This window comes from Streptomyces sp. NPDC059649 (assembly GCF_042734445.1).
Taxonomy (GTDB): Bacteria; Actinomycetota; Actinomycetes; order Streptomycetales; family Streptomycetaceae; genus Streptomyces.
The window spans coordinates 57,672-114,861 of sequence record NZ_JBHWDV010000023.1; the positions used below are offsets into that span (position 1 = coordinate 57,672).

Annotated in this window: 51 protein-coding genes (2 of these 51 only partly in view); 35 read left to right on the forward strand and 16 right to left on the reverse strand. The window is 72.0% G+C overall.

Features of this window, described 5'->3' with window-relative positions; all coding sequences use genetic code 11:
- From ACFV1J_RS22990 to ACFV1J_RS23010, 5 genes are all read left to right on the forward strand, one after another.
- Window positions 1-115, forward strand: partial view of a thioesterase family protein gene (locus ACFV1J_RS22990; RefSeq protein ID WP_385860768.1) — the end only. It extends 734 nt beyond the left edge of the window; only the last 115 of its 849 coding nucleotides appear in the window; its start codon lies beyond the left edge, outside the window; its stop codon occupies window positions 113-115.
- 147 nt (window positions 116-262) lie between these two features.
- Window positions 263-778: a CU044_2847 family protein gene (locus ACFV1J_RS22995; protein WP_385860770.1), complete on the forward strand. Its 516-nt coding sequence runs from the start codon at window positions 263-265 to the stop codon at window positions 776-778.
- Window positions 775-2,952 carry a trypsin-like peptidase domain-containing protein gene (locus tag ACFV1J_RS23000; protein ID WP_385860772.1) on the forward strand — a complete coding sequence of 726 codons (2,178 nt, stop codon included), beginning with the start codon at window positions 775-777 and terminating at the stop codon, window positions 2,950-2,952. The genes ACFV1J_RS22995 and ACFV1J_RS23000 overlap by 4 nt, the downstream gene beginning before the upstream one ends.
- Window positions 2,953-3,037: 85 nt before the next feature.
- Window positions 3,038-4,051 carry an AAA family ATPase gene (locus ACFV1J_RS23005; protein ID WP_385860773.1) on the forward strand — a complete coding sequence of 338 codons (1,014 nt, stop codon included), beginning with the start codon at window positions 3,038-3,040 and terminating at the stop codon, window positions 4,049-4,051.
- Window positions 4,048-8,187, forward strand: a complete 4,140-nt coding sequence (locus ACFV1J_RS23010) for an SAV_2336 N-terminal domain-related protein (RefSeq protein WP_385860775.1) — start codon at window positions 4,048-4,050, stop codon at window positions 8,185-8,187. The genes ACFV1J_RS23005 and ACFV1J_RS23010 overlap by 4 nt, the downstream gene beginning before the upstream one ends.
- Here the strand turns inward: ACFV1J_RS23010 and ACFV1J_RS23015 are convergent.
- Window positions 8,165-9,043: an alpha/beta fold hydrolase gene (locus ACFV1J_RS23015; RefSeq protein WP_385860776.1), complete on the reverse strand. Its 879-nt coding sequence runs from the start codon at window positions 9,041-9,043 to the stop codon at window positions 8,165-8,167. The genes ACFV1J_RS23010 and ACFV1J_RS23015 overlap by 23 nt on opposite strands.
- Before the next feature lie 133 nt (window positions 9,044-9,176).
- Between ACFV1J_RS23015 and ACFV1J_RS23020 the strand changes: the two genes are divergently transcribed.
- Window positions 9,177-10,346, forward strand: coding sequence for a cysteine desulfurase family protein (locus ACFV1J_RS23020; protein ID WP_385860777.1), 1,170 nt, complete (start codon window positions 9,177-9,179; stop codon window positions 10,344-10,346).
- On the opposite strand, the gene ACFV1J_RS23025 is transcribed toward ACFV1J_RS23020, so the two are convergent.
- Entirely contained in the window at window positions 10,343-11,134 is a 792-nt protein-coding gene (locus tag ACFV1J_RS23025) for an N-acetylmuramoyl-L-alanine amidase (RefSeq protein ID WP_385860779.1), read from the reverse strand. The genes ACFV1J_RS23020 and ACFV1J_RS23025 overlap by 4 nt on opposite strands.
- A 54-nt stretch (window positions 11,135-11,188) precedes the next feature.
- Here ACFV1J_RS23025 and mnmA point away from each other — a divergent pair, with 54 nt between their 5' ends.
- Complete coding sequence (mnmA, locus tag ACFV1J_RS23030) at window positions 11,189-12,319, forward strand: tRNA 2-thiouridine(34) synthase MnmA (protein WP_385860780.1); 1,131 nt, start codon at window positions 11,189-11,191, stop codon at window positions 12,317-12,319.
- Window positions 12,320-12,360: 41 nt separating this feature from the next.
- Here the strand turns inward: mnmA and ACFV1J_RS23035 are convergent, their stop codons facing one another.
- From ACFV1J_RS23035 to ACFV1J_RS23070, 8 genes are all read right to left on the reverse strand, one after another.
- Window positions 12,361-12,927 (reverse strand): hypothetical protein, encoded by a 567-nt coding sequence (locus tag ACFV1J_RS23035; RefSeq protein ID WP_385860782.1) that lies wholly within the window; start codon window positions 12,925-12,927, stop codon window positions 12,361-12,363.
- The gene (locus ACFV1J_RS23040; RefSeq protein ID WP_385860784.1) at window positions 12,924-14,321 is read right to left on the reverse strand and encodes a hypothetical protein; all 1,398 of its coding nucleotides are present in this window, start codon (window positions 14,319-14,321) and stop codon (window positions 12,924-12,926) included. The genes ACFV1J_RS23035 and ACFV1J_RS23040 overlap by 4 nt, the downstream gene beginning before the upstream one ends.
- The gene (locus tag ACFV1J_RS23045; RefSeq protein WP_385860786.1) at window positions 14,318-15,127 is read right to left on the reverse strand and encodes an ABC transporter ATP-binding protein; all 810 of its coding nucleotides are present in this window, start codon (window positions 15,125-15,127) and stop codon (window positions 14,318-14,320) included. Before ACFV1J_RS23045 ends, ACFV1J_RS23040 begins: the two co-directional genes overlap by 4 nt.
- Window positions 15,128-15,159: 32 nt before the next feature.
- Window positions 15,160-15,987: a zf-HC2 domain-containing protein gene (locus ACFV1J_RS23050; protein ID WP_385860788.1), complete on the reverse strand. Its 828-nt coding sequence runs from the start codon at window positions 15,985-15,987 to the stop codon at window positions 15,160-15,162.
- Window positions 15,984-16,487, reverse strand: a complete 504-nt coding sequence (locus ACFV1J_RS23055) for an RNA polymerase sigma factor (protein WP_385860790.1) — start codon at window positions 16,485-16,487, stop codon at window positions 15,984-15,986. Before ACFV1J_RS23055 ends, ACFV1J_RS23050 begins: the two co-directional genes overlap by 4 nt.
- A gap of 187 nt (window positions 16,488-16,674) precedes the next feature.
- Window positions 16,675-17,490: a hypothetical protein gene (locus ACFV1J_RS23060; protein ID WP_385860791.1), complete on the reverse strand. Its 816-nt coding sequence runs from the start codon at window positions 17,488-17,490 to the stop codon at window positions 16,675-16,677.
- Window positions 17,491-17,756: 266 nt separating this feature from the next.
- Complete coding sequence (locus tag ACFV1J_RS23065; RefSeq protein ID WP_385860872.1) at window positions 17,757-17,945, reverse strand: DUF397 domain-containing protein; 189 nt, start codon at window positions 17,943-17,945, stop codon at window positions 17,757-17,759.
- Window positions 17,946-17,999: 54 nt separating this feature from the next.
- Window positions 18,000-18,842, reverse strand: a complete 843-nt coding sequence (locus ACFV1J_RS23070) for an alpha/beta fold hydrolase (RefSeq protein ID WP_385860793.1) — start codon at window positions 18,840-18,842, stop codon at window positions 18,000-18,002.
- Between the two features lie 58 nt (window positions 18,843-18,900).
- On the opposite strand from ACFV1J_RS23070, the gene ACFV1J_RS23075 reads away from it, so the two are divergent.
- The 19 genes from ACFV1J_RS23075 to ACFV1J_RS23165 all read left to right on the forward strand — a co-directional run bounded on the left by ACFV1J_RS23075 (window position 18,901) and on the right by ACFV1J_RS23165 (window position 38,236).
- On the forward strand, window positions 18,901-19,410 hold the full coding sequence (locus ACFV1J_RS23075) for a MarR family winged helix-turn-helix transcriptional regulator (RefSeq protein ID WP_385860795.1): 510 nt from the start codon (window positions 18,901-18,903) through the stop codon (window positions 19,408-19,410).
- A gap of 206 nt (window positions 19,411-19,616) precedes the next feature.
- Complete coding sequence (locus tag ACFV1J_RS23080; RefSeq protein WP_385860797.1) at window positions 19,617-20,411, forward strand: VC0807 family protein; 795 nt, start codon at window positions 19,617-19,619, stop codon at window positions 20,409-20,411.
- Between the two features lie 235 nt (window positions 20,412-20,646).
- Window positions 20,647-20,865 carry a DUF397 domain-containing protein gene (locus ACFV1J_RS23085; protein ID WP_385860799.1) on the forward strand — a complete coding sequence of 73 codons (219 nt, stop codon included), beginning with the start codon at window positions 20,647-20,649 and terminating at the stop codon, window positions 20,863-20,865.
- Window positions 20,862-21,344: a hypothetical protein gene (locus tag ACFV1J_RS23090; RefSeq protein WP_385860801.1), complete on the forward strand. Its 483-nt coding sequence runs from the start codon at window positions 20,862-20,864 to the stop codon at window positions 21,342-21,344. The genes ACFV1J_RS23085 and ACFV1J_RS23090 overlap by 4 nt, the downstream gene beginning before the upstream one ends.
- A 477-nt stretch (window positions 21,345-21,821) precedes the next feature.
- On the forward strand, window positions 21,822-23,198 hold the full coding sequence (gdhA, locus tag ACFV1J_RS23095; RefSeq protein ID WP_385860803.1) for an NADP-specific glutamate dehydrogenase: 1,377 nt from the start codon (window positions 21,822-21,824) through the stop codon (window positions 23,196-23,198).
- 67 nt (window positions 23,199-23,265) lie between these two features.
- Window positions 23,266-23,808, forward strand: a complete 543-nt coding sequence (locus tag ACFV1J_RS23100) for a TIGR00730 family Rossman fold protein (RefSeq protein WP_385860805.1) — start codon at window positions 23,266-23,268, stop codon at window positions 23,806-23,808.
- A gap of 46 nt (window positions 23,809-23,854) precedes the next feature.
- Window positions 23,855-24,544 carry an SDR family oxidoreductase gene (locus ACFV1J_RS23105; protein WP_385860807.1) on the forward strand — a complete coding sequence of 230 codons (690 nt, stop codon included), beginning with the start codon at window positions 23,855-23,857 and terminating at the stop codon, window positions 24,542-24,544.
- Between the two features lie 64 nt (window positions 24,545-24,608).
- Window positions 24,609-25,052, forward strand: coding sequence for a MarR family winged helix-turn-helix transcriptional regulator (locus ACFV1J_RS23110; RefSeq protein WP_385860809.1), 444 nt, complete (start codon window positions 24,609-24,611; stop codon window positions 25,050-25,052).
- 132 nt (window positions 25,053-25,184) lie between these two features.
- Window positions 25,185-25,709, forward strand: a complete 525-nt coding sequence (locus ACFV1J_RS23115; protein ID WP_385860811.1) for a DUF1360 domain-containing protein — start codon at window positions 25,185-25,187, stop codon at window positions 25,707-25,709.
- Between the two features lie 84 nt (window positions 25,710-25,793).
- A complete protein-coding gene (locus ACFV1J_RS23120) occupies window positions 25,794-27,248 on the forward strand; it encodes an MFS transporter (protein WP_385860812.1) in 1,455 nt (484 codons plus the stop codon).
- A gap of 77 nt (window positions 27,249-27,325) precedes the next feature.
- Complete coding sequence (locus ACFV1J_RS23125; protein ID WP_385860814.1) at window positions 27,326-28,339, forward strand: methionine synthase; 1,014 nt, start codon at window positions 27,326-27,328, stop codon at window positions 28,337-28,339.
- A 31-nt stretch (window positions 28,340-28,370) separates the two neighbouring features.
- On the forward strand, window positions 28,371-30,587 hold the full coding sequence (gene ligA, locus ACFV1J_RS23130) for an NAD-dependent DNA ligase LigA (protein WP_385860815.1): 2,217 nt from the start codon (window positions 28,371-28,373) through the stop codon (window positions 30,585-30,587).
- A gap of 156 nt (window positions 30,588-30,743) precedes the next feature.
- Window positions 30,744-32,852 carry a putative bifunctional diguanylate cyclase/phosphodiesterase gene (locus ACFV1J_RS23135; RefSeq protein WP_385860817.1) on the forward strand — a complete coding sequence of 703 codons (2,109 nt, stop codon included), beginning with the start codon at window positions 30,744-30,746 and terminating at the stop codon, window positions 32,850-32,852.
- A complete protein-coding gene (locus tag ACFV1J_RS23140; protein WP_385860819.1) occupies window positions 32,774-33,349 on the forward strand; it encodes a hypothetical protein in 576 nt (191 codons plus the stop codon). Before ACFV1J_RS23135 ends, ACFV1J_RS23140 begins: the two co-directional genes overlap by 79 nt.
- 169 nt (window positions 33,350-33,518) lie before the next feature.
- On the forward strand, window positions 33,519-33,815 hold the full coding sequence (gene gatC / locus ACFV1J_RS23145) for an Asp-tRNA(Asn)/Glu-tRNA(Gln) amidotransferase subunit GatC (protein WP_385860821.1): 297 nt from the start codon (window positions 33,519-33,521) through the stop codon (window positions 33,813-33,815).
- Between the two features lie 5 nt (window positions 33,816-33,820).
- On the forward strand, window positions 33,821-35,314 hold the full coding sequence (gene gatA / locus ACFV1J_RS23150; RefSeq protein ID WP_385860823.1) for an Asp-tRNA(Asn)/Glu-tRNA(Gln) amidotransferase subunit GatA: 1,494 nt from the start codon (window positions 33,821-33,823) through the stop codon (window positions 35,312-35,314).
- A complete protein-coding gene (locus tag ACFV1J_RS23155; RefSeq protein WP_030412837.1) occupies window positions 35,311-35,553 on the forward strand; it encodes a hypothetical protein in 243 nt (80 codons plus the stop codon). Before gatA ends, ACFV1J_RS23155 begins: the two co-directional genes overlap by 4 nt.
- A 32-nt stretch (window positions 35,554-35,585) precedes the next feature.
- Complete coding sequence (gatB, locus tag ACFV1J_RS23160) at window positions 35,586-37,094, forward strand: Asp-tRNA(Asn)/Glu-tRNA(Gln) amidotransferase subunit GatB (protein ID WP_385860826.1); 1,509 nt, start codon at window positions 35,586-35,588, stop codon at window positions 37,092-37,094.
- 194 nt (window positions 37,095-37,288) lie between these two features.
- A complete protein-coding gene (locus ACFV1J_RS23165) occupies window positions 37,289-38,236 on the forward strand; it encodes an LLM class F420-dependent oxidoreductase (RefSeq protein WP_385860828.1) in 948 nt (315 codons plus the stop codon).
- 71 nt (window positions 38,237-38,307) lie between these two features.
- Here ACFV1J_RS23165 and ACFV1J_RS23170 read toward each other — a convergent pair whose 3' ends face one another.
- Genes ACFV1J_RS23170 through ACFV1J_RS23180 form a run of 3 tightly spaced genes read right to left on the reverse strand, consistent with a single transcriptional unit; the run spans window position 38,308 to window position 40,074 of the window.
- The gene (locus ACFV1J_RS23170; RefSeq protein ID WP_385860830.1) at window positions 38,308-38,934 is read right to left on the reverse strand and encodes a TIGR03086 family metal-binding protein; all 627 of its coding nucleotides are present in this window, start codon (window positions 38,932-38,934) and stop codon (window positions 38,308-38,310) included.
- 55 nt (window positions 38,935-38,989) lie between these two features.
- Window positions 38,990-39,256: a DUF397 domain-containing protein gene (locus tag ACFV1J_RS23175; RefSeq protein WP_385860831.1), complete on the reverse strand. Its 267-nt coding sequence runs from the start codon at window positions 39,254-39,256 to the stop codon at window positions 38,990-38,992.
- Window positions 39,253-40,074 carry a Scr1 family TA system antitoxin-like transcriptional regulator gene (locus ACFV1J_RS23180; protein WP_385860833.1) on the reverse strand — a complete coding sequence of 274 codons (822 nt, stop codon included), beginning with the start codon at window positions 40,072-40,074 and terminating at the stop codon, window positions 39,253-39,255. The genes ACFV1J_RS23175 and ACFV1J_RS23180 overlap by 4 nt, the downstream gene beginning before the upstream one ends.
- A gap of 112 nt (window positions 40,075-40,186) precedes the next feature.
- Here ACFV1J_RS23180 and ACFV1J_RS23185 point away from each other — a divergent pair, with 112 nt between their 5' ends.
- Entirely contained in the window at window positions 40,187-40,633 is a 447-nt protein-coding gene (locus ACFV1J_RS23185) for an ATP-binding protein (protein ID WP_385860835.1), read from the forward strand.
- Here the strand turns inward: ACFV1J_RS23185 and ACFV1J_RS23190 are convergent.
- On the reverse strand, window positions 40,618-42,363 hold the full coding sequence (locus ACFV1J_RS23190) for a chitinase (protein ID WP_385860837.1): 1,746 nt from the start codon (window positions 42,361-42,363) through the stop codon (window positions 40,618-40,620). The two genes, ACFV1J_RS23185 and ACFV1J_RS23190, sit on opposite strands and share 16 nt — an antisense overlap.
- A gap of 390 nt (window positions 42,364-42,753) precedes the next feature.
- Between ACFV1J_RS23190 and ACFV1J_RS23195 the strand changes: the two genes are divergently transcribed.
- From ACFV1J_RS23195 to ACFV1J_RS23230, 8 genes are all read left to right on the forward strand, one after another.
- Window positions 42,754-43,212: an SseB family protein gene (locus ACFV1J_RS23195; RefSeq protein WP_385860839.1), complete on the forward strand. Its 459-nt coding sequence runs from the start codon at window positions 42,754-42,756 to the stop codon at window positions 43,210-43,212.
- Window positions 43,212-43,841 (forward strand): hypothetical protein, encoded by a 630-nt coding sequence (locus tag ACFV1J_RS23200; protein ID WP_385860841.1) that lies wholly within the window; start codon window positions 43,212-43,214, stop codon window positions 43,839-43,841. Before ACFV1J_RS23195 ends, ACFV1J_RS23200 begins: the two co-directional genes overlap by 1 nt.
- On the forward strand, window positions 43,838-48,541 hold the full coding sequence (locus tag ACFV1J_RS23205) for a putative T7SS-secreted protein (protein WP_385860842.1): 4,704 nt from the start codon (window positions 43,838-43,840) through the stop codon (window positions 48,539-48,541). The genes ACFV1J_RS23200 and ACFV1J_RS23205 overlap by 4 nt, the downstream gene beginning before the upstream one ends.
- 20 nt (window positions 48,542-48,561) lie before the next feature.
- Window positions 48,562-49,080 carry a S1 RNA-binding domain-containing protein gene (locus ACFV1J_RS23210; RefSeq protein WP_385860844.1) on the forward strand — a complete coding sequence of 173 codons (519 nt, stop codon included), beginning with the start codon at window positions 48,562-48,564 and terminating at the stop codon, window positions 49,078-49,080.
- 387 nt (window positions 49,081-49,467) lie between these two features.
- Window positions 49,468-51,762: an MMPL family transporter gene (locus tag ACFV1J_RS23215; protein ID WP_385860846.1), complete on the forward strand. Its 2,295-nt coding sequence runs from the start codon at window positions 49,468-49,470 to the stop codon at window positions 51,760-51,762.
- A 72-nt stretch (window positions 51,763-51,834) separates the two neighbouring features.
- Entirely contained in the window at window positions 51,835-52,443 is a 609-nt protein-coding gene (locus tag ACFV1J_RS23220) for a hypothetical protein (RefSeq protein ID WP_385860848.1), read from the forward strand.
- Between the two features lie 285 nt (window positions 52,444-52,728).
- Window positions 52,729-52,935, forward strand: a complete 207-nt coding sequence (locus tag ACFV1J_RS23225; protein ID WP_385860850.1) for a hypothetical protein — start codon at window positions 52,729-52,731, stop codon at window positions 52,933-52,935.
- Between the two features lie 151 nt (window positions 52,936-53,086).
- The gene (locus ACFV1J_RS23230; protein ID WP_385860874.1) at window positions 53,087-56,176 is read left to right on the forward strand and encodes an AAA family ATPase; all 3,090 of its coding nucleotides are present in this window, start codon (window positions 53,087-53,089) and stop codon (window positions 56,174-56,176) included.
- Here the strand turns inward: ACFV1J_RS23230 and ACFV1J_RS23235 are convergent.
- Both ACFV1J_RS23235 and ACFV1J_RS23240 read right to left on the reverse strand, forming a co-directional pair.
- Window positions 56,173-56,373, reverse strand: a complete 201-nt coding sequence (locus ACFV1J_RS23235; RefSeq protein ID WP_385860852.1) for a DUF6191 domain-containing protein — start codon at window positions 56,371-56,373, stop codon at window positions 56,173-56,175. The genes ACFV1J_RS23230 and ACFV1J_RS23235 overlap by 4 nt on opposite strands.
- 87 nt (window positions 56,374-56,460) lie before the next feature.
- On the reverse strand, window positions 56,461-57,190 hold the 3' portion of the coding sequence (locus ACFV1J_RS23240; protein ID WP_385860853.1) for a PQQ-dependent sugar dehydrogenase. It continues 500 nt past the right edge of the window; 730 of the gene's 1,230 nt are visible here — the last part of the coding sequence; its start codon lies beyond the right edge, outside the window — the gene reads right to left on this strand; it ends in the stop codon at window positions 56,461-56,463.

Below are 57,190 nucleotides of genomic sequence, written 5' to 3' on the forward strand. Positions count from 1 at the left end.
CACCACCCGCAATCTGGCCGGCGGGTTCCTTGAGGAGGACGCGGAGGTGTGGGACGCGGAGGACCGGCTGGTGGCGCAATCACGCCAACTCGCCCGGGCCCTGGGAGTGGGCTGATCCGGCGGGTCGGCGCGGCCGTGCCCGCGAGGTGTCGTGCGGCCCCCTGTGGAACGGACTTTCCGCAGGTGGCCACCGGTGTGCGCGGGCGGAGAGTGACGCAAAAGTGCGCGCGGGGGCGGTGCGGCTCATGTCAGACTGATCGACATGGGGGACGTGCCGCTCACGATGGAAGACGGGACCGTGGTCTGGCTGCGCGCGGAGGCGCCGGCGGCCGCCGACGGCCCGCCGGGGCAGGTGCCCGCGCAACCCCCCACCGCTGACGGCGAGTTGGAGCTGCCGGACGCGTTCGGCTCCGCGCAGCCGGTCAGCGTCGACGGCCGGATGGGCCGGGCGCTGACCCGCGGCGGCGAGGTCCTGGAGGAGGCGCTGCGGCCGCTCGGCGGCGTCCTCGGCCAGATCCACCGCTCGATCTCGGCCGGCAGCCACCGCCCGGACGAGGTCACCGTCGAGTTCGGCGTGACCCTCGGCTCCGATCTGCGGCTGGGGGTGTTCACCGGCAACGGCGAGGCCAGCTTCAAGGTCTCCGCCACCTGGAACCTCGCCGGTGACCGCACCGCCCACCGCCAGGGTGACCGCCACGGCGACCGCAGCGGTCACGACGGCCCCGGCGCCCCGGACGGCCCCGGCGGCCCCGGCACCTCGGGCGGTGCGGCGCCATGATCACCGGCGCAGGTCCGGACACCCCGCTCCAGCTGTCCTTCGCCTCCGTACGGGACGGCGAACGGGCCGTCGGTGCGGGCGTCCTGGTCGCCGAGCGGCTGATCCTGACCTGCGCCCATGTCGTCAACAGCGCCCTCGGCAGGGCGCGTTTCTCCCAGGACACCCCGGGGCCCGGCGAGACCGTCACGGTCCGGCTGCCCCATGTCGCGGCCGGGGTGGACCTGACCGCCCGGATCGTCCGCGAGATGTGGACCCCGCCGCGCGCCACGGCCGCCGGAACCGGCCCGGCCGAGCCCGGCCGGGTGCCGTACCACGGCGACCTCGCGGTGCTGGAGCTCACCGACGCCCCGCCGCCGGGTGCCGAGCCCGCACCGTTCCTGCAGCACAACTACGCCGGCGAAACCATCGCGTTATGGGCCAGCGGCAATCCGCTGCCCACGGTCCGGGCCGTACCCCGGGTCTCGGCGCCGCCCTGGATCGCACTGGACGTGCTCGGCGGCACCCAGGTCACCGAGGGCTTCAGCGGCGGCCCGCTGTGGGACCGCGAACGGCAGGCCGTGGTCGGCCTGGTCGTCGCCGTCCACCGCGCCCCCGAAGGCGCCGGGGCGCAGCCCGCGACCATGTACGCCATCAGCGTGCCCGCCATCGAGGCCGAACTCCCCACCCTCCCGCCCTCCGCGGTGCCCACCGCCCGCCGCGGCGTCCAGCAACTGCTCACCGCGCTGGAACGGGTCCTGAAGGGCCGCGAGGCGGTGCCGGACTGCGAGCGGCGGCTGGCCGCCCGGCTCGGCCGGACCTCGGCGGGCCCGGCCGCCGATCTGGAGCGGCTGGTCGGCCTCGCGGTGAGCGTCCGCCGCGGCCTCCCCGAACTCCTCGACGTGGTCCGCGACCAGGAACCCCCCGCGCCGCCCGACCCGTACGACCCGCACCACCGCCCCGGCCCCTACGGCGCCCGCGAGGACTGGGAGCGGCTGCGCCGCGCGGCCCGCACGGTCCGCCCCGGCGAATACCTGACCACCCGTCAACGCCGGGACCTCGCCGGCCTGCTGGCGCACTGCACCCGCACCGACCCCCGCACCCTCCTCGCCCAGGTGCTGCCGCACGCCCCCGAACTCCCCGCCGTCACCGGCCTCGCCGACGCCGTCGACGCCCTGGAGGGCTTCGGCCCCACCACCGGCGCACCGGTGCCGCCGCTGCTCCAAGGGGTGGTGCGGATCAGTGTCGAGGAGCGGGCGGCCGGCCTGTACCCGGCCGACGACCTGGACGCCTGGGTGGAGCGGGTGGCCGCCCGGTCCGGCGTGGACGAGGCGGCGATCAGCCAGTTCCGCGCCGATGTGACGGCCGCCGCGGCCCCCGCCCAGGTGGCCGGGCCCGGACCGGCGGCCATCGTCGCCCGCGGCCCGGCCCTCGCCCCGCGCGTCCAGGTGGAGCTGCTGCCGGCCCCCACCGGCCGCCGCTTCACGTACCAGATCTGGACCTTCGCCGACGGCCGGCCGCACCGCCTCGCGCTGGTCCGGGACACCGAGGCGGGCAGCGAGCAGGTGGTCGACGACATCCGCCGGGTGCTGCGCACCGAGGTGCGGGAGGACCCGGAGACGGCGCTGGTGGAGTACTTCCTCCCGTGCGCCTGGCTGGGCCTCGACGTCGACGCCTGGGAATCACCGGACAGCGACGAGGACGGGCCGTTCGCCCCGGGCATCACCCGCCGTGTGGTGGTCCGCACCACCGAGCGCTCCCGGGAGAGCTACGCCGGCTGGAAGCAGCGCACCGCCGCCCTGCCGCACGCCAAACGGCTCGTCCTCGACCACCGGCACACCGACCGCAAGGTCGCCCGCGCCCAGCTGGAGGTCCACCGCGACGCCGGCACGGTGATCGTCTGCTGCCCGCCGCACCACCACGGCACGCTGCTGCGCCAGTGCGTCCAGGCGGGCGTGCACACCGTCCTGTGGCACCGCGCCGAACACGGCGAGCGCCTCGCCCAGGACCTGCTGGCCCTGGTGGACGGCGCGGACCACACCGAGGTCCCCGAGGTCGTCCGGCTCGAACGCGCCAAGGCGATGGCCGAGCCCGAGAGCTCCACCCACCACGGCCGCAAACTCTCCCTGCTCTACGACGCCCCGGACCACCGGCCCCCGCAACTCGCCCCCGACGCCTGGGTACTGACCCAGCCATGAGCACCCCGGAACGACAGCCACACCGGCGCCCCGTAGGGCGGGAGAGCCGGGGCGCGGACACAGCAAGGAACGAGGAGAACGCGCGGTGACCGGACAGAGCACCACAGACGGGTACGCCAACCCCGCGGACCGGCCGGAGGACTGGTGGGTCTTCCGCGGCCCCGCGGAGCTGCCCGCCCCACCGCCCTGGCGGCGCTTCCCCGCCGCCCGCGGCACCGCACCCCGCGCCCCCTACCTCCTGGAGCGCAACGAGATCTCCGTCGTCAACGCCGCCCTGCACCTGCACCGCCCGCTGCTGGTCACCGGCCGTCCCGGCGCCGGCAAGAGCTCACTGGCCCGCGCGGTCGCCGAGGAACTGGGCCTCGGCGAGGTGCTCCGCTGGTCGGTCAACAGCCGCTCCACCCTCCAGGACGCCCTCTACCGCTACGACGCGGTGGGCCGGCTGCGCGAGGCGTCGCTGCGCCGCGAGCGCGAGGCGGCCCGCGGCTCGGCGCGCCGCCCCCGGGCCCGCCGCGCCGCCGGCGCCGGCGACATCGGCCAGTACCTGCGCCTCGGCCCGCTGGGCAGCGCGCTGGCCGCCGACCGCCCCCGGGTGCTGCTCGTCGACGAGCTCGACAAGGCCGATATCGACCTGCCCAACGACCTGCTGGTGGTGCTGGAGGAGGGCGAGTTCGAGATCCCGGAGCTGGCCCGGCTGCCCGAGCACCAGCAGGAGGTGCAGGTGCGCCTGAGCGGGAGCCGGGAGCGGGTGACGGTCCGGCGCGGGGTGGTGCGCTGCGCCCACTTCCCGATCGTCATCATGACCAGCAACGGCGAACGCGACTTCCCGCCGGCCTTCATGCGCCGCTGCGTACGCCTCGACCTGCCGGAACCGACCGGCGACCGGCTGCGGAAGATCATCGAGCACAACCTGGGCGAGGAGGCCGTCGCCGCTGCCGAGGACCTCATCGAGGTCTTCCACCAGCGCGCGAAGACCCAGACCCTGGCCACCGACCAGCTGCTGGCCGCCGTCCATCTGCGGATCAGCGGCGCGGACCTCGGCAAGGAAGAGCTGCTCGCCGCCGTTCTGCACCGCCTCGACGAACCGCTGTCGCCATGATGGACCGACTGCGGCAGACGCTGGCGGCCGCCGGCTACGACCTCGCGGCCACCGAACTCCTCGACGTGCTCTGGCTGGCACGGGCGATGGAGGGGGAGGGGCGGCAGGGGGCGTCGACGGGGTCGCAGCCGGGCGGGCCGTGCGGGCCGGGGGGTCCGGAGCGGGAGGACGGGGACGGAGAGCCGGGCGGGCCCGGGGACTCCGGTGGCCCCGGTGCGTCAGGGGCCGTTGACGACGGCGCCGGCGGGGCTGCTGAGGCTGCCGGGACCGACGGGCCCACCGAGATCACTGGGCCTTCCCGTCCCGCCGATCCTGCCGACCCCGCCGGCCCCCGCGCCTCCTCCGGTCCGCCCCGTCGGGCCCTCTACGCCATGGGCAGTCAGGGCGGCGGACCGGACGGCGGGCGGGCCCGGCCCGCGCGGGTGCCCGGCGGCCGGGCACTGCCCGACGCCCGTCAACTGGGCGGTGCGCTGCGCCCGTTGCGGCGCACCCGCGAGCACCCGCACCGTACGGTCCCCGATGTCGAGGCCACCGTCCGCCTCACCGCCGAGACCGGCTTCTTCGACGTCGTCTCCCGGCCCGACCGGGAACGGCACTGGTCGGCCGAGCTGTGGGTGGACACCTCCCCGGCCATGCAGGTGTGGGGATCGCTCGCCGCCGAGCTGCGGACGCTGCTGGTCCGGAGCGCGGCATTCCGTTCCGTTCGGATGCGGGCGCTCGACCCCGGCGGCCCGGGCGGCCCGCTGCACTGCCGGCGGTCCGGCGGCGCGACGGTCACCTTCGTCCTCACCGACGGTACGGACCCGGGCTGGCGCGGACCGCAGGCCGTGCAGGCCCTGACCGTCTGCGGACAGGGCGGACCGGTGGCCGTGATCAACCCCCTCCCGCGCCGGCTGTGGCGCGGTACGGCCCTCGACGCCCGTCCCCAACTCCTCTCCAGCCCCGGCGAGTTCGACCCGCCCGGACGGCTGGTGGTGTGCGATCCGCTCAGTGGTGAGCGCGACCCGGAGGCGGCGGGACTGTTCGCGCTGCCCGTGCTGCACCCCACCGCGTCCGCGCTGGAGCAGTGGGTCGGACTGCTCACCCGCCCCGGGGTGCCGCACCTGATCGACACCGCCCTGCTGACCGGGACACCGCCGCCCGCCCCGCCGTCCCCGCCCCGGGGCAGCGCCGAGGAGTTGCTCACCCACTTCCGCGGCGCGTTCTCGCCCGAGGCCTACCGCCTCGCCGTCCGGCTCTCCGCGATCCGCCCGCTGACCACACCGCTGATGCAGCTGGTCCGGGCGGCCACGATGCGCGACGCGGGCCCCACCCATGTCGCGGAGATCCTCCTCGGCGGCCTGCTGGAGCGCACCGACCGGGCCGCGGACGCGGCCGCCGTCCGGACCCTGGACCGGGCCCTGGGTGCGCCCCCGGTGGGCCGGCCGGTGCAGCCGGTCTACGAATTCCGGTCGGGCGTACGCGAGTTGCTGTTCAGCGGGCTCGGCACCGAACAGGCCGTGGAGGTCGTCGAGGCCGTCGGCCGCGCCCTGGAGCCGTACATGGGGCGGCTGCCGGACTTCCCCGTCCTCATGGGCGACGACGAGGGCGAGCTGCGGCTGCACGCCTCGGCGCGGGCGTTCGCCGTGCTCGCGAGCCCGGTCCTGGAGCGGATGGGTGGCACGGTGCCGGGCCAGCGCACGGGCGACGGCCCGGAGCCGGACCAGCGCACCGGAGACGGCCCGGAGCCGGGCCGGAGCACCGGCGACGCCTCCGAGCCGCTGCGCGCGGTGCGGCCCGCCCCGTCGCCGGCGCAGTTGCGCTTCAGGGTGCTCGGGCCGGTGCGGGCCCGGCGCGGGGACACCTCCCTCGCGCTCGGCTCGAAGCAGCAGCGCGCCCTGCTCGCCGCGCTGCTGCTCCGCCGCGGACGCCGGGCCACCGCCTCCGAACTCGTCGCCGACCTCTGGGGAGATGATCCCCCGCCCCGCGCCCGCGCCGCGCTGCGCACGTACGCCGCGCGGCTGCGCCGGGCGCTCGGCGAGGACGGCGAGCTCCTCGTCGGCGAGCGGGGCGGCTATGCGTTGTGCGGCCCCGACGGCAGCCCGCCCGCCCTCGATCTCGACGAGGCCGAGCAGCTGATCGCCCGGGCGCGTGCCGCCCGGGACCCGGAGGAGGCCCGCCGACTGCGGGACGCCGCCCTGGAGTTGTGGGACGGTGAACCGCTCGCCGGGCTGCCCGGGCCGTACGCGGCGGCGCAGCGGGTCCGGCTCGCCCGGTGGTGGAGCGAGCTCCTCGCCGAGACGTACCCCTCGGAGGCCGCCGCGCCCGGGGCCGGGCAGCTCGCGGGGGCGCCTTCCGGGGCGTCGGGACGGTCCGCGCTCCGGGGGCTCGACGATCGGCTCACCCCGGACGCGCGCCGGGCCCTGCGGCTGCTGTCCGTACCGGAGGGCCCGGATCTGTCGGCCGGTGCCGCGGCGGCCCTGCTCGACGTGCCGGCGGAACGGAGCCGGGCGCTGCTGGAGGAGTTGCGGGCGGCCGGCGCGCTGACACAGACGGCCCCCGGCCGGTACGGACCCGCCGACGAACTGTGGCCGCTCGCCCGGGAGTTGAGGTGCGAGCTGCCCGAGGAGGAGCGTACGCAGGCGCTGTCCCGGCTGCTGTCCTGGTACGTGGCCCTGGGGCGGCGGGTGCACACCCTCCGCTACCCGGGCGAGCGGATGCCGCAGGACCTCGTCCGCGTCCCGGCGGCCGCTCTGCCGCCCCTCCAGGACGCCGCCCGGGCCCTGGCCGTGTGGACCGAGGAGACCCCGCCGGCGCTCGCGCTCGTCCGGCAGGCCGTGGCGGACGCCCCCGACCTGGTCCGGCGCGCCGCCGACCTGCTGCTGCTCGCGCAGGTGACGGCGGACTGCGGGGCGCACGCCGCCGCGTTCGAACCGGCCGCGGCCGCGGTGGCGGCCCGGGCGGCCACGGCCGGCCACGCCCGCGCCGAGGCCCGGGCCCGGGCCGCGCTCGCCGAGTGCACGGCCGCCGTCGGACGGTTCGACCGCGCCGCAGGCGAGGCCCGGGAGGCCGTCCGGCTGGCCCGGGTGGCGAACGACCCCCTCGCGCTCTTCCGCGCCCCCATGGCGGCCGGGCTGATCGCCCTCCACCAACGGCGGTACGACGACGCCGAGCGGCACCTCACCGCGGCCTGGGAGTGCTGCCGCGGCCGGGACGACCGACTGGGCGAGGCCGCCGTGCTGGGCGCGCTCGCCCGGGTCTGGGCGGCGACCGGCAGCAGCGACGCGGTGCTGTTCGCCGAGCGCGGCGTGGGCCTGCACCGCGCCTCCGGCGACGGCTCCCCGGGCCTCGCACACGCCCGGTACGCGCTGGCCGAGGCGCTGTCGGCGGCCGGCCGGCACGCCGATGCGCTGCGCGAACTCTTCCAGGCGCTGCCGCTCTTCGAGGAGGACCGTCAGCGTCTGTGGGCGGGCCGCACCCGCAGCCGGATGGCCGCGGAGATGGTCGCGCTGATCCGTCCCGGCGAGGCGGTGGCCGCCGCCCAGGACGCCGCCAAGCGGCTGCTGGTGCCGGGCGGTGAGCGCTGGCGTGCCGATGCGCTGACCGCGCTGGGCCAGGCCGAGACGGCGCTCGGCCGCAAGCAGAGCGCCCAGGGGCACTGGCGCGAAGCGCTCGCCGGCTACGAGGAGTTCGGCGCCCCGGAGGCCGCCGAGGTGCGCGCCCTGCTGCGCGAGAAGGCCTCCGTGGCGGCGCGGCCGCGGACGGGCGGGACGCTGCCCGCGGCCGTGTCGCGCACCGCGGACGCCGCGAGCACCGGCACCGCGCTGCGCGAACTGACCGCGGCCGTCCGCACCCTCCGCGACCAGCTCCGCCTCCGGGGCGCCGACGGCCAGGGGGAGCCGGGGCCCGGCGCCACGGCCGGTTCCGCCGGGGGCCGCGGCCCCGAAGAGCTCGAAGACCTGGCCGCCCTCGAGGCCGAACTCGCCGGCCATATGGCGGACTTCGAGCGGACGCGCCGGGTGCGGCGGGCCGCGCTCAGCCGGCTGCGGGCCGATCTGGAGTCGGCGACGTCCGCCGCGGCACTGGGGGAGCGGGGCACCGGCGCGGCCGGCACGGCCGGCGCGGTCCGCGCCCTCAGCCGCCGTCTGGCGCCGTGACCGGGCCGCCCGGACGCAGGAAGTCCGCCAGCGCCGCGGTGAGTTCGGCGGGCGCGTCCTCCTGGACGAGATGGCCCGCGCCCTCGATGAGGTGCAGCCGCGCGCCGGGGATCCGGGCCGCCAGCTCGTGTCCCTTCTCGGCCGGGATCCAGGTGTCCTGGGCGCCCCAGCAGATCAGCGTCGGCAGGTCGAGCTCGCCGTAACGGCCCTGGATCTCCTCGGTGAAGCGCTGGTCGTTCTGCTGGATCTGCCGGTAGAACGCCGGTTGCCCGGCGTCCGTGCACCACGGCTCCACCAGCCGGTCGAGGACGTCCGGGCGCAGGCCGGAACGGCTCGCCGAGGCGACGTAGGCCCGCACCAGCGCCCGGTGCAGCTCCGGCGGCAGCTGCCCGAAGACGTCCGGGTGCGCGCCCAGCAGCCGGTAGGTGGGGGAGCCCCAGGGCGTCAGGGCCACCGGGTCGACCAGCGCCAGCCGGGCGTACCGCGCACCGTGCAGCAGATGGGCCCGCAGCGCGACGCAGCCGCCGAAGTCATGGGCGACCACGGCCGGCCGGGACGCCTCCCGGTCCAGCTCCCAGTGCGCCAGCAGCTCGCCGAACACCCGGGCCTGCGCGGCGAGCGAGACGTCCTGGCCGTCCCGCTGCGCGGAGGCGCCGTAGCCGGGCATGTCCCAGACGAACACCCGGTGGTGCACGGCGAGTGCCCGCGCGACCCCGCGCCAGACGTACGACGAGAACGGCGTGCCGTGCAGCAGCACCACCGCGGGCGCGTCGGCCGATTCCGTACCGAGGGCGGTCCACCGCACCTCGTCGCCTGACGCCGTGCGGAACGTGCGATCCAGCAGCCACTGTGTCATGACCGTAAGGGTATTTGCTCCTTACGGCGGTGTCGAGGGAGGTGCGGGCTCGGGCGGCGGGGCGTGTGTGCCGAGCGCTTGCCACCCCGCGCCGGGCGTGCGCCCCGGGGGTGCCTCGTAGAATCGGGGCACCATGGTTTACCTCGACCACGCCGCCACCACCCCGATGCTCCCGGAGGCGGTGCAGGCGATGACCGCCCAGCTGACCGTCACGGGGAACGCGTCCTCGCTGCACGCCGACGGCCGGCGGGCCCGCCGCACCGTTGAGGAGGCGCGGGAGTCCCTCGCCGCCTCGCTCGGCGCACGTCCGAGTGAGATCGTCTTCACGGCGGGCGGCACCGAGGCCGACAACCTCGCGGTCAAGGGCCTGTACTGGGCGCGCCGGGCGGCCGACCCGGCCCGCACCCGCGTCCTCGCCAGCCCCGTGGAGCACCACGCCGTGCTCGACGCCGTGGAATGGCTCGCCGAGCAGGAAGGCGCCCGCGTCGAGTGGCTGCCGGTCGACAGTTACGGCCGGGTGCACGCCGAGGTGCTGCGCGAGGCGATCGTCCGTAACCCCGCCGATGTCGCGCTGGCCACCGTCATGTGGGCCAACAACGAGATCGGCACCATCCAGCCGGTCCGCGAACTCGCCGAGGTGGCAAGGGAGTTCGAGATTCCGCTGCACGCCGACGCGGTGCAGGCGGTGGGCCAGCTGGAGGTCGACTTCGCCGCCTCCGGGCTGGCCGCGATGACGGTCTCCGGGCACAAGATCGGCGGCCCGTACGGCATCGGCGCGCTGCTGCTGGGCCGTGAGTACGCCCCGGTGCCGGTGCTGCACGGCGGCGGCCAGGAGCGGCACGTGCGCTCCGGCACCCTCGACACCCCCGCCATCGCGGCCTTCGCCGCCGCCGGCCGGCACGCCGTGGCGCACCGCGCGGATTTCGCCCGGGACATCGGCGCGCTGCGCGACGACCTGATCAAGGCGGTGCGGGCGGCCGCCCCGGACGCCGTCCTCGGCGGCGACCCGGACCCGGCCGGCCGGCTCCCGGCCAATGCGCACTTCTCCTTCCCCGGCTGCGAGGGCGACTCCCTGCTGCTCCTCCTGGACGCCCAGGGCATCGCCTGCTCCACGGGCTCCGCCTGCACCGCCGGCGTCGCCCAGCCCAGCCACGTCCTGCTGGCCGCGGGCATGTCCCCCGAGCTCGCGCGCGGCACGCTGCGCTTCTCCCTGGGGCACACCTCCACCGCGGAGGACGTGGCGGCGCTGGCGCAGGCCATCGGCCCGGTGGTGGAGCGCGCCCGGAGCGCGGGGCTCAGCTAAGGGCGCCTCTTCTGGGCGGATCCCGGCGCGCGGCCGGCCGCCCGGACGAGGCGCAGATAGCGGTCCCAGTCCCAGTGCGGGCCGGGGTCGGTGTGGTCCGTCCCCGGCACCTCCACATGGCCCACGATGTGCTCCCGGTCGGCCGGGAAGCCGTAGCGGTGGCAGATCCGGGCGGTCAGCCGGGCCGATGACTCGTACATGGCGTCGGTGAAGGACTCCGGGCGGTCGACGAAGCCCTCGTGCTCGATGCCGATGCTCCGCTCGTTGTAGCCGCGGTTCCCGGCGTGGAACGCCACGTCCAGCTCCCGCACCGTCTGCGCGATGTGCCCGTCCTTCCGCACCACGTAGTGCGCCGCCGCCTCGCGGTCGGCGTTGCGGAACACCCGTAGCGCGGTGGCGTAGCTGCCCTGGACGACGTGGATGACCACCCGGTCGATGGCGTAGTCGGCGGGCCGGTCCGCCCGGCGGTAGTTCGCCCCGGAGGCCGCCACCCACTGGGCGCCCGGGTGGTCGACCTCGCCGGCCCGGCGCGGCAGGTCGTTGCCGGGCAGCTGCCACCACCAGTGCCGCAGCTCGTCCCATCCGGTCGCCACCACGGCCCCGGCGGCCACCGCGCCGCCGCCCGCCAGCCACAGCGCCCGCCGCCGGGTGACCCCCGCCGTGCCGCCCCGTCGCCCGCCCCGCGGGTCCGCCTGCCGCTCACCCTGCTGTTCCGCGGCCTCGTCCGGCTGACCCGCAGCCTCGTCCCGCTGTTCCGCGGCCGGCTCCCCGACCCTGCTCTTCCCCATGCGCTCCTTAACGCTTTCCGTACTGTCAGCGGTTCCGTCTACCCTGGACTGGCTATGACTGATGACGCCCCCCGCCGCCTCCGCGTACTCGCCGCCATGTCCGGCGGTGTCGACTCCGCCGTCGCCGCCGCCCGAGCCGCCGAGGCCGGCCACGACGTGACCGGCGTGCATCTCGCGCTCTCCGAGAACCCCAAGTCCTTCCGCACCGGCGCCCGCGGGTGCTGCACGATCGAGGACTCGCACGACGCCCGCCGCGCCGCCGACGTCATCGGCATCCCCTTCTACGTCTGGGACCTCGCCGAGCGCTTCCGCGAGGACGTCGTCGAGGACTTCATCGCGGAGTACGAGGCCGGGCGCACCCCGAACCCCTGCCTGCGCTGCAACGAGAAGATCAAGTTCGCCGCGCTGCTGGACAAGGCGCTGGCCCTCGGCTTCGACGCGGTGTGCACCGGCCACTACGCCACGGTCGTGGTGCGGCCGGACGGCAGCCGCGAGCTGCACCGCGCCTCCGACATGGCCAAGGACCAGTCCTACGTCCTCGGCGTCCTCGACGACCGCCAGCTGGCGCACGCGATGTTCCCGCTCGGCGACACCAGCACGACCAAGGCGGAGATCCGCGAGGAGGCCGCCCGGCGCGGCCTGTTCGTCGCCAAGAAGCCGGACAGCCACGACATCTGCTTCATCGCCGACGGCGACACCCAGGGCTTCCTCGCCAAGCGGCTCGGCACGGCCCCCGGCGACATCGTCGACGAGACCGGCAACCGCCTCGGCAGCCACGAAGGCGCGTACGGCTTCACGATCGGCCAGCGCAAGGGCCTGCGGATCGGCCACCCGGCCCCGGACGGCAAGCCGCGCTACGTCCTCGACATCTCCCCGGTCGACAACACCGTCACGGTCGGCCCGGCCGCATCCCTCGACGTCACCGGCCTCACCGCGATCCGCCCCCGCTGGTGCGGCCGCCCGCCGACGGCCGGCCCCGCCACGTACACCGCCCAGCTGCGCGCGCACGGCGGCGAGACCGAGGTCACCGCGGAGCTGGTCGACGACACCGAGCTCCGGGTGACCTTCACGGAACCGGTCCGCGGCGTCGCCCCCGGCCAGGCCATCGTCCTCTACGACGGCACCCGCGTCGTCGGCTCGGCCACGATCGCCACGACGGAGCGGCGGGTGGCGGCGGGGGCGTAGGCCGGGGCCTGCCGGCGGGGGCGTAGGCCAGGGCCCGCCCGTTACCGTCTTGGTCCTGCCAGGGCGTACAGCACGGTGCCGGTCGCCCACAGGGTCCACGCGGTCCCGGTGGACGCCGCCGTGCCGGGCGGAAAGGTCATCCAGCCGACCACCTGTCCCGCGGTGCCGCTCAGCGGCGGGGCGAAGAGGGTGACCGCGAACCAGCCGGTCGGCAGGGTCCAGGCGAACTGTGCCCCGAACAGCGCCGCCCCGAGCGCGGCCGCGCCGACCAGGCCCGCGCTGTTCCGGACGACGACCTCGGTGGGGGCGAGCCGCACTCCCGCCGCCTGGACCGTCAGCAGCGCCGCACCGGCGAACGCGCCGGCCAGCAGTACGTGCGCCGCCCGGCGGGCCGCCCACCGGATCGCGGCCGTCCGCTCCAGCGCGACGTCCCACCCACCGAGCCCGATGGAAACGGCCGCCACGTTCGCGGTGAGGACCAGGACCGCCATCCCCAGATCCCCCGGTCCCGGGCCGTGGAGGGCCCACACCGCCAGCGCGACGAGCGCGACCGCAGCGGCCGAGGCGGGCACCTGTCGGGAACGGGCGTACAGGGTCAGCCATCTCATCGCGACGCCTTCCCCGCCAGCACCGCAAGCTGGTCCGCCGAGCAGGAGTAGCTCCCGGCGCGCACCTTGGCGATCTGCGAGCGCTGCTCGGCCGGTGACAGCGCCGTCAGCCTCCGCCAAGCGGCGTCGGCGTTCGCCCAGACCTCGCGCGCGTACCCGTCGCTGCCCCTCTCCTCCAGCGGTTGGAGCCGGCCGTCATGGAGGGCCCAGCTCACCGCGACGCTCTGGACGGCGACGCCGTCCTGTCCTCCGCCCTCCTGGTCGTTGTACGCGTAGCAGCTCGGTGCCAGACCCTGGGCGATCAGCGCGCGGGTCAGCTTCTCACCTGTCGCATCGGCGAGCAGCCGATCGCTGAAGTCGACCGGCACCACGTCGCGGGAGAGTTCGCGGGTGTCGCCGAGCGCGCGCAGCCTGGTGTACTCCCGCACCGAGTTCGGCGCCTTGTCGCCCAGGACCTCGTGCAGCACCCGCAGCGCCTCCTTGCCGCGCGGCGCGAGCTCGGGCAGGCGTGAGCGGTTCGCCTGCGTCACGCACACCGGTCCGTCGCAGACCAGGGCAGCGGCGGCCCGGTCGACGACATAGGTGTCGCGCGCGGCGGCCGGCAGGACCGGCAGGGCCAGGGCCGCACCGGCCAGGACGGGGAGCACCGCGAGGAGTCGGGCCCGGCGGGTCACGGCCGACAGCAGCGCGAAGCCGGTGGCGAGCAGGCCGAGCAGCCAGAGCGTCTGGCCGAGGTGCACGGAGCCGGACAGGGTCAGCAGCATCTCCCGCGGTTCCACGGTCGCCGGGGACAGCTGGGCGAGCCGGTTCGGCGCCATGCCCGACGGCACCGCCCCGTCACTGTTCTGCCGTAGCAGAAGGCCCGTCAGCATGAGGAAGGACACGACCAGGGCCGGCGGCGTGAGCACGGAGGGCAGGGCCCGCGCGACGCCCATGCCGAACACGGCCCCCGCGACGAGGGCCAGCGCCGCCACGAGCGAGATCGGCAGCCAACCGAGCGGCGTGTAGGTGGTGGGGCCGAGGGCCACCTGGACTCCGCCCACGACGACCAGGAGGCCGAAGCCCGACACCAGCGTGAGCGCCGTCGCACCGGCCGGCAGCGCGGCGCGGCGCCAGGCCGGCAGCGGCGTGGTCGTCAGCAGTTCGGCCATCCGCGAGCGGGAGTCGCGCAGCCCGTACACCGCTCCCATGCCCACCACGAGCGGCCACCAGAAGGCCAGCAAGGACCGGGTCCACAGGGCCATGGAGGTCCACTGGGCCGTCCACCCCGCGGTGCCCCGCCACCAGAACCCGTCGATCAGACAGAAGATCGCCAGGCTGCCTCCCAGGACGACGACGGCGGGCCACGGGGCGATGGAGCGCTTCAGCTCGATGCGCAGGACACGTCCGTTCACCAGCTGCCTCCCCGCTGCCCGGAGTGGTGGAGCAGCGCCGAGTAGCCGCGCTCCAGCGGGCTGTCGCCCGGGTACTCGATGCCGCCCGCCGCGGCCAGGTCGTCCGGCGTGCCCTGGATGACGAGGCGGCCGTCGGCGAAGAGCACCACGTCGGAGCAGGCGGCCGCGACGTCCTCGACCAGGTGGGTGGAGACGACCACACAGGTGTCGCGGCCCAGTTCCTGGAGCAGCTCGCGGAAGCGCAGTCGCTGCGCCGGGTCCAGGCCGGCCGTCGGCTCGTCCAGCAGCAGCACCGCGGGGTCGTTGACGATGGCCTGGGCGATGCCGGCCCGCCGCACCATGCCGCCGGACAGGGTCTTCATCCGATGGTCGGCGCGGTCCGCCAGGCCCACCCGTTCCACGGCCCGCTGGACGGCCGCGGGGACGTCCGCCTTCGGAACCTCTTTCAACCAGGCCATGTACTCGACGAATTCACGCACGGTGAAGCGCTTGTAGTAGCCGAAATCCTGCGGCAGATAGCCGATCCGGCGACGCAGGGCCCGGTAGTCGCCCATCCCGCCCACGGAGGTGCCGAGCAGCTCCAGTTCACCCTCGGTGGGGCGCAGTACGGTGGCCAGCGTCCGGATCAGGGTGGTCTTTCCCGCTCCGTTCGGCCCCAGGAGGCCGTGGGTGCCGATGCCCAGGGAAAGGTCGAGCCCGTCGACGGCCATCTTCTTCCGTCCGACGCGTACTCTCAGGCCGCTGGCCCGGATCTCCCAGGCGTAGGTCTTCGGCGCGGTGTCGGCCGCGCTCGTGGTGGGCGTCATGCGGTGGTCCCTTTCGAGGGTCGACGATGGATTCACAGCGTTGAGTACGCGTTTCTACGGGCGATCACGGCGCCGGTTCCGAGCGCCAGGAGCAGCCCCCACACGGGCAGTTGGTCCGGCTGCAGGACGAGTTGCAGGGCATGCGGGACGCGGCCGGTGGCCGACGCGGGTACCACGACGACGAGGCCCCACGCGACCAGTAGCCCGGTGGCGGCGCGGGTCACGCCGACCACGCTGCCCAGCGCCAGGGCCGTGGAGGTGAAGGCCAGGGACGGCAGCAACCACTGCGCGGCCGTCATGGTTCCGGTCAGCCATCCCCCCACCAGGAGCGCGGGCAGGACCACCACGAGGACCGCCGTGGTGCGCCTGAGGAGCAGGGGCAGGCCGGCCCGGGCGGCCGAGGCCGTCAGCTCGTGCGCCGGGTCCAGACCGCGCGACCACGATGCGGCGACACCGCACAGCGGCAGCACGGGTGCGACCAGCAACAGGGGAGAGGTGTCGCCGAAGAACGTCGGCGACGCGACCGCGTTCAGCAGCAGCGCCATCAGGGTGACGACGACGATCACGGCCAACCACGGGGCCATGGCCGGCGTCAGCCAGGCCGAGACCCACCTCGAAAGGTGTCGCCGCGAGGGCGCCCTGACGGCCGTGTCCAACCGCGGTTCCAGACCGGCCCGTACGGTGTCGAGGAGCGCGGCGATGTCGGGCGCCTCGGTGGCCACGGAGGCCGCCAGGTGGCTCCGGCACGGCGCGCACGACTCCAGATGGGCCTCCAGCGCCCATGCCGTGTCCGCGGCCATCGTCGCGTCACCACGTGCGTAGTCGTCGATCAACTGCCTCGACGCGTGTTCCCCGCTCATGTCAACGCCTTCCGCATCGCGATCCGGGCCCGGCGGGCGCGGGTCTTGACCGTGCCTTCGGGCAGTCTGAACAGGACGGCGGTCTCCCGGATGGTGAGCCCGTCGAGCACCGTGGCCTGAAGTACCTCGCGGAGTTCCGGCGCCAGTCGCCGCAGGGCGTCACCGACGTCGCCGCCGACGGTCCCGGCGAGCGCCTCTTCCTCCGCCGCGGGCACCACCGCCCGCTCGGCGGCGGCGACCGGCGGTTGGGCGTGGTGGGCACGGCGCCGGAACGCGTCGACGAGGCGGCGCGCCGCGATCGTCCACAGCCACCCCACGGCCGTCCCGCCGACCGCGCTCCCGGCGAACGCGCCGGCCGCGCGCCACACCGCCAGATAGGTCTCCTGCATGACCTCGGCGACGATCTGCTCGTCCGCGCAGCGACGGCGCAACCGCACCGCCAGCCAAGGCGACGTGCGCCGGTACAACTCGTCGAACGCCCCGCGGTCACCCCTGGCCACCAGCCGAACGAGGCGTTCCTCATCCAGCTCGTCCAGTGCTCTCCTGCGTGATCTCACACCAGCCAGACGCCCGGTGCGGCGCACAGGTTCTGCGTTTGCTGTGAGCTGGGTCACGGTGCCGCGTGCGGCCGGAGGTCTGAGCGGCCTATGCGGGCTGCTCCCAAGACACGGCCTTGGCCGCTGACGTTCAGGCGGCTCGGCGCCCCTCGGCCGGGATACGGCAGTCGCGGCAGCGGCCCGGGCCGTCGGCGCGGAAGGCGCGGTCGCAGCCGTCGCAGTTCTGGAGGGGGATGACCGGTGAGCGTGATCGGTCGGGCTGTGGGGATGGGCCCGTACGGACCGGTGGGCGCAGGGCGGCGAGCCGGTGGGCGAGGAGGCGGGCCGGGCGGCGGTTGATCCGGGCCGGGAGGCCGTCGGTCAGGGCGGCGGTGATCTCCTGTGGGGCCGCCCCGCGGTCAAGCCACTCCGTGACGCCCGGGGCGAGCGTCATGATCTCCCGCTCGGAGAGGAGGAGGCGGCGGTCGCGGTGGGGGAGGCGGGTGAGGAGGGCGACGGCCTCTGGGGCCTGTTCCGGAGCCGGGGCCGGTACGGGCTCCGGCTCGGCGGTGGGCTCGGGGGCGGGTGCTGCGGCGGGTGCTGCGGCGGGTTCCGGTTCCGTGCCCGGCAGGTCGTAGGCGAAGGTCCGCGTGATGATCCGGCCGCGCGGCCCGCGCTCGATACGGCGCTCCAGCCAGCCCTCGTCCTCCAGCTCGCGTAACGCCTCGGCGATGGCTTTCTTGCCCTCGGCGAAGTGCGCACAGAGGGCGGCGATGGTGATGGGCGCGCCATCGGGGAGGGACAGGATGTACGCGGCGACGCCGACCGTGACCGCGCTACCGGCGCGCTGCGCAAGGCGGTTGGCGAGGACGGTGAAGTGGGAGGTCTGGCGCGTGCGGATGTGGATGACACCACTGGAAGGGGATGAGGGCGCGGGCGAGGGCGCGTTAGACTGCGCTGAAGTCATCGGGAAGGGCTCTTCTTCCTTGTGATCAGGCCCTCGGGTTGGGATTGCCGTCCCGCCGAGGGCCGTTCTGTGTGCAGTTGTCGTGGTCGTGCGGCGAGCGTAACCGCATTCCGGACGCCTTCGCGCCCAAGTCACCCAATGGGGTGAGGAGTTGGGCGACGAGGGCGGCGGTAGGTGGGTGGGTTCTCTCCCCGGGTTCTTTGGTAGTCGGCCGGGTCACCGGCGGTCGGTGGGGCGGAACCTGGTGCCGCCCCACCGGTGTCCGCTCAGACGGCTTCCGGTGCGACCTGCGCGTACGCGAGGAAGGACGTCCAGGAGGCGGGGCTCACGGCTATGGACGGGCGTGAGGTGTCCTTGGAGTCGCGGATGTGGATGGTGTGGGGGCAGGCGGCGACCTCGACGCAGGCTTCGCCGTCGCTACCGCTGTGACCCGGCTCGCCGAGGCGCTGGGCGATGCGCTGCGTGTCGCCCGTAACTGACGGCGGGGCTCTTCGGGTGCGGCGCCGGGCTCATCGTGCAGGGGAGGAGACGTCCGGGTCCAGGGTCCGCAGGAACGGCAGTAGTTCGGCGGCGAAGGCGTCCGGCCGTTCCATGGCCGGGAAGTGCCCGGCGTTCTCGATCGTCGTGCTGCGGCCGTTGACCACGGTGCGGACGAGGCGTTCGGCCATGCCGAGGTGATCGTTGGAGTCCAGGGCGCCGTTGACGGCCAGCACGGGCACGGTGATCGCGGCCGCCCGCGCCCAGGTGTCGGACACCGGCACCAGCCAGTTCTTCTCATCGGCGGTGTGCTTGCCGATGGTGCGCCGGGCCATCTCCCGCAGCCGGGCGACGACCTCCGGGCGGACGTCGTCGAGCGTGCGGTGCGGGCCGGCCGCGAAGCGCAGGAAGGCGTCGATCCAGCCCTCGATGTCACCGGCGGCCAGCGCCGCGGCCTCCGCGGCCCGTACCTCCGCCACCCAGGGGTCGCGCCATTCCGGCTCGCTGGTGCCGGCGCCGCTGACCACGAGGGCGCGTACCAGGTCCGGGTGCTCAAGTGCGGTGTCCACGGCGGTACTCGCGCCCATCGAGACGCCGATGAGTACGGCCGGGCCGACGTCGAGGTGGCGCAGCAGTGCGGCCAGGTCGTCGGTGTGCCGGAACGGCCGGTCCGCGTTGGAGGAGTCGCCGTGTCCCCGGGCGTCGGGGGCGATGACCCGGTGGTGCGCGGCGAGCGCCGCCACCTGGTCGTCCCACATGCGGTGATCGAAGAAGCCGGCGTGCAGCAGGACCAGCGGCTGGCCGCGGCCGGTGTCCCGGTAGGCGAGGTGGCCGTCCTCGAACGGGAAGGAGTGCATCTCTCGGCGGTCTGTCATGACAACCAAGGTGTCATGTGCCTTGGGTTCATGGCAACCAAGGTGTCATTCTGGTGCGGTGACCGACACCGATCAGCCCCGTAAGTCCCGTAAGCCCCGTACGTCCCGTGAGCCGCTGGAGCCTGACGATCTGGCCCGCCGGCTCACCGAAGTGTTCGCGCTGGTGGGCCCGTTGTACCGGCGGGTGCAGCGCAAGGTGGAGTTGAACGCGCCGATCGAGGGGCTCTCCGTCGGCGTGCGGGCGGTCCTGGACCTGCTGCGGGAGCACGGCCCGATGACCGTCCCGCAGATGGGCCGGGCACAGGCGCTCAGCCGGCAGTTCGTGCAGCGCATGGTCAACGACGCCGCGGCCGGGGAACTGGTCGAGATCATCCCGAACCCCGCGCACCAGCGGTCGTCGCTGGTCCGGCTGACCGAGGCCGGCCGGGCGGCCATCACCGCGGTGACGGCCCGGGAGCACGCGCTGCTGCGCCAGGTCGGCGGCGATCTGACCGATGCCGAGGTGTCGGCGTGCCTGCGGGTCCTTCGGCGCATGCTGGACCTCTTCGACGACGTGGAGGTCACCTGAGGCCGGGCCGGCGGGGAGGGGCCTTCCCCCACCGGCAGGTGGGCCTTCCCCCACTGACAAATGTCACGGTGAAGGCAGGACAGACGGGGCTGTTGGCCGGGTGGGGCCGTGCGGGAAGCTGAGGGCGTTGCGGGGGACGGTGGCGCGGAGGGCGGCACCGGGGGACGCCGTCAGCTGGTCACAGTCTCAACTTGGGGGAGTACGCCGTGAGTCGGAAGCAGTCCGTCAGCGAGGGCAAGGCGGGGGAGCCGGGGGAGCCGGGCGGGAACGGTGAGCCGGGCGCGCCGGACAACACCGGGAAGGCCGTGCTGCGGAGCTTCGTTCCGCTGATCGTGGACGCGGGGATTCCGATCGCCTCGTACTACGTCCTCAAGGACGGCTTCGGGTTCAGCACGGTGGCGGCGCTGGGCTGGAGCAGTGTGGTGCCGGCGCTGCGGACCGTGTGGGAGCTGGTCGCCAGCCGCCGGGTCAACGGTCTGGCACTGCTGATCCTGGTGGTGAACGTGGTCGGACTGGCGATGACCGCGGTGGCCGGTGACGCGCGGCTGATGATGGCCAAGGACAGCGCGGTGAGCAGCACCATCGGCATCGTGATCCTGCTGTCCGTGCGCACGGAGCGGCCGCTGATGACGGCGGGCCTCAAGCCCTGGGTGACGAAGGGCAGTGCGGCCGGGGACGCCGCCTGGGACCGGCTGCTGGCGGAGTCCGCGGTGTTCCGGCGGGCCGAGCGGCGGTTCTCGGTGATCTGGGGGACCGCGCTGCTGACCGAGTGCGTGCTCAAGGTGGTCGGCGCGTACACCCTGCCGGTGGACACGATGGTCTGGCTGGGGACGGTGATGACGGTCGTGGCCATCCTGGCGGCGATGTTCCTCGCCGGCGGCAGCTGCGCCGACCCGATGGAGAAGATGGTCGCGGCGGAGGCCGGGCGCGCGGCGGAGCCGGAGCCGGCGGGACCGGCCGCGGGTGCCGCCGAGGCGGAGCCGGTGGGAGCCGGAAGCTGACGCTCCGGGCGTCGTGGGGCAAGGGTGGTGTTACCGCCGTGCTGATGCCGATGACGCCGGAGCGGTACGCGTCAGTCGACGGCCTTGGAGAAGTACACCGAAGGCGTGCGGTGCGGAACCATCCTTGAACCGCCCGCCACGGCACGGTACTTGTCGCGGTCCTACGATGTGGGCAGGCGTCAGCGCTGTCACGCGACGCCTCCGCCGACCTGATCCGCGAGCTGATGGAGGCAACGTGACCGTGCCCAGGCGCCGACGATGGGCCAAGTCCAGCTACCGCACCTCGGACGGCGGCAACTGTCTGGAGTGGTCGCCGGCTCACGCCCGTGCCCACGGTGAGGTGCCGGTCCGGGACAGCAAGGCACCGGACGGGCCGTCGCTCCCGTTCGGCCCGGCCGCCGGGGCGGCGTTCGTCTTCGGGGTGCGGGACGGGGAGTTGGGGCAGCGCGGATGACCACCATCGCGGTGACCGGGCATCTGGGCCTCGGCGCGGCCACCGTGCCACTGGTGCGGGAGGCCGTGCGGGGGCTGTTGCGGGAGCACGCCGGCGGTGACCTCGTCGGGGTCTCCTGCCTCGCTCGGGGGGCCGACACGTTGTTCGCCGAGGAGGTCGTGGCGGCCGGAGGGCGGCTGGTGGTCGTCGTGCCGTCCCGGGACTACCGGGAGACGCAGGTGACGGCCGACCACGCGTCCGCGTTCGATCGGCTGCTGGCGGCGGCCGAGGTGGTGACCATGCCGTACGACGTGGCCAACTGGCAGGCGTACGAGGCGGCCAACGGGGAGTTGTTGAAGCGGGCCGAGCGGCTGGTGGCGGTGTGGGACGGTACGCCGCCCAGCGGCAAGGGCGGCGGCACGGCGGACGCCGTCGCGCAGGCGCGGGCGCTCGGGATGCCCGTCGAGGTCGTCTGGCCGGATGGGGCCGAGCGCGTGTAGTGGCCACGGCCCGCCTCCCGGCGGCCGCCCAGCCCGCCCCGCAGCAGGCACGCCACGAAGCCGCGCCGTCGGACCCTGAGGTGACGGAGCAGGCCCCGCGGACGGCCGTTCGCGGGGCCTGCGTGGTGAGAGGGGAGGGCGTTACGCGGTGCCCGCCTCCACCAGTTCGTTCGAAGTGGAGAGATTCGGGGGCGTCCGGCGTGACCGGGACCGGTCATCACGCTCGGGGCTTCCACCACCACCTGGCGATCACCTGACCCGTCCGCCGAGGTCGCCGGGGTGGCGGTGGCCACCGTCGGCCGCTCCCCGGGGGTGGCCGCGGGACCGGTCCGGGAGGCGCGCGCGGTGTGGCGTGCGTGACACCCGGGCCGGTACGGGCGGAGAGCGCCCCGGGACGTCCTGCGTGCCGAGTAAGGTCGGCCAGCACGGGGCGTCAGAGGTGGGGCCTTCGCGGCCACGAACGGAACGGAAGTCCATATGTCGACTGTTCAGTCTGGGGTCAGGTCCGGCGCGCAGCAGGCCGGGCCGGCATCCCTGTACGCCGAGCTGGTCCGGCGGAACCCGGGGGAGCCCGAGTTCCACCAGGCGGCGCTGGAGGTCCTGGAGACGCTGGAGCCCGTACTGGCCGCCCGGCCGGAGTTCGCCGAGGCAAAGGTCCTGGAGCGGATCTGTGAGCCCGAGCGGCAGATCATGTTCCGCGTGCCCTGGCAGGACGACGCGGGCACGGTCCACGTGAACCGCGGCTTCCGGGTGGAGTTCAACAGCGCGCTCGGCCCGTACAAGGGCGGGCTGCGCTTCCACGCGTCGGTGAACCTCGGGATCGTGAAGTTCCTCGGCTTCGAGCAGATCTTCAAGAACGCCCTGACCGGCCTGAACATCGGCGGCGGCAAGGGCGGCAGCGACTTCGACCCGCACGGGAGGTCGGACGCCGAGGTGATGCGGTTCTGCCAGTCGTTCATGACCGAACTGCACCGCCACCTCGGCGAGCACACCGACGTCCCCGCCGGTGACATCGGCGTCGGCGGCCGGGAGATCGGCTACCTCTTCGGCCAGTACCGGCGGATCACCAACCGCTGGGAAGCCGGGGTGCTCACCGGCAAGGGCCTGTCCTGGGGCGGTTCCAAGGCCCGTACGGAGGCCACCGGTTACGGCAATGTGCTGTTCACCCAGGAGATGCTCAAGGTGCGCGGGGAGGAGCTGGACGGCCAGCAGGTCGTCGTCTCCGGTTCCGGCAATGTCGCCCTTTACACCATCGAGAAGGCGCAAGCGCTCGGCGCCAACGTGATGACCGCCTCGGACTCCGGCGGCTACGTCGTCGACGAGAAGGGCATCGACCTGGCGCTGCTGCGGCAGATCAAGGAGGTCGAGCGCGGCCGGATCAGCACGTACGCCGAGCGGCGCGGGGTGTCGGCCCGGTACGTGCCCGGTGGCCGGGTGTGGGACGTCCCCTGTGACGTCGCGCTGCCCTCGGCGACCCAGAACGAGCTGGACGCGGACGCCGCCCGGATCCTGGTCCGCAACGGCGTCAAGGCGGTCTCCGAGGGCGCCAACATGCCCACCACACCGGACGCGGTGGCGCTCTTCAAGGAGGCCGGGGTGGCCTTCGGCCCCGGCAAGGCCGCCAACGCGGGCGGCGTGGCGACCAGCGCCCTGGAGATGCGGCAGAACTCCGCACGGGACACCTGGTCCTTCGAGCGGACCGAGGGCGAGCTGGCGGCGATCATGCGCGGTATCCACCGCACCTGCCACGAGACCGCCGAACGCTTCGGCCGGCCCGGCGACTACGTCGCGGGCGCCAACATCGCGGGCTTCGAGCGGGTCGCGGACGCCATGCTCGACCAGGGCCTGATCTGACCGCGGGCGGCGGGGCGTGCTGGTACGGCCGCTGCCCCGCCGCTCCCCGGCTCGTAAGGTGGCCGGCATGAACATCTGCGTCTTCTGCTCCGCTGCCGACCTCGACGACCGCTATGTCACCCCGGCCCGCCAGTTCGCCGAGCTGATCGGCAAGGGCGGGCACGCACTGGTCTGGGGCGGTTCGGACACCGGGCTGATGAAGGTCATGGCCGACGGGGTGCAGGAGGCCGGCGGGAAGCTGATCGGGATCTCGGTGGAATTCCTGTCGCACAAGGCGCGGCCGGCCGCCGATGAGATGGTCGTCACCAAGGACCTCGCCGAGCGCAAGGCGGAGATGCTGGCGCGGGCCGACGCCATCGTCATCATGGTCGGCGGTACGGGCACCCTCGACGAGGCCACCGAGATCCTGGAGCTGCGCAAGCACGGGATGCACAGCAAGCCCGTCGTGCTGCTGAACACCGCCGGTTTCTACGACGGGTTGCACGAGCAGTTCCGGCGCATGGAGGACGAGGGCTTCCTGCCGCTTCCCCTCACCGACCTGGTGTTCTTCGCGGCGGACGGGGTCGGCGCGCTGGCCTACCTGGAGGAGAAGGCGGGCTGTACCAGCTGAGCCGCCGCTCCGCCGTCCCGTAGGACGGCTCGTTAGGATCGGGCCCATGGGTACGCACTTGATCACGGGCGCAGGGTCGGGCATCGGAGCGGCGGTCGCACGGCGGCTGGCGGAGCGCGACGAGGAGCTGTGGCTGCTGGCGCGCAACGCGGTCCGCGCGAAGGAGCTGGCCGCGCGGTTCCCCACCGCCCATGTGATCGTGGGCGACCTGGCCAACCCGGAGAAACTGTCCTGGGCGCTCGGCCAGCAGTCGCTGCCGGACCGGATCGACTCCCTCCAGCACATCGCGGGCGTCATCGAACTGGGCGCGGTCGGCGATCTGCCGGCCAAGGCGTGGCAGCGCCAGCTCGCCGCCAACCTGGTGGCGCCGGCCGAGCTGACCCGGCTGCTGCTGCCGCTGGTGCGGCTCGCCAAGGGCCACGTGGTCTTCGTCAACTCCGGCGCCGGACTGAACGCGCACGCCAACTGGAGCGCGTACGCGGCGAGCAAGCACGGCCTGAAGGCGCTGGCCGACTCCCTGCGGGCGGAGGAGCACGGCAACGGTGTCCGGGTGACCTCGGTCTACCCGGGACGTACGGCCACGCCGATGCAGGAGAGCACCCACCAGCAGGAGGGCAAGGCGTACGACCCGTCCCGCTGGATCGACCCGGAGTCGGTGGCCAGCACGATCCTCGCCGCCATCGACCTGCCGCGGGACGCGGAGATCAACGACGTCACGGTGCGCCCGGGCCGCTGAGGCCCGCCGTTTCACAGGCGGCCGGACCGCCCGCAGGACCGCCGCGGCGACGTACGCTGCAAGAGTGACCACTGAAGCGAAGTCGACCGCGGCGGCGGGGTGCGGGTTCCGGGAGATCCGGGGCCTGGTGACCGAACTGAGCCGCCGGCTGGACGCCCATCAGCGCAGCCGGGTCGCCGAGCTGGACCTGACGCCGACGCAGGCCAAGGCGCTGGAGGAGCTCGGCGAGCCGAAGACCGCGCGGGAGCTGGCCGGGGTGCTGTGCTGTGAACCGCCCAACGTCACCTATGTCATCTCCAAACTGGAGAAACAGGGCATGGTGCAGCGGCAGCCGCATCCGCTGGACGGACGGGCCAAGCAGCTCGTACTGACCGAGGCGGGGCGGGAGTTGCGACTCGATCTGCTGCGCCGGATGGGGACCGCGTCGCCGCTGGATCACCTCACCCACGACGAGCGGGCCGCCCTGCGCGACGACCTGCTGAAGGCCCTGGGGCGCGGCGAGGCCTGACCGGCCGCGGCGGCCCGGCCCGCCATTTGCCTCTGTTGCCGACGCGTTCGGCGGTATCCCGGCCCTCCGGCGTGGGCGGGGCGGCGCGGTCGGGTACCCGTCCTCCCGGCATCGTCGTCAGCAGGAGGCACCATGGGCTTCAACCCCCTCACAGGGGCGGACACCTCGGACGCGCCGGCCGGCGCCTACGCGGCCGGCGAAGAGGTCCCCCTGGCCGGCTACGCCGTACTGGCGGGCCTCTACGCGGCCGGCGTCGGCGCGTTCGCCCTGGGTGTCCGGGCCTCCGGGCGCTCACTGCCCGCGCGGGTGCCGCCGGGGGATCTGCTGCTGTTCGGTGCGGCGACGTACAAGGTGTCGCGGCTGCTCGCCAAGGACCGGATCACCAGCTTCGTCCGGGCCCCCTTCACCCGCCGCAAGGAGAGCAACAGCGCCGGCGAGGTCACCGACGTGCCGCGCGGGCACGGGCTGCGCCGGGCCACCGGTGAGCTGGTGGCCTGCCCCTTCTGTCTGGGCACCTGGGTCGGCACCGCGCTGGTCTGCGGTTATGTCCTCGCCCCCGCGGCCACCCGGCTGGTCGCCGGGGGGCTGGGTGCCGTCACGCTCTCCGACTGGCTGCAGTACGCGTGGAGCTTCACCCAGGAGCAGGTGGAGGGCTGAGGGTGAATCCCCTTGGTATGCCCTGGGTAAAGTTATAGCTGTAAGTATTGCGCCGAGTGATGGTTACAGCTTTAGCTGTATTGCATGATCACCGACAAGGCGACGCCGCGCGGCTCGACGCGCGGGACGGCAGAGGCGCCGGCCGTACCAGCAGCACCGGAGTCACCGGAGGCACCGGCTGTACCGGCCGCACCGGCGGCCCGTGGCGGGCTCCAACTCCTCGTCCTGGCACTCGGGTTCGTGATGGCCAGCCTGGACACCGGCATCATGAACGTCGCGGCGCACGACCTCCGGGCCCGCCTCGGCCTCAGCATGGCCGGCCTGACCTGGGTCGTCGACGGCTATGTCCTCGCCTTCGCCGCACTGCTGCTGCTCGCCGGCTCACTGGCCAAGCGGTACGGCGCCCGCCGGATCTACCTCATCGGGCTCGCCGCGTTCACCGCCGCCTCCCTGCTCGGCGCCGCGGCGCCGGACGGCACCGTCCTGGTGGCGGCCCGCTTCGCCCAGGGCGTCGGCGCCGCGCTGTTCATGCCCAGCTCGCTGTCGCTGCTGATGAACGCCTTTCCCGAACCGGCCCGCCGGGCCCGCATCCTCGGCGTCTGGTCGGCGATCGTCTCCACCTCCGTGGGGCTCGCCCCGACCATCGGCGGCCTCATGGTCGGCACCCTGGGCTGGCGCTCCATCTTCCTGGTCAACCTCCCCATCGGCGCCGCCGGACTGCTGCTCACCCGCCGGGTGATCGCGGCGGTCCCGCCCCGCGGTTCGGCGCTCGGCGGCACCGGCCACCTCCTCGGACTGCTGGCCCTCGGATCGCTCAGCTACGCCCTCATCGAAGGCCCGGAGAAGGGCTGGTCCGCGCCGCTCGTGTTGGGCGCCCTCGCGGTCACTGTGGTTGCAGTGGCCGGGTTCGTCGTCCGGGAACGCACCGCCCGTACGCCGATCCTGCCGGTCGCGCTCTTCTCGGACAGCCGGTTCTCCGCCGCCAACGTGGTCGGCTTCCTCTTCAACTTCGCCTTCTACGGCGCCCTGTTCGTCCTCGGACTGTTCCTCCAGACCGCCCGCGGCGCGAGCGCGGTGACCGCCGGGCTCCAGATGCTCCCGGCCGTGCTGATCCTGCCGTTCGGCAACATGCTCTACGCCCGGATCGGACACCGCCTCGGCAACCGGACCGCGCTCACCGCCTCCCTGGCCCTCTCCGCCGCCGGATATGTCGTGCTCTTCCTGATCGTCCGGCCCGGACTGCCGTACTGGATCCTCGCGGTGGTGCTCGCCGCCACCAACATCGGCAGCGGGGTCAGCTCCCCGGCCCTGACCGGTGTCCTGATGGAGGCCGCCGGCCGCGAGCACGCCGACATCGGCAGCGCCACCCTCAACGCCAACCGCCAGATCGGCTCGCTGGTCGGCATCGCCGGGATGGGCGCGGTGCTCACCGCGGCCGGCGGCGGCCACCCGGGCGCGCAGGCCGCCTTCGCCCTGACGGCGGGGGCGCTGGCGGTGGCCGCGGTGACCGGCTGGCTGGGCGTGCGCGGCCGGGGCTGACGGGGCGCGCGCCCCCCCCGGGGGGTGGGAGGGCCCGGGGTACGCACCCGGGGCCCGCCGCCGCATACCCTTCCGGGGTGAGCGAGAACAGCACATACGAGTGGGCAGCGGGCGCGGCGACCGGCATCGGGTCGATGCCCGGCGGGGACGCACGGGAGGCGGCCAAGACCGTCACCGGGTCGCTGGAGACCTTCCCGTATCTGCCGGAGCTGCCGGCGCGGGGCCCCGGCGCCGACATGATCGGACGCACCCTGGGGATGCTCGTCGAGGTCTACGGCCATGTGGAGCCCAGCGGCTGGCGGATCAGCGACCGGCCCGGCCGGGACACCCGGCGGGCACACTCCTGGCTGGGCGAGGACCTCGACGCCCTGGAGGAGTTCACCCAGGGCTACGAGGGCCCGCTGAAGGTCTCCGCGGTCGGGCCCTGGACGCTCGCCACCGCCCTGGAACTCCGCAACGGCGAGGCGGCCCTCGGCGATCCCGGCGCCTGCCGGGACCTCGCGGCGTCGCTGGCGGAGGGGCTGCGCGGCCATCTCGCCGACGTCCGGCGCCGGATCCCGGGCGCCAAGGTCGTCCTCCAGCTCGACGAGCCGTCGCTGACCGCGGTGCTCCAGGGGCGGGTCAGGACGGCGAGCGGGTACCGGACGCACCGGGCCGTGGACCGGGCCGTGGTCGAGGGGGCGCTGCGCGATCTGGTGGCGGTGGCGCAGGGCGGACCGGTGGTCGTCCACTCGTGCGCGCCCGAGGTGCCGTTCGGACTGCTGCGGCGGGCCGGCGTCACGGGCATCTCGTTCGATTTCGCGCTGCTCACCGAGCGTGAGGAGGAGGCGCTCGGGGAAGCCGTCGAGGGCGGTACCGCGCTGTTCGCGGGCGTGGTGCCGGGCGTGGACGGCCGATTGTCAGACCCTGCCGGTAGCGTCATGGGTGTCAGGACGCTCTGGCGCAGGCTGGGGCTGGCACCGGGGACTCTCAGCGAGTCCGTGGTGGTCACCCCGTCGTGCGGGCTGGCGGGCGCTTCGCCCGGATATGCCCGTTCGGTGCTCGCCCATTGCGTCCGGGCGGCGAGGTCACTCGCAGACAACCCTGAGTGACCGCATTCGAGGACCACGGGAGGACAAGACGGTGGCTGGCGAACAGCACGCAGCGCAATCCAAGGTGCCCGCAGCGGCGCGGGAGAAGCACGCGCAGCTCGCTGAGCAGATCGAGGAGCACCGCTTCCGCTATTACGTGAAGGACGCTCCGGTCGTCAGCGACGCCGAGTTCGACCGGCTGCTGCGCTCCCTGGAGGCCCTGGAGAACGAGCACCCCGAGCTGCGCACCCCGGATTCCCCGACCCAGAAGGTCGCCGGCGCGTACGCGACCGAATTCACCGAGGTCGCGCACCGCGAGCGGATGCTCTCGCTGGACAACGCCTTCGACCAGGAGGAGTTGGCGGCCTGGGCGGAGCGGCTCGCCGGCGAGCTGGGCGGCGACCCGAAGAGCGCTGGCTACCACTTCCTGTGCGAGCTCAAGGTCGACGGTCTCGCCGTCAACCTCACCTACGAGCACGGCCGGCTGACCCGCGCCGCCACCCGCGGCGACGGCCGCACCGGTGAGGACATCACCCCCAATATCCGGACGATCGCCGATATCCCCAACCGCCTGAAGGGTGACCGGATTCCGGCCCTGGTCGAGGTGCGCGGCGAGGTCTACTTCCCCATGGAGAAGTTCCTCCAGCTCAACGAGCGCCTGGTGGCCGACGGCAAACCACCGTTCGCCAACCCCCGTAACGCCGCGGCCGGTTCGCTGCGCCAGAAGGACCCCAAGATCACCGCCAGCCGCCCGCTGCACATGGTCGTCCACGGCCTCGGCGCGCGCGACGGCCTGGAGATCGACCGGCTCTCGGAGGCGTACGACCTGCTCAAGGAGTGGGGCCTGCCGACGGCCACGCACAACCGGGTCGTCGACTCCCTGGAAGCAGTGCGGGAGTTCATCGCCCACTACGGCGACGCCGAAACCCGCCGCACGGCCGTGGAGCACGAGATCGACGGCGTGGTCGTCAAGCTCGACGAGATCCGGCTCCAGGGGCGGCTGGGCTCGACCTCGCGCGCCCCGCGCTGGGCGATCGCCTGGAAGTACCCCCCGGAGGAGGTCAACACCAAGCTGGTGGACATCCGGGTCGGCGTCGGCCGCACCGGCCGGGTCACGCCGTACGCCGTGGTCGAGCCGGTCACCGTCGCCGGGTCCGAGGTGGAGTTCGCGACCCTGCACAACCAGGACGTGGTCAAGGCCAAGGGCGTGCTGATCGGGGACACCGTCGTGATCCGCAAAGCCGGTGACGTCATCCCCGAGATCCTGGGCCCGGTGGTCGATCTGCGGGACGGCAGCGAGCGGGAGTTCGTGATGCCGGCCGAGTGCCCCGAGTGCGGCACGGCCCTGCAGCCCGCCAAGGAAGGCGACATCGACCTGCGGTGCCCCAACAACCGCTCCTGCCCCGCGCAGATCCGTGAGCGGCTGTTCTATCTCGCCGGCCGCAAATGCCTGGACATCGAGAATTTCGGATATGTCGCCGCCACGGCCCTCAGTCAGCCGCTGGAGCCCGCCGAGCCGCCGCTGAAGGACGAGGGCGATCTGTTCGGCCTCTCCATCGAGCAATTGCTGCCCATCAAGTCGTACGTCCTCGACCCCGATTCCGGGTTGCCCAAGCGCGACCCGAAGACCGGCGAGGAGAAGGTCGTCACGTTCTTCGCCAACCAGAAGGGCGAGCCGAAGAAGAACGCCCTCGCGATGCTGGAGAACATCCAGGCCGCCAAGGAGCGCCCGCTGGCCCGCATCCTGACGGGTCTGTCGATCCGGCACGTGGGCCCGGTGGCGGCCGAGGCGCTGGCTCGGGAGTTCCGCTCGATCGACCGCATCCGGGACGCGGAGGAGGCCGAGCTGGCCGCCGTGGACGGCGTCGGCCCCACCATCGCCGCGTCGTTGAAGCAGTGGTTCGCCGAGGACTGGCACCGCGAGATCATCGAGAAGTGGCGGGCCGCCGGCGTCCGAATGGAGGAGGAGCAAACGGGTGACGAGGGCCCACGCCCCCTCGAAGGCGTCACCGTCGTCGTAACGGGCACACTTCACTCACACACAAGAGATGGCGCGAAAGAGGCCCTCCAGAACCTCGGAGCGAAGGTGACCGGTTCCGTTTCGAAGAAGACCGGTTTCGTAGTGGTGGGCGACAACCCCGGTTCGAAGTACGACAAGGCGATGCAGTTGAAGGTCCCCGTCCTGGACGATGACGGCTTCGCGGTGCTGCTGGAACAGGGTCCTGAGGCGGCACGAGCGGTAGCTGTCACTCCGCCTGAGGAGGAGTGAGGTGTCACCCCATCGGCGCATACCAGATTGATCCAGGATGCCGGGTCGCATTCGGGCAACCGTCGGCGATCGCTGCCCGCGGCGGCCTTCCGCGGCCTACTGTTGAGGAGTGCGCCTGCCGTGGCGCGGGCACAGCCGGCTGTGAGAGGGATCGGAATGAAACCGACCGACAGCGCCGCTCCGGCGTCGCGGCTCCGGCAGCTCGTCGTGCCCGCGTTGCCCGCGGCCATCGTCACCGTGGCGAGCCTCGCGCTCGCCACGGGCGTGTTCCGGACTCTGGGCGTAGGTGACGCGCTCTTTCCCGGAGGCGCGGTGGGATGGTCGCTGGCGATCCTCACCGGCGTCATCGTCGGCCATCTGGTCGCTCTCGGCCGCGACCGCTGGTGGGGCGGCACGGGCTCCGGCGCGGCGCTCGCCCTCGCCGTCCTGCTGCTGTACGGCTGGGTCCCGGCCACGCTCGTCAGCCTCTCCGTCGTCGTGCTGGTCGGCGCCGCCCGCCGACACCGCTGGCGACAGGCCGTGGTGCACGGCGCCGTCGACGTCCTCGGCATCGGCGCCGCGGCGCTCGGCCTGGCCGCGTTCGGCGTGGTCTCCACCGTCCGCCAGCCGTGGACCCCGCTCGCCTGGAACCTCTCCGTCCTCCCCGAAGTCGTCGTCACCGCGGGCGGCTATCTCTTCGTCAGCCGCGGCCTGCTGTGGCTCAGCCTCACCCCGCGCAGCGGCCAGCTCCCCGCCATCCCGCGCACCGCGGTCGTCCGCCAGGCCCTGGTCGGCATCGCCCTGCTCGGCATCGCCCCGCTGATCGCCGTCTGCGCGGTCAACGCCCCGCTGCTGCTGCCGCTGTTCGCGGTCCCGCTGATCGCGCTCGACTCCACCCTCTGGATAGCCCGGGCCCGCGCCGAGGAGCAGCTGCGCGACCCGCTCACCGGCCTGCCCAACCGCCAGTGGCTGCTGGAGCGCACCTGGACCGCGCTGGACGAGGCCGAGCGGATCGGCGTCCGCTCGGCCCTGGTCCTCATCGACCTGGACCGCTTCCGCTCCGTCAACGACACCCTCGGCCACCTCGCCGGCGACCGCCTGCTGCTGCAGATCGCCGACCGGCTGCGGCACGCCCTCCCGCGCGGCGCCGAGGCGGCCCGGCTCGGCGGCGACGAGTTCGCCGTCCTGCTGCCCACCACCGACTCCCTCACCAGCTCCCAGCGGGTGGCCCGCAACCTCGTCGCCGCCCTCAGTTCCCCGCTGGACCTCGACGGACTGACCCTCGTGCTCGAAGCCAGCGCGGGGGTCGCCGTCTTCCCCGACCACGCCCTGGACGCCGAAGGGCTGCTGCGCCGCGCCGATGTGGCGATGTACCAGGCCAAACGGGACCGCAGCGGCGTCGAGCTCTACGAGGCCAAGCGCGACGGCAACACCCCTGACCGGCTCGGCCTGCTGGGCGATCTGCGGCGCGCCCTGGACGCCGGTGACGTCGAGTTGCACTACCAGCCCAAGGTGGGATTCGACGGACATGTCGCCGGACTGGAGGCGCTGGTCCGCTGGGTGCACCCGGACCGCGGCCGGGTACCCCCCGACGAGTTCATCGCGATCGCCGAGTCCTCCGGGCTGATGCCCCGGCTCACCGAGTACGTCCTCGAGACCGCGCTCGCCCAGGTGGCGCGGTGGCGCGCGATGGGCCTGGAGGTCCCGGTCGCGGTCAACGTCTCCCCGCGCGATGTGCACTCCCCGGGCTTCGCCGGCGCCGTCGCGGCCCGGCTCGCCCGACATCGCGTCCCACCGGGCGCCCTCCAACTGGAGATAACCGAGCACGTCCTGCTGGAGGACCCGCAGCGGGCCGCCGACACGCTCGCCGGGCTCACCGCCCACGGCGTGAAGATGTCGCTGGACGACTTCGGCACCGGCTACTCCTCCCTCGTCCACCTCCGCCGCCTCCCGGTCAGCGAGCTGAAGATCGACCGCTCCTTCGTGGCGCGACTGGCCGTCGACACGGAGGACGCCGAGATCGTCCGCTGCACCCTCGACCTGGCCCATTCGCTCGGCCTCCTGGTCGTCGCCGAGGGCGTGGAGGACGACGAGACCTGGGAACGGCTGCGCGACCTCGGCTGCGACGCCGTCCAGGGCTGGCTGGTGGCGGCCGCGATGCCGCCCGACGAGACCACGGCCTGGCTGAGGGCCCGCGGTGAGCACGGTTGGCACCGCGAATCGGAGACGGCCGCCCTGGCGGCGGAGAAGGCCGCCGAGCGCCCTTCGGGACAGGTCTTGAACTGACCCGGCCACCGGCCGTCCCGTGTCCCCGCTCCGAACCCAGCGAAGCCGAAGCCGAAGCCGACGCCGACAGCGAACCCGAGACCGACAGCGAACCCGGAAACGACAGCGCACCCGAAGACGACAGCGCGCCCGAACCGGACAGCGAAACGGCCCGCGAAGCCGACAGCGAAACCGACAGCGAAGCCGAAGCCGACGGCCCACCGGAAGCCGACAGCGAAGCCGAAGCCCCCACTGCCCCCGTAGCCACCACCGACCCGGAAGGCGACCGCCAAGCCGAAGCCGCCACCGGACCCGAAGCCGCCACCGCCCCCGAGGACCGCGGCGAAGCTGCCGGCAACGGCAACGGCAACACCAACGGCAACACCAACGGCGACCCCAACAGCAACGGCAACGGCGACACCAATAGCACCAGCACCAGCAACGGCAACAGCACCAGCAACGGCACCAGCAACGCCGACCGTCCCGGCGGGCCCGATCAGGCCCCCGAGCCCCGCTGACCGGGGCGCGCCCGCCCGCATGGGTCGCGCCCCGGCGAAACGGTTTCGCGGCCGCTGACCCGTACGCCATAGGATTGGGCCGGAAAAGTTCACCGGAGTGCTCGCCGAGATCACTCCACCTGGACACTCCACCCGGAACACTCCGCCAAGAACACCAGAGGATCTCTGCATGCCTGGCATCACGCGCGAGGAGGTCGCCCACCTCGCCCGGCTGGCACGTCTGGAGCTGAAGGACGAAGAGCTCGACCACTTCGCCACCCAGCTCGACGACATCATCGGCGCGGTCGCCCGCGTCTCCGAGGTCGCCGACCAAGACGTACCGCCGACCTCCCACCCGCTGCCCCTGACCAACGTCATGCGGTCGGACGAGGTCCGTCCGTCGCTGACCCCCGAGCAGGCGCTCTCCGGCGCCCCGGCCCAGGAGCAGCAGCGTTTCAAGGTGCCGCAGATCCTGGGGGAGGAGTGACCGACATGGCCGACCTGATCAAGCTCACCGCCGCCGAGATCGCGGCGAAGATCGCCTCCGGCGAGCTCACCGCCGTCGAGGTGACCGAGGCCCACCTCGCCCGCATCGAGGCCGTCGACGAGAAGGTGCACGCCTTCCTCCACATCGACCGCGAGGGCGCGCTCGCGCAGGCCCGCGCCGTCGACGAGAAGCGGGCCCGCGGCGAGAAGCTCGGCCCGCTGGCCGGCGTCCCGCTCGCGCTCAAGGACATCTTCACCACCGAGGGCATCCCGACCACCGTCGGTTCCAAGATCCTCGAAGGCTGGATCCCGCCGTACGACGCCACGGTCACCAAGAAGCTCAAGGCCGCCGACGTCGTCATCCTCGGCAAGACCAACATGGACGAGTTCGCCATGGGGTCCTCCACCGAGAACAGCGCCTACGGCCCGACCGGCAACCCCTGGGACCTGACCAAGATCCCCGGCGGCTCCGGCGGCGGCTCCTCCGCCGCCCTCGCCTCCTTCGAGGCCCCGCTCGCCATCGGCACGGACACCGGCGGCTCCATCCGCCAGCCCGCCGCCGTCACCGGCACGGTCGGCGTCAAGCCCACCTACGGCGGCGTCTCCCGCTACGGCATGGTCGCCTTCTCGTCCTCCCTCGACCAGGGCGGCCCCTGCGCCCGTACGGTCCTGGATGCCGCGCTGCTCCACGAGGTGATCGCCGGGCACGACCCGATGGACTCCACCTCCATCGACGCCCCCGTCCCGCCGGTCGTCGAGGCGGCCCGCAACGGCAGCGTCGAGGGCATGCGGGTCGGCGTCGTCAAGCAGTTCCGCGGCGACGGCTACCAGGCCGGCGTGCTGCAGCGCTTCGACGAGTCGGTCGAGCTGCTCAAGGAGCTGGGCGCCGAGATCGTCGAGCTGGACTGCCCGTCCTTCGACCTCGCGCTCGCGGCGTACTACCTGATCGCGCCGTCCGAATGCTCCTCCAACCTGGCCCGCTTCGACGCCATGCGCTACGGCCTGCGGGTCGGCGACGACGGCACGAAGTCCGCCGAGGACGTCACCGCCCTGACCCGTGCGGCCGGCTTCGGCGCCGAGGTCAAGCGCCGGATCATGCTCGGCACCTACGCGCTGAGCTCCGGCTACTACGACGCGTACTACGGCTCCGCCCAGAAGGTGCGGACGCTGATCACCCGCGACTTCGAGAAGGCCTTCGAGCAGGTCGACGTGATCGTCTCGCCGACGACACCGACCACCGCCTTCCCGATCGGCGAGCGTGCCGACGACCCGATGGCGATGTACCTCGCCGACGTGTGCACGCTCCCCGTCAACCTGGCAGGCAACGCAGCCATGTCGCTGCCCTGTGGTCTGGCACCCGAGGACGGGCTGCCGGTGGGCCTGCAGATCGTCGCCCCCGCCATGAAGGACGACCGGCTCTACAAGGTCGGTGCCGCGGTCGAGGCCGCGTTCACCGCCAAGTGGGGTCACCCGCTGCTTGAGGAGGCACCGTCACTGTGAGTGGAAAGCTTGCCAAGGCCAAGGGCTTCAAGAAGTCCAAGCCCGGTACGTACCTGTCCATCGGCACCACGCTGTTCGGCGCGGTGAGCGTCGTCAAGCAGGCGAAGAAGGCGCGGGTGGAGCAGGACACGCTCCAGCTGGTCGACGCCGTCGTCTCCGCCGCCGCCATCGTCACCGGCGTCGCCCTGCTCATCCGCGAACTGCGCCGTCTGGGCGACGACGACGTCCTCGCGGACTGACCGGCGCCGGACCCTGAGAGGTTAGTTTCACCGTGACTGTCACCGACCTGGTGTCGTACGAGGACGCGCTGGCCGCCTACGACCCCGTCATGGGGCTCGAGGTCCACGTCGAACTCGGCACCAAGACCAAGATGTTCTGCGGGTGTTCCACCACCCTCGGCGCCGACGCCAACGCGCAGACCTGCCCCACCTGCCTCGGCCTGCCCGGCTCGCTCCCGGTCGTCAACGCGACCGGCGTGGAGTCCGCCATCAAGATCGGCCTGGCGCTCAACTGCACGATCGCCGACTGGTGCCGCTTCGCCCGGAAGAACTACTTCTATCCGGACATGCCGAAGAACTTCCAGACCTCCCAGTACGACGAGCCGATCGCCTTCGACGGCTACCTCGACGTACAGCTGGAGGACGGCGAGGTCTTCCGGGTGCACATCGAGCGCGCCCACATGGAGGAGGACACCGGCAAGTCGACGCACGTCGGCGGCGCCACCGGCCGCATCCACGGCGCCCGGCACTCCCTCCTGGACTACAACCGTGCCGGCATCCCGCTCATCGAGATCGTCACCAAGCCCATCGAGGGCGCGGGCGAGCGGGCCCCCGAGGTCGCCAAGGCGTACGTCGCCGAGCTGCGCGAGCTCATCAAGGCGCTCGGCGTCTCCGAGGCCCGCATGGAGATGGGCCAGATGCGCTGCGACGTGAACCTCTCGCTGCGCCCCAACGGCACCGAGAAGTTCGGCACCCGCTCGGAGACCAAGAACGTCAACTCGCTCCGCTCCGTCGAGCGCGCCTGCCGCTTCGAGATCCAGCGCCATGCGGCGGTGCTCTCCTCCGGCGGCAAGATCGTCCAGGAGACCCGCCACTTCCACGAGGAGGACGGCTCCACGACGCCCGGCCGGGTCAAGGAGGAGGCGGAGGACTACCGCTACTTCCCCGAGCCGGACCTGGTCCCGGTGGCCCCCTCCCGTGAGTGGGTCGAGGAACTGCGCGCGACCCTGCCCGAGCTGCCGCGCGTGCGCCGCAACCGTCTCCGCGAGCAGTGGGGCATCAGCGAGCACGACATGCAGTCGATCCTCAACGCCGGTGCGGTCGACCTGATCGTCGCCACCGTCGAGGCCGGTGCGGACGCCGCCGCGGCCCGTAAGTGGTGGATGGGCGAACTGGCCCGCCGCGCCAACGAGGACGGCATCGAGCTGGCCGCCCTGCCGATCACCCCCGAGCAGGTCGCCCGGATCGCCGAGCTGGTCGCCAAGGGAGACCTGAACGACAAGCTGGCCCGCCAGGTCATCGAGGGCGTCCTCGCGGGCGAGGGCACCGCGGACGAGGTCGTCGAGAAGCGCGGCCTGAAGGTCGTCTCCGACGAGGGCGCCCTGGGCACCGCCGTCGACGAGGCGATCGCCGCCAACGCCGCCATCGCCGACAAGATCCGCGGCGGCAAGGTCGCCGCGGCCGGCGCCCTGGTCGGCGCGGTCATGAAGGCCACCCGCGGCCAGGCCGACGCGGCGCGGGTGCGGGAACTGATCCTGGAGAAGCTGGGCGTCGAGGGCTGACCCAGGTCTGACACCCCGGCTCTCCCGGTTCGCGTGCGAAGCGGCCGTCCTTCTACGGAAGGGCGGCCGTTTCGCGTACGTTCCACCAGGGGCTGCGGGCACGGAACACGGAACACGGAACACGGAATGTCGGGCCCGGGCCGGACGCTGTACCCGGGGGACGGATCTTCATCCCTCAGCCACGAGGAGGAACGGTGCAGGACAACGCCTCAACGGTGCCGGAGAAGGCTCTGTCGGCGCAGGAGAACGCTCTCGCTTCGCGGATCGGCCGGATCGGGGTCTGGCACGGCGGTCTCGGCCGGGAACCGGCGGCCACCGCACGCCAGGCAGCCGCCGAGATCGAGCGACTCGGTTACGGCGCCCTGTGGTTCGGCGAAGGCCCCGCCACCAAGGAGGCATTCAGTCACGCTGCGCTGCTGCTCGCCGCCACCGACCGCCTCACCGTCGCCACCGGCATCGCCAACATCTGGGGCCGCGACGCCGCCGCCGCGAACGGCGCCGCACACACCCTCGCCGAGGCCTACGACGGCCGCTTCGTCCTCGGCCTGGGCGCCAGCCACGCCCCCATCGTCAACCTCCGCGGGCACACCTACGCCAAGCCGCTGGCCGCGATGCGGGCGTACCTCGACGCGATGGACCGCGCCCCGTACGAGGGCCCGGTCACCGATCCCGCACCGCCCCGGGTGCTCGCCGCCCTCGGCCCGAAGATGCTCGAACTGGCCCGGGACCGCGCGGCCGGCGCCCACCCGTACTTCGTCCCCACCGAGCACACCGCCCCGGCCCGCGAGATCCTCGGCAACGGCCCGCTGCTCGCCCCCGAACAGGCCGTCCTGCTGGAGACCGACCCTTCCAAGGCCCGCGCCCTGGCCCGCGAGCACCACACCCGCTTCTACCTCGAACTCCCCAACTACGTAGGCAACTTGCGCCGCTTCGGCTTCGACGACGACGACTTCACGGGCGGCGGCAGCGACCGCCTGGTCGACGCGATCGTCGCCTGGGGTGACGTGGACGCCGTCCGGCGCCGGGTGCGGGACCACCTCGCCGCGGGCGCCGACCACGTCGCCATCCAGCCCCTGGCCCCCCACCGCGGCCTGGGCCTGGACCAACTCCGCGAACTGGCACCGGCGTTGCTGGCGGACTGATCCGGGCCGTGACACGTGACGTCACGGGCGCGCGACGTCTGCGGAGGTGTGACGTCACCCGACGGGTGAGGTCACGCCGAGGGTGCGGGCCGGCCCGGCCGGCGGCCCATGAGGTGCAGCAATCGCTCCTGCCGCGAGGCCCCCTGGGGCAGTACGCCGTCCGGGGCCGCGAAGAACCGGTGGGTGGTGTCGGCGGCAAGGGGTGACTCGGCCAACCCCGCGTAGATCAGGTCGAGTCGGTCGAGGATCCACGCCACCAGGGCCTCGTCGAGGGTCTCGTCGTCACCGATGGCCCGGGCGAGGTCCCAGGTGTGTACGGCGCTGTCCGTGAGCCGCACGGCCAGCGCCTGCCGCCCGGTCACCTGCCCCAGCGGGTAATCAAGCAGCCGCTCCATCGCCCCGGGCCGCCCGAAGGCCGCGGCACACTCCTCGACGGACCGGGCGTACGCGGCCAGTGGGTCATCGCCCAGCGCGTCCACGTCCCGCATGCGCAGAAACTCCGCACTGCTGCCGCCGTCCAGCAACCGCATGTAGTTGAGGTTGCCCCGGACCATGTGGTTGGTCAGCGCCCGTACGTCCCATTCCGCGCACGGCGTCGGCCAGGCCCACTGCCCGTCCCGCACCGCCCGCAGCCTCCGCTCGAAGCCTGCACCGGCCAGCACGAACCGCTCGATCAGCCCGTCAATGGAATCGGTCATGCGCCCAGCCTGCCCGCGCCGTCGGCCGGAGGCTGGCGGATAACGGACGTCGAGCTCAGCCCACCACGTCGGCGACGAAGGCAGCCCAGGCGCCGGCGCTCAGGCTGAGCGTCGGACCACCGGGATTCTTGGAGTCCCGGACGTGGATGGCGGCGTGCGGGCAGGCAGCGACCTCGATGCAGTCCCCGCCTGCACTGGCGCTGTAGCTGGACTTGCGCCAGTCGTAGGCGACCTCGACGCAGTCCCCGCCTTCATCGCTGCTGTAGCTCGACTTGAACCAGGTGAGGCCGTCGGCGCCGATGGGGGCTGCTGTGCTGGTCATGACCCTCCTAGCAGATCGTCCAGCAGACCCTTGGTCTCCCTCGGGTTGAGGGCCTGCGAGCGCAGCATCCCATACTTCTGTTGATACACACTGACCTCGTCCGGATCGTCAACCAGGAAGCTGATCCGCTGGGCTTCGATGTAGGTCAGGTACTCGTGCTCCGGTGTTTCCAGCACAATCAACGGGCCAGCGAGGGAGGCGTGTTCGGCCTGGCTGGTGGGCATGATTTGGAGCCCCAGGGATGGCAGGTCGGCACACTGTCGTAGATGCTCGATCTGCCCGTGCATGACTTCGGGTCCGCCGATGGGACGGTGAAGGATCGCCTCATCCAGGATGAAGTTCGCCATGAGCGGCGGATTCCGGTCCCACACCTTCTGCCGGTCGATCCGGGCGGTGACCCAGTCGTCGGCCAACTCGTCGTGAATGGGCGGGTAGAGGCACGAAAACAGCGCGCGGGCGTAAGGCCGGGTCTGGAGAAGCCCAGGTACCACCGAATTCTGGTACGAGAGCAGCGTCAGCGCCTCCTCCTCGTGTTCCACGAGGCTCTGCACGAACGCCGGCAGCTTCTCCCGCTCCGGCACCTTGGACACCGCGACCGCCAACGCGCCCTTCGTATCCAGCAGTTCGTCGAGCGTCTCCGCCAGGTCGATCTTCAGGGCTCTCCGCCCCTGCTCGATCGAGCCGATCGTGTCCTCGTGCAGCCCCACCGCCTCGGCCAGGGCCGGTTGCGTCAACCGGGCGGCCTTCCGGAAGTGACTCAACTGCGCTCCGATCACATGCCAGGACGTGATCCTCTTCGGTTTGTTCGCCGGGTGCATGCGGCTTGCCTTCCCCCCGTCGTGACTGGCTGATGCGGCGGGAAGCCGTACATCGAATCTGTACGACTTCACGCTGTGGTCCAGCGTAATCACATCCTGTGACAGTGGGGCCATGCAGAAGGAGATCCACGCACTTGCACCCCGTACCGCCTTCTATCGGCGGGAGCGCCGTTCCGTGGCCCTGGCCAGGGAATTCACCCGTACCGCGCTCGCCGACTGGGACCTGAAGCAACGGGCGGACGACATCGTGCTCTGCGTGAGCGAACTGGCCACCAACGCCCTCCTGCACGGCGTCCCGCCGGGGCGCGGTTACCGGCTGTGGCTGTCGTGGGAGGCCGCGGACGGGCCGCTGCGCATCGAGGTGCACGACAGCGGGGGCGGGGAGCCGCGCGGACCGGCGGCCGCCGTCGGCGGCGAGGCCGAGGCCGGTCGGGGGCTGCTGCTGGTGGCCGCGCTCGCCGACGCGTGGGGCATCGGCGAGCGCGTACCGGGGAAGGTCGTGTGGTGCGAGTTCCGTAGTGGCGGTGAGGACGGCAGTGCGGGCTACGGGAGGCCGTGAACGTGCGGCCCGACCGCGTTCGACCAGGCATTACCGCTTGCCGCGTCCCAGTTCGTGGACCAGGTCATGGCGCCTCGTACGCCCGGATACGTCCGGGACGGCTTGAACGAGCCGCAGCTCGTCCCCTTGGTGAGGCAGTCCAGGGCGGCGTTCACGACGCTGGGGGACACGTACCCGCTGCCCGCGCCCCGCGACGAGGCGGGCAGGCCCAGGCCCACCTGGGACGGGTCGAGGCCGCCTTCGAGCTGGATGCAGGCCAGCGCGGTGAGGAAGTCCACGCTGCCCTGGGAGTAGACCTTGCCGTCACAGCCGAGCATCGAACCGCTGTTGTAGTACTGCATGTTGACGACGGTGAGGATGTCCTTCACGTTCAGTGCCGTCTGGAAGTAGCCGCCGGACGTCGACTGCATGTCGATCGTCTGCGGCGCCATGGTGAGCACGAGTTTCCCGCCCGCCTTCTGGGAGAGCGAACGCAGCGCCTGGCTCATATAGGTGGGGTTGAGGCCGTTCTCCAGGTCGATGTCGACACCGTTGAACCCGTACTGCTGCATCAGCGCGTACACGCTGTTGGCGAAGTTGGCGGCCGAGGCGGAGTCGTTGACGGAGACCGTGCCCTTCTCGCCACCGACGGAGATGATCACCGACTTGCCGGCCGCCTGCTTGGCCTTGATGTCGGCCTTGAACTGGTCGACGGTGTAGCCGCCGAGGCCCGCCGAGTCGAGGTTGAAGGTGACCGCGCCGGGCGTGGTCGTCGCATCGGCGAAGGCCACCGCGATGATGTCGTACTGGTTCGGCACATCGCTGATCTTCTGGACCGTCGCGCCGTTGTTGAAGTTCTGCCAGTAACCGGTGACCGCGTGCCGGGGGACGGAGGGGTCGGTGCCGCCGCCTGAGGGGGAGGTCGTGGCGGAGACCTCGGCCGAACGTGCCGACTCCCCGGCCGCATTGGTGGCGGTGACCTGGAACCGGTAGGTGGTGGAGGGAGAGAGTCCGGTCACCGTCGCCGACGTCCCGCTCACCGTCCGGTCCTTGGCGCCGTCCCGGTAGACGGTGTAGCCGGTGGCCCCGGAGACCGGGTTCCACGACAGGGCGACCGATGACGACGTCACAGAACCGGCGGACAGACCACCGGGCGCCGCCGGAACCTGCGGCCCGGGATCGGTACCGCCCCCGCCGTCCGGTCCCAGCACGCTGAAGTCATCGGCGAAGTAGGCGGGTTGGGCGTACCAGCCGTGGGTGTAGACGGTGACGGAGGTGGTGCTGGGCCCCGTGGTGAAGCTGGTCGCGAGCTGCTGCCACCCGGTGGCCGACGGCGTCCAGGTGGAGACATCTGTGGTGCCGGTGCCCGACGCGCCCAGGTAGACGTACGAGCCCTGGACGTACGCACTGAGCCGGTACGTCGCGTTGGGCTTGACGGCCACGGTCTGGGAGCACATGGCGTTGTCCGACGCGGTGGGGGTCGCCTTGAGCGCCGCGCTGCCACCGTGCACGGGTGAGCTGACCGAGGCCCCGCTGCCCGCCGCACAGGTCCAGCTGCTCAATCCCGACTCATAGCCGGCGTTTTTGACGACGTTGACGTCTGTGGCGGCCGCGGCGGACGCCGCGGCCGGGGTGGCCGCGGTCATGCCGGCAGCCATGCTGGCCACGCCGGCGAGAAGCGCCACCGCGGCCGTGAACAGGCGTCTGTGGCGCGAGGGTCTGATGCGGGTGCGTGCTGCGGTGCGAGGCATACGTGTCTCCTGTGCCGAAGGGGGAAACCCGAGGACTGCACGAGACGGTGGCCACCGCTGATGAGGGCCGTTCCCGACCCTGCGCACAGAATGGTTCAGACCAATGCCCCGGTCAAGGGGTGCGACGCGGGCGGACGGGCCTGCGCGGTGCTGCTGTGGTCGGCGCGGAGGGGAGGGGAATCGAGTGCGGGGTCGCTGCCAGTAATGCGGGTCGAATTGCCTCCCCGCCCAAACGGCAAGGTAATTGAAGCCGAAAAGAACCGCGCTTCGGTTCCCTCGCCCCGGCGTTTCCGTCGCCCTCCCGCCCGTGTCCAACGCTCCGTTGTCAGTGCCGTATGCGAAAGTATGTATGGCAGTTGAGCAGGGAATCGGGGGAGGGCTCGGTCCGTTATGTCGTTGATCGATGAGGTGGCGGCGATTCATGCCGGCCAACCAGATCCAGCCGCGCTCGTAGGAGAATTCCGGCGCACGCATGTCTTGATTCCGACGGTCAACGACACACTTCTCTCGACCGAGTTGGACGGCATCCGCTGGCTGTACGCGTTCACCGACGAGGAGGCGCTGGCCCGCTTCGCACTGGGGCGTGGCACGGAGCCCGGCACGGAGTGGCAGTACGTGACCGTGTCCGGCGCCCGCGTCCTTGACGTGCTGATTCCCGCCATCGAGGGCCCTACGGGAGTGGCGCTGAACTCGGGCAGCGAACAGGGCGCGCTCTTCCCGCCGGTGGCCGGAATCGTGCCCGACCAGGTGGCCATCGACGTCACCGCCGCATCGGATGGCAACGCATCTGGCGGCATATCTGACGGTATATCGGACGTTTCGCGCGAGGGGGAGCGTAAATGGGCCTGATGAGCGGAGACGGCTACCAGCTGGAGCCCGAGGCATTCGAGCAGCTCACCAAGGGCATCAGGGCCGCAACGTCCGAACTGAAAGAACTCGGCTTCGATGTGGAGGCCCAACTGGGCCGCGGTTTCGACCGTTTGTCCCTGGACACCATGGAATGCGGCGACGACGGCCTGGCCGCCGTCCTCGACTCCTTCTGCGACCGCTGGGGCTGGGGCGTCCGCACCCTGATGCAGGACGCCAACGAATTCTCCAAGAAGCTGGGTATCACGGCGGGCCTTTACTACGAGCAGGAGCAGTACTTCTCGGACGTCATGAAGCAGACCGTGAACGCGGCGATGGGCGACCCGAACCTGACCGCGGAGAAGTTGCACAAGCGGTCCTGGGACAAGGTCATCGGCGACAACCCGTTCTCCCAGGTGGCGAACGCCGACTTCGACCCCCACTCCGAGGCGTCGCGGAAGTCGCGCGGGGAGATGCTGCAGGCGGGTGACCAGTTGCTCCAGGACGTCCAGTCGGTCCCGGACCGCATCAAGAACGGCGGGGAGGACGTCGAGATCAAGACGGACTTCTACGAGTCGGGGAAGCCACAGGGCCAGCAGGGCCAGCAGGGACACGGGGGTAACGGCAAGTGAGCATCTTCGGTGATGCCATCGACGCGGTCGGCGAGGGCGCCAGCAAGGTCACGGGGGCCATCGAGCGCGGCGCGGGCGAGCTGGTCGAAGAGGGTTCCGAGCTGACCGGTGACGCGCTGGAGACCGTCGGCCTGGACGATGCGGCGCACGCCGTCCGTAGTGGCGGCGCGAAACTGGCCGGAGCTCTGGGCGCCCACGTCGACGAACGCCAGCTCGGCGAGACCGACGACCCCAAAGAACTCATCCACGGCGACCCGGGCAAGATCGCCGAAACCGCCTCCCACCTCAAGGACTTCTCCGCCGCCTTCGACCGGGTGGCGAACGGCATGCGCAAGCTGGGCTCGGGCCAGCACTGGAGCGGCAAGGCCGCCGACGCCTTCCGCGAGGCGTTCGACATGCACCCCAAGCAATGGATGCACGCCGCCGACGCCTGCGGCGACGCCTCCAAGGCACTGGCGTCGTACATGGAAACGGTGATCTGGGCGCAGGGCAAGGCCGCCGACGCGATCGAGAAGTACCACAACGCCCAGGAAGCCACCCGCCGTTCCTTCGAGGCGTACAAGGCCCGCGTCGAGAAGTACAACGCCCAGGCAGACGCCTACAACGCCGCCGTCGACCAGGGCCAGGACCCGGGTCCCATGCCGCAGGAACCGACCGTCGAGTCCGACCCGGGCGCCGAAGGCCGCGAGGCTGCCGAGGACATGCTCAAAAGCGCCCGCAGCCAGCGCAACGAAGCAGCCGAGCGCGCCCGCAACGCCATCAAGGCCGCCTTGGCGCATGCGCCCGAGAAGCCGGCGCTGACCCAACTCGCGGGCGCGGCGCTCAAGGACGGCAGCCAGGCGTTCGTCCTGGAGCACCTGCACATGGCCGGCGGCGCTCTGAAGGCCGGCGCCGACACCCTCAAGCTCGGCCGCAAGATCAACCCGCTGGACCCGTACAACGTCACGCACCCGTTCCAGTTCATGGACAACACCGCGATGACCCTCATGGGCCTGGCCCAGGCACCTCTTCACCCGGTGGAGACGGCCAAGGGGATGCTGGGCTCGGGCTGGGGCAGCGATCCGGGCGACGCTTGGGGTTCCATGTGGGTGAACATCCTGGGAGGGAAGGGCGGGGGCGGCCTGGCCAAGGGAGCGGTCCGGGCCGGCGCCAAGGACATCGCCGAGAGCTGGGCGCGGCACGCCGCCCGTAACGGCGGCAAGATCACCGTCCGCGACCGGGCCCGGATCGCTGCCTGCAAGATCTTCGGCAGCGACCCCATCGACATGGCCACCGGCCGCATGCACCTGCCGCAGACGGACATCACCCTCCCCGGCAGCCTCCCCCTGTCCTTCTCGCGCACCTTCGAGTCGTCCTACCGCACCGGTCGCTGGTTCGGCCCGACCTGGATGTCCACCGTCGACCAGCGCCTGGAGATCGACTCCGAGGGCGTCATCCTCATCGGCGAAGAGGGCAACTTCCTCCTCTACCCCCACCCGGCCGTCGGCGTCCCCACCCGCCCCGTCGAAGGCGACGGCGCCCCCCTGGAACTCACCCCCGACGGCGACTACTTGCTGGTCGATCCGGTCACGGGCCTACGCCGCTACTTCACCACCTACACCGACAACCTCGCCGTCCTCGACGAGATCTCCGACCGCCACGGCAACCACCACACCTTCGACTACACCGAAGACGGCACCCCGCTCGCCATCACCCACAGCGCCGGCTACCGCCTCCTCCTCACCACCGAGGAGGGCCGGATCACCGCCCTCCACCTGGCCGGCGCCGCCCCCGACGGCAGCGACCAACTCCTCGTCACCTACGGCTACGACGAGCACGGCAACCTCACCACCGTCACCAACTCCTCCGGCCTGCCCCTGCGCTTCACTTACGACGACGCCGGCCGCATCACCTCCTGGACCGACACCAACAACAGCAGCTACCACTACGTCTACGACGACCAGGACCGCTGCATCACCCAGGGCGGCATCGAAGGCCACCTCCGCGGCGACTTCACCTGGGGCGACCCCGACCCGGAAACCGGCCTGCGCACCAACTACCACCGCAACTCCCTCGGCCAGGTCACCACTTACCAGGTCAACGACCACCACCACATCGTCGCCACCACCGACCCCACAGGCGCCACCACCCGCACGGTGCGCGATACAGGGCACCGCATCCTCTCCACCACCGACCCGCTCGGCCGCACCACCACCATCGACTACGACGACGCCGGCCGCCCGACAACCGTCACCCTCCCCGACGGCTCCACGTCCACCACCACCTACGACACCGACGGCAACCCGGTCACGGTCACCGGCCCCGACGGCACCACCTGGACCCACACCTACGACGCCACCGGCAACCGCACCTCCTCGACGGACCCCACCGGCGCCACCACCACCTACACCCACGACGCCCGCGGCAACCTCGCCTCCGTCACCGACGCCCTCGGCAACACCACCCACCTCTACTGCAACGCAGCCGGCCTCCCGCTCTCCGTCACCGACCCCCTCGGCGCGGTGACCCACTACCGCCGCGACGCCTTCGGCCGCACCACCTCCATCACCAACCCCCTGGGCGAGACCACCCACATGGTCTGGACGGTGGAAGGAAAACTCGCGGCCCGAATAGACCCCACCGGCGCCACCGAGGAATGGACCTACGACGGCGAAGGCAACCGCACCTCCCACACCGACGCCATCGGCCAAACGACCCACTTCGAATACGGCCACTTCGACCTCCTCACGGCCCGCACCGACCCCGACGGCGTCCGCTACGAGTTCGCGCACGACACCGAACTCCGCCTCACCCAGGTCACCAACCCCCAGGCCCTGACCTGGAACTACACCTACGACGCGGCAGGACGTCTGACGTCAGAGTCGGACTTCGACGACCGGGTGCTCACCTACACCCACGACCCCGCCGGCCAGCTCACCACCCGCACCAACACCCTCGGCGAGGTCACCACCTACACCCGAGACACCCGGGGCCGCATCACGCACAAGGACGCCGCAGGCCTAGTCACCACCTACACCCACGACGCCTCCGGCAACCTCCACCAGGCCACCAACCCCGACGCGACGGTCACCTACACCCGGGACATCCTCGGCCGCATCACCGCCGAAACGGTCAACGGCCGCACCATGACGTTCACCTACGACGCCCTGGGCCGCCGCACCAGCCGCACCACTCCCACCGGCCACACCACCACGTACAGCTACGACGCCGCCGGCAACCGCACCGCCATGGACATCGCCGGCCACGTCCTCACCTTCGACCACGACGCCGCCGGCCAAGAACTCACCCGCACCATCGGCGACCACCTCACCCTCTCCCACACCTGGGACCCCACCGGCCGCGTCATGGAACAAACCCTTTACGGCGCCGGGGCTCGCATGCTCCAGCGCCGGACTTATTCGTATCGTCCTGATGGCCACCTGGTCGGCATTGGGGATCAGCTAAACGGCCCGCGCACCTTCGGTCTTGATGCGGCCGGCCGCGTCATCACGGTTTCCGCCCACGGTTGGACGGAAAGCTACGCCTACGATCAGGCAGGCAACCAAACGGAGGCGCAGTGGCCTGACGCCCACCCGGGTCAGGAGTCCCGCGGCTCCCGCACCTACTCCGGTACGCGAATAACCGGCGGCGGCAATGTCCACTATGAATACGATGCCCTAGGCCGCATTGCGCTTCGACGAAAGGCCCGGTTGTCCCGCGATCCGGCTAGCTGGCGTTACACCTGGGATACCGATGGCCGCCTTGCCTATGTCGTTACTCCGGATGGGAAGTCATGGCATTATCTCTATGACTATCTAGGCCGCCGTATTGCCAAGCAGTGCCTCGCCGGTGATGGAACGATCCTCGAATGGTTTGAGTTCGTTTGGGACGGAGCCACGCTGGTTGAACAAACGGCAGCCGCCTTTGACTCGCCCGCCCCGATTACCCTCAGCTGGGACCACGACGGCCTACGTCCCATTACTCAGACCGAGCGTAAGTCGCTGGCGAACGCTTCTCAGCGAGAGATCGATCGGCGATTCTTCGCGATAGTTACCGATCTCATCGGAACGCCTACTGAGCTCGTGGACGAAGCGGGAGGCATCGCTTGGCGCACTCGCAGCACCATCTGGGGAACTACCACTTGGGCCCGTAGCAGCACTGCCTACACACCGCTCCGCTTCCCAGGCCAATATTTCGACCCGGAAACCGGACTCCATTACAACTTCCATCGTTACTATGATCCGGAATTTGCCCGATACACCACCCCCGACCCCCTGGGTATCGCGCCTTCCCTCAATCCTGTTGCCTACGTTCGTAACCCCCACACACGGGCCGACCCACTAGGTCTCTCGGCGTGCGATCCCACTAGGCTGTATAGAGCGCCACATCGCGGAAACCGAAGCTTGGAAAGTCATGGCCTTGACCCGGGTCTGCACCCGGACACTCCTGAAGGTGGTGCTGGGACTGCATATTTGGGCGACAGCGAAGGTGTAGCTCAGAGGTACGCTGATCAGGGTATTTACGAAGATGGCTATCATGAGTTTGTGATGAAGCCGGGATTCGATGCGGCGTTTCCGGAAAGCATATACAAACGTACTCATGATAACAGGCCGGGAGAGTGGCAGTGGTTGATTCCGAGAGGGGAGATTCCCCGCTTCAATTCCTATATTGAAGAGGTCAACTGGATTAATTACTATCAAGGCTACGCGTGGCGAGAATAATATAGGGAAGGCTGGGCTGTATGCGAGAGTTTGAGGACTCCCGAGGTTCGCTGCTGAATCCATTTCATGTGGGGCAAGTGTGCAAGGGAACCGTGCGTGCGGTAACGGATTTTGGTGCCTTTGTGGATCTGGATGGCGTCACAGGGGTCGTTACCGCGCCTAACCTCTCTTGGGTGTCAGTCGATCATCCGTCGCAAGTAGTGCGTGTGGGGCAAGAGATCGTTGTTGTCGTATTGAGCATCGACACTGAGCGTGAGCAGGTGTCAGTTTCAATAAAGGACTTGCAGCAGGATCCGCTGCTTGAATTCGCGCGACTGCAGTTCGGGTCGACAGTATCCGGAACGGTGATCAAGGTTGCCCCCATTGGTATCTTCGTCAAGCTGGGCGAAATCGTGGGGCTACTGCCTTGTTCGGAAATGCGAGGGCCAGGTGCCGTGGAGATCGGTGACTCGCTGAGCGTTAAGGTCTCTGGTATTAATATTCCAATGCGTCAGGTAGCCTTGACGCACGGTTTCGATATTACGAAAGGTGATAATTAGCAAATTCCCCATAAAGGGGATTTTCATCAGCGATTGCGCAGTGGCTGTTCCTTATGGGGTCTATGCTCGGTCAGGGGTGGAGCTCTTATAATTAGAAGAGGGGGTAGTGAGGCGTCCTTTCGTCAGTGCCGCCTAAGGCCGGTGGGATGTTATCCGCGGTCCCGGAGTCTCCGAGGTGATCGGGGTCTCGGAGCAGCGCTCTCTCCCAAATTTTGTGGGGAATCCCACAAAAGCCCTCAAACGATCTTTTCTGGGTGTCACTCTGCTCTGATGGGTCTCGCTGGCGTGCCAAACAGGCGCGTGGGGGGCCTACGTCCCCGTTCATAGCGCTCGGCACCGCCCGTACCCGGGAGTTTTCGACGCACAACCCGGGAAGCGATCGACTTCGTGACCGCTCTGGCTCGGTGGTGTCTCAGGCGCCGCATCGTGGTGATCGTTCTTTGGCTTGCCGTGTTCGTGGGCGTGGGGGTGGCCGCGGGGGTGAGCGGGTCCGCGTACTCCACTGATTACGAGGTGCCGGGGACCGAGTCCGGGCGGGCGACTGCGCTGATGGAGAAGGCGTTCCCGGGGGAGACCGGGGACCGCGACACCATCGTGTGGCACACCGATCACGGCAGCGTGCGGGCCGGCGCGGTGGAGAAGACCATGCGGCAAACCCTGGAGAGGGTCGACGGGCTGCCCGGGGTTGCCGAGGTGCGCAGTCCGTATGGGAAGCACGACCGGGGAGCGCAACCCCAGGGGGCGCGGCAGATCAGTCAGGACGGGCGGACCGCTTATGCCTCGCTCCTGTTCGAGCACCCCGCCGATGAGCTGGATGCCGGGCAGGTCCGGAAGGTCGTTGAGGTCGCGCGGTCCGCTGGTGTGCACGGGCTGCAGGTTGAGTTGGGTGGGGCCGGGATCGCGGTGACCGAGGCGCCGCGGGCGCAGTTGCCGGAGCTCATAGGAATGGGCGCGGCGGCCGTCGTGCTGTTCCTCGCGTTCGGGTCGCTGGCGGCGACCTTCCTGCCGATCGTCACCGCGGTGGCCGCGGTCGGTACCGCCTCGGCCGGGATCGCACTGCTCAGCCATGCCATGACCGTCGCCGACTTCGCGCCGATGCTCGGGAGCCTGATCGGGCTCGGGGTGGGGATCGACTACGCGTTGTTCATCGTGACCAGGCATCGGAAGGGGCTGAGGGCGGGGCTCAGCGTCGAAGAGGCCGCCGAGCGGGCGGTGGCCGTGTCCGGGCGGGCGGTCGTGTTCGCCGGGGCGACCGTGTGTATTGCGTTGCTCGGCATGTTCACCCTGCGCCTCAGCTTCCTCAACGGGGTGGCGCTGGCCGCTTCGCTCACCGTCGTGCTGACCGTCGCTGCCTCGGTGACGTTGTTGCCGGCACTGCTCGGGCTGATCGGGATGCGGGCGCTGGGCCGAAGGGAGCGGCGGCGGCTCGCCGAGGACGGGCCACGGCCCCAACCGTCCGCCGGGGTCGCCGCGCGCTGGTCCGGTTTCGTCGAGCGGCATCCGAAACTGCTGGGCACCGTCGCGGCCGCCGTCATGCTCACCCTCGCGCTGCCGACCCTCGGACTCCATCTCGGCACCTCCGACCAGGGCAACAATCCGGCCACCTCGACGACCCGTAAGGCGTACGACCTGATGGCGCGGGGCGGCCCTGGAGATGGGTCCGGAGGAGGCTTCGGGGCGGGCGCCAACGGGCCGTTGACGCTGGTCGGCACGCTGGACGGCGCCAAGGACCGGATCGCGTTCGACAAGCTGCCGCGGCAGCTGCGCGGCACCCCCGGCGTGGCGCAGGTCAGCGTGCCGGAACTCGACGGGAGCCGTAGCACCGGGGTGATCACCGTCGTCCCGGACAGTTCACCGCAGTCCCGGCAGACCTCCGACCTGGTCGCCAGGCTGCGCTCCGACGTCCTGCCGGCGGCCGAGCGGGGCAGCACGATGCGGGTGGCGGTCGGCGGGGTCACCGCGAGTTACGACGACTTCGCGTCCGTGATCGTCGGCAAGTTGCCGCTGTTCATCGGCGTCGTGATCGCGCTCGGGTCGGTCCTGTTGCTGCTCGCCTTCCGGTCGCTGGCGGTACCGCTCAAGGCGGCACTGATGAACGTCGCGGCCGTCGCCGCCTCGTTCGGGGTCGTGGTCGCGGTCTTCCAGTGGGGGTGGGGGAGCGAGCAGCTGGGACTGGGCAGCGCCGGGCCGATCGAGCCGTTCCTGCCGGTGATCATGGTGTCGGTGCTCTTCGGGCTGTCCATGGACTACCAGGTGTTCCTGGTGTCGCGGATGTACGAGGAATGGCAGCTGACCAGGGACAACCGCCGGTCGGTGCGGGTCGGCCTGGCCGAGACCAGCCGGGTGATCAACTCGGCGGCGGTCATCATGATCGCGGTGTTCGCGGCCTTCGTGCTGAGCGGTGACCGGACGATCGCCATGTTCGGGATCGGGCTGGCGTCCGCGGTCGCCCTGGACGCGTTCGTACTGCGGACGCTGCTGGTCCCGGCGCTGATGCACATGCTGGGCGGCGCCAACTGGTGGCTGCCGTCCTGGCTGGCGCGGTGGCTGCCCCGGATCAGCATCGAACCGCCCGTGGAGGAGGGGCGGATCGAGGGGCAGGCGGGCGGTATGCCCGAGCTGTCCGACATGCCGGGCCCGTCCGGGCCCCGGGACGGCGACCGGCCGCTGGTGGGGACATAGGGGAGGCCCTCGGTCTGCTCGTCCGCCGCCGTTCTCATCTCGCTCTCAGACACGGCACCTACGGTCGCGCCCATGGGTACGACCAGGACGACCGACGCGACCGAGATGACCGACACGACTGCCACCACCGCCACCACCGAGAAGCGAACCGACGACGAGACCGTGCCGGCGCAGGCCGTCGCGGCGGAGGAAGAGACCGATGCCGCGGCGGGCCCGGAGGCCGCAGGGCAGGCCGATGCCGGTGACGTAGAGACGCCGGAAGAAGACGGGGACGCCGCCGCCCGCTCCACCACCGGCGTAGCCGCCGGAGCCGGGGCGGTCGTCGCCGCCGGACTGGGGCTCGCCTCCGTCACCGGCACCTGGCTCGGCACGCTGATGGCCGAGCGGCAGACGCTGATGGGGCAGATCAACCTCCAGGCCGGTAAGGCCACCGACCAGATCTCCGCCATGTACGGAACGCCCTGGCACACGACCGCCCTCGTCAATGGCGTCTTCGCGGTGCTGGCGGCGCTGGTCGCCGCCGTGGTGCTGACCCGGCCGCGCGCCGCTACCTGGGTGCGGGCGGTCGCCTGGGGCGGACTGGCCCTCGGTGCGCTCGGCCTGCTGATCTCCGCGGGCATGTACCTCGACCTGTTCGCGAGCATGCCCACCCTTCCCAAGGGCGCCCGGCCCGGCGCCTGAGGCCCGGCCGGCTGTCCGGCGCCGCTAAGGCCCCTGTGCCTTAGGCACCCGCCCCGGTGCCTAAGGCACAGGGGCCTTACCGCTGTCCGGCGTAGGGACGGGCGGTGCCCTGAGCACCGCCCGTACGACGTTTCCCGGGCGCCGCCCGTATTTCCTAAGCACCCCCGCGCCCGAAGATCGGGCACTCTCCCGATGTGGCGGGGCCCCCTTGGAGACGAGGCTTGAGCACGTCAACGAGCCCGCACCACCAGGGTTCAACCGGCCCACGCCACAAGGGAGAACGAGATGCACCGCTTTGAACTGGAGCTCCGGGTCCGGCAGGACGAGCTGCACCGCGAGGCCGCCCGGCAGCGTCTGGCGCGCGAGGCGATCGAGGGGCGCCGGGCCGCGCGTGCGGCCGCCGCCCGCTCCGCCGGCGACGAACCCGAAGGGCGGGTGAGTAGCAGCCGGAGCCGGGCCCGGCGGTGGCGGGTACGCCGTGCGACCGCCTGAGCCGGCCGGACGGGGCGGGTACGCCGTGCCACTGCTGGAGCCGGCCGGCACCCGGCTGCCCTCCGCCCCGCCCGCCGTCCGGCTGCCCTCCGCCCCGCCCGCCGTCCAGCACCTGATCGCACCCCCTGCCGCGATGTCAGCCCCCTGTGCGATGCTCAAGCGCGTGGAGACCAGGTCCGTCAGTCCCGTGTTCGTCGGTCGAGCCGCGGAGCTCGCCGCGCTCGATGACGCGCTCGCCCGCGTCGCGGCGTCCGGCGAGCCGCAGGCGCTGCTGATCGGGGGCGAGGCCGGGGTCGGAAAGACCCGGCTCATCGAGGAGTTCGGTGAGGCCGCGCGGGCGCGGGGTGCGCTGGTCGCGCTCGGCGGCTGTATCGAGATCGGCTCGGAGGGCCTGCCCTTCGCGCCGTTCTCGGCGATTCTGCGCACCCTCAACTGGCACCTGGGTGAGGAGCTCGCCGCGGCGGTCGCCGGGCAGGAGGGCGAACTCTCCCGCATCCTGCCCGAGTTGGGCGAGGCGCCCGGTGAGGCGCACGGCGAGGAGATCGGCCGGGCGCGGCTCTTCGAGCTGACCGCCCGTCTCCTGGAGCGCCTCGGCGCGGAGCGCACGCTCGTCATCGTCATCGAGGACCTCCACTGGGCCGACCGCTCCACCCGTGAACTCCTCGCCTACCTCCTGCGGGCGCTGCACGACGCCGGCGTCCTGTTGGTGGCGACGTACCGCTCCGACGACATCCACCGCCGCCACCCGCTGCGCCCGTTCCTCGCCGAGATCGACCGGATGCGTACGGTCCGGCGGGTCGAGCTGGACCGCTTCAACCGCGAGGAGGTCCGCTCCCAGCTCGCCGGCATCAACGGCAGCGCACCGGAGGAGGACACCCTCGACCGGGTCTTCCGGCGCTCCGAGGGGAACGCGTTCTTCGTCGAGGAGCTCGCCCGCAGCCTCGCCGACGGCTGTCTGCACGGCCTCAGCGACCCGCTGCGCGATCTGCTGCTGGTACGCGTCGAGGCGCTGCCCGAGGACGCCCAGCGGGTGGTCCGTACGGCCGCCGAGGGTGGTTCCACGGTCGAACACGAACTCCTCTCCGCCGTCTGCCAGATGTCCGAGGACGACCTCATCGAGGCGCTGCGGGCCGCCGTCGGCAGCAACACCCTCGTCCCCACCGACGACGGCACGGGCTACCGCTTCCGGCACGCCCTGGTCCGCGAGGCCGTCGTCGACGACCTGCTGCCCGGCGAGCGCACCCGCCTCAACCGCCGCTACGCCCAGGCCCTGGAGGCCAACCCCTCCCTGGTGCGCGCCGACGCCTGCGCGACCCGGCTGGCCAGCTACTGGTACAAGGCCCATGACGCCGCCAAGGCGCTGCCCGCCGTCCTCGCCGCCTCCGTGCAGGCCCGTCGCCGCCATGCCTACGCCGAGCAACTGCGGCTGCTGGACCGGGCCCTGGAGCTGTGGGACGACGCCCCGGTCGAGGTCCGCCAGCGGGTGCGCCCGGTCGACTACGCCGAGGCGTACCCGGCCTGCGGCTGCGACGACGACTCGCTGCGCTTCCTGGACCTGCTCGCCGAGATCGCGGTGGCCGCCCGGCTGACCGGCGACGGCGAACGCGCCTTCCAGATCACCAAACGCGCCCTGCGCTCCCTCCGCGACGAGAACGACCCCCTGCGCACGGCCTGGTTCCTGGTGCAGCGTTCCCGGCTCTGCCAGGGCACCGGCCGCGGCAACGGCTGGGAGGACCTCGGCAGGGCCCAGGAGCTGATGCGCGGCCTGCCGCCGTCGTCCGTGCACGCCGAGGTGACGGCCGCCGTGGCCAGCTGGGCGGTGCTGCACGAACCGGGCCCGGGCACCTTCGCCACCGCCGAACGCGCCGTGGAACTCGCCAAGTTGGTCGGTGACGAGGAGGCCGAGCTGAATTCCCGGCTGACCCTGGCCGGGCTGCGGACCGACTCCGGTGAGGTCGACGAGGGCCTCGCCGACCTCCGGGCCGCCCTCGACCGCGCCGTCCAGCGCGGCTACTTCACCGCCATCGGCCGCGGCCACGTCAACCTCCCGTCCTTCCTGGAAGGCGTCGGCCGCTCCCGGGAGGCCGTCGAGGTCACCGAGCAGGGCATCGAACTCACCACCCGCTACGGCCTCAAGGACAAGACCTGCTGGGTGATGGCCAACCGCGCCGAATCGCTCCAGTCGCTGGGCCGCTGGGAAGAGGCGCTGCAGGCCGCGGCCGACTCCCACCGGCTCGCCCAGAACGCCCGCTCGATCGCCCTGGCCGCCAACCGCCGCACGGACCTCGCCCTGGCCATGGGCGACTTCGCGGCCGCCGAGCGCGAACTGTCCGTCGCCCGCGAGCACTACGGCACCCACGACCCCCAGCCGCAGCACGCCATCCCGCTCGCGCAGCACGCCCTGCGGATCGCCGCCCACCAGGGCCGCATCCTGGACGCCCGGGCCGTCCTCGGGGAAACCCTGGACGCCGGACTGCCGCCCGGTGTCCAGCGCTACGCCTGGCCCCTGCTGTGGTGGGCCACCGCCGCCGAGTCGGACGCCCGCGGACTGCCGGCCGCCGGCCCCGGCCGGGCCGCCGTCCTCGCCCGCATCCGCGACGCCGCCAAGAAGCTCGCCCGGGCCTGCCCGATATGGGAGGCGTACGCCGTCGCCGTCGAGGCCGAGCTGCGCCGCGCCGAGGGCCGGGAGACCCCCGACCACTGGGCGGCGGTGGTCGCCGCCTTCGAGCCGCTGGAGCGTCCGTACGAGCTCGCCCGGGCCTGCTACCGCTGGGCGGAGTCACTGCTGCACGGCACCGAGCGGGCCACCGCCGGGCTGGAGGGCCGCACCCCGCGCGAGGCCGCCGTGCTGCTGCTCGGCCAGGCGCACACCGCCGCCACGGCCATGGGCGCCCGCCCGCTCGCCGAGGAACTCGCCCTGCTCGCCCAGCGCGCCCGCATCCCGCTGCCCGGGCTGATACCGGCCGCGGCGGACGAAGCGCCCGCCGGCGCCGGGAGCGGGGCACCCGCCGACCCCGCGCCCGCCGAATCCCTCGGCCTGACCCCGCGCGAGCGCGACGTCCTGCGCCTGGTCGCCGACGGCCGCAGCAACCGCCAGATAGCCGACGCGCTGTTCATCTCGCCCAAGACGGCCAGCGTCCACGTCTCCAACATCCTGGCCAAGTTGGGCGTCTCCGGGCGCGGCGAGGCCGGCGCGGTGGCCCACCGCCTCCGGCTCTTCGGCGAACCGGCGGCGCGCTAAGGGCTGTCCGGGGCGGCGTCGTCCCCGGCCTCCTGCCGCGGCGCCCGGACGACCACCGTCCCCGAGGAGAGGTCTATCGGCCCCTCCCAGGGGCGATCGCCGTCGCCCACGTCGTCCAGCACGAGCGACATCCGCTGCCGCTCCTCGTCGGTGTGCTTACGGCCCGGCGCGAACAGCTCTTCCACGATGTTGAACACGGTGCCCTGCCCCCTCGTCGGCGTGACGCGCACCCGTCCCCTGCCACCCGAGTCTAGGCAGGGCGCACGAAAAGGGGACCAGAAGGATCAGCTCACCTTGAGGCGGAGAATCCGGTCATCTCCCTTACGGGGCCTGCCGCGGCCATCGGTGTTGCTGGTGACCAGCCACAACGTGCCGTCACCGGCCGTCACGACCGTCCGCAGCCGCCCGTAGGTGTCCTTGAGGAATGCCTGCGGGGCGGCCGCCGGCTTCGTCCCGTTCAGCGGGATGCGCCACAGCCGCTCCCCGCGCAGCGACGCCATCCAGATCGACCCCTCGGCGTACGCGATGCCGCTGGGCGAGGCGTCCGCGGTCTTCCACACCTCGACCGGATCGACGTAATCCGGGCCGCCCTCGCCGGACTTCGCCTTGCCCTCGATCTCCGGCCAGCCGTAGTTCTTCCCCGGCTCGATGAGATTGAGCTCGTCCCAGGCGTGCTGCCCGAACTCCGAGGCCCACAGCCGGTGGTCGGGGTCCCAGGCCAGCCCCTGCACATTGCGGTGGCCGTAGTCGTACACCACCGAATCGGCCGAGGGGTTGCCGTGCGCCGGTTCGCCGTCCGGCGTCATCCGCAGGATCTTGCCGCCCAGCGAGCTCTTGTCCTGCGCCAGCCCGGTGTCACCGGTCTCGCCGGTGCCGGCGTAGAGCATCTTGTCCGGGCCGAACGCGATCCGCCCGCCGTTGTGGATCTCGCCCTTGGGGATGCCCCGGAGGATCGTGTCGGGCGCGCCCAGCTGGTCGCCCGGCGGGCGCTTGTCGTCGTAGATCATGCGGGCG

Excerpts from the sequence above, each read along its gene's own strand:
- ACFV1J_RS22995 (WP_385860770.1), top strand. The coding sequence starts at position 263 with ATGGGGGACGTGCCGCTCACGATGGAAGACGGGACCGTGGTCTGGCTG.
- ACFV1J_RS23000 (WP_385860772.1), top strand. The coding sequence starts at position 775 with ATGATCACCGGCGCAGGTCCGGACACCCCGCTCCAGCTGTCCTTCGCC.
- ACFV1J_RS23010 (WP_385860775.1), top strand. The coding sequence starts at position 4,048 with ATGATGGACCGACTGCGGCAGACGCTGGCGGCCGCCGGCTACGACCTC.
- ACFV1J_RS23015 (WP_385860776.1), bottom strand. The coding sequence starts at position 9,043 with ATGACACAGTGGCTGCTGGATCGCACGTTCCGCACGGCGTCAGGCGAC.
- ACFV1J_RS23020 (WP_385860777.1), top strand. The coding sequence starts at position 9,177 with ATGGTTTACCTCGACCACGCCGCCACCACCCCGATGCTCCCGGAGGCG.
- ACFV1J_RS23025 (WP_385860779.1), bottom strand. The coding sequence starts at position 11,134 with ATGGGGAAGAGCAGGGTCGGGGAGCCGGCCGCGGAACAGCGGGACGAG.
- mnmA (WP_385860780.1), top strand. The coding sequence starts at position 11,189 with ATGACTGATGACGCCCCCCGCCGCCTCCGCGTACTCGCCGCCATGTCC.
- ACFV1J_RS23035 (WP_385860782.1), bottom strand. The coding sequence starts at position 12,927 with ATGAGATGGCTGACCCTGTACGCCCGTTCCCGACAGGTGCCCGCCTCG.
- ACFV1J_RS23045 (WP_385860786.1), bottom strand. The coding sequence starts at position 15,127 with ATGACGCCCACCACGAGCGCGGCCGACACCGCGCCGAAGACCTACGCC.
- ACFV1J_RS23050 (WP_385860788.1), bottom strand. The coding sequence starts at position 15,987 with ATGAGCGGGGAACACGCGTCGAGGCAGTTGATCGACGACTACGCACGT.
- ACFV1J_RS23060 (WP_385860791.1), bottom strand. The coding sequence starts at position 17,490 with ATGACTTCAGCGCAGTCTAACGCGCCCTCGCCCGCGCCCTCATCCCCT.
- ACFV1J_RS23070 (WP_385860793.1), bottom strand. The coding sequence starts at position 18,842 with ATGACAGACCGCCGAGAGATGCACTCCTTCCCGTTCGAGGACGGCCAC.
- ACFV1J_RS23090 (WP_385860801.1), top strand. The coding sequence starts at position 20,862 with ATGACCACCATCGCGGTGACCGGGCATCTGGGCCTCGGCGCGGCCACC.
- gdhA (WP_385860803.1), top strand. The coding sequence starts at position 21,822 with ATGTCGACTGTTCAGTCTGGGGTCAGGTCCGGCGCGCAGCAGGCCGGG.
- ACFV1J_RS23100 (WP_385860805.1), top strand. The coding sequence starts at position 23,266 with ATGAACATCTGCGTCTTCTGCTCCGCTGCCGACCTCGACGACCGCTAT.
- ACFV1J_RS23105 (WP_385860807.1), top strand. The coding sequence starts at position 23,855 with ATGGGTACGCACTTGATCACGGGCGCAGGGTCGGGCATCGGAGCGGCG.
- ACFV1J_RS23115 (WP_385860811.1), top strand. The coding sequence starts at position 25,185 with ATGGGCTTCAACCCCCTCACAGGGGCGGACACCTCGGACGCGCCGGCC.
- ACFV1J_RS23120 (WP_385860812.1), top strand. The coding sequence starts at position 25,794 with ATGATCACCGACAAGGCGACGCCGCGCGGCTCGACGCGCGGGACGGCA.
- ACFV1J_RS23135 (WP_385860817.1), top strand. The coding sequence starts at position 30,744 with ATGAAACCGACCGACAGCGCCGCTCCGGCGTCGCGGCTCCGGCAGCTC.
- gatC (WP_385860821.1), top strand. The coding sequence starts at position 33,519 with ATGCCTGGCATCACGCGCGAGGAGGTCGCCCACCTCGCCCGGCTGGCA.
- gatA (WP_385860823.1), top strand. The coding sequence starts at position 33,821 with ATGGCCGACCTGATCAAGCTCACCGCCGCCGAGATCGCGGCGAAGATC.
- ACFV1J_RS23170 (WP_385860830.1), bottom strand. The coding sequence starts at position 38,934 with ATGACCGATTCCATTGACGGGCTGATCGAGCGGTTCGTGCTGGCCGGT.
- ACFV1J_RS23175 (WP_385860831.1), bottom strand. The coding sequence starts at position 39,256 with ATGACCAGCACAGCAGCCCCCATCGGCGCCGACGGCCTCACCTGGTTC.
- ACFV1J_RS23180 (WP_385860833.1), bottom strand. The coding sequence starts at position 40,074 with ATGCACCCGGCGAACAAACCGAAGAGGATCACGTCCTGGCATGTGATC.
- ACFV1J_RS23185 (WP_385860835.1), top strand. The coding sequence starts at position 40,187 with ATGCAGAAGGAGATCCACGCACTTGCACCCCGTACCGCCTTCTATCGG.
- ACFV1J_RS23190 (WP_385860837.1), bottom strand. The coding sequence starts at position 42,363 with ATGCCTCGCACCGCAGCACGCACCCGCATCAGACCCTCGCGCCACAGA.
- ACFV1J_RS23195 (WP_385860839.1), top strand. The coding sequence starts at position 42,754 with ATGTCGTTGATCGATGAGGTGGCGGCGATTCATGCCGGCCAACCAGAT.
- ACFV1J_RS23200 (WP_385860841.1), top strand. The coding sequence starts at position 43,212 with ATGAGCGGAGACGGCTACCAGCTGGAGCCCGAGGCATTCGAGCAGCTC.
- ACFV1J_RS23210 (WP_385860844.1), top strand. The coding sequence starts at position 48,562 with ATGCGAGAGTTTGAGGACTCCCGAGGTTCGCTGCTGAATCCATTTCAT.
- ACFV1J_RS23220 (WP_385860848.1), top strand. The coding sequence starts at position 51,835 with ATGGGTACGACCAGGACGACCGACGCGACCGAGATGACCGACACGACT.
- ACFV1J_RS23225 (WP_385860850.1), top strand. The coding sequence starts at position 52,729 with ATGCACCGCTTTGAACTGGAGCTCCGGGTCCGGCAGGACGAGCTGCAC.
- ACFV1J_RS23230 (WP_385860874.1), top strand. The coding sequence starts at position 53,087 with ATGCTCAAGCGCGTGGAGACCAGGTCCGTCAGTCCCGTGTTCGTCGGT.